Origin of the sequence: Mycobacterium sp. E796, assembly GCF_001672815.1 — a bacterium.
Lineage (GTDB): Bacteria > Actinomycetota > Actinomycetes > Mycobacteriales > Mycobacteriaceae > Mycobacterium.
In genome coordinates this window covers 1-57,671 of record NZ_LZKK01000019.1, presented here as the reverse complement: position 1 = coordinate 57,671, position 57,671 = coordinate 1, and the positions used below count along the sequence as shown (strand labels likewise).

General features: G+C 68.0%; 43 protein-coding genes and 1 tRNA gene (1 of these 44 running past the window's edge). 23 read left to right on the top strand and 21 right to left on the bottom strand.

The features are described 5' to 3' along the window. Together recB and recD are read left to right on the top strand one after the other, a co-directional pair. Nucleotides 1–2,947: the 3' portion of an exodeoxyribonuclease V subunit beta gene (gene recB / locus A5706_RS01335; protein WP_068126290.1), read on the top strand. 365 nt of this gene lie to the left of the window's left edge; 2,947 of the gene's 3,312 nt are visible here — the last part of the coding sequence; its start codon lies beyond the left edge, outside the window; the stop codon is at nucleotides 2,945–2,947. Further along, a complete protein-coding gene (recD, locus tag A5706_RS01330) occupies nucleotides 2,944–4,698 on the top strand; it encodes an exodeoxyribonuclease V subunit alpha (protein WP_068126288.1) in 1,755 nt (584 codons plus the stop codon). Before recB ends, recD begins: the two co-directional genes overlap by 4 nt. Before the next feature lie 31 nt (nucleotides 4,699–4,729). Here the strand turns inward: recD and A5706_RS01325 are convergent, their stop codons facing one another. Beyond that, nucleotides 4,730–4,957, bottom strand: coding sequence for an antitoxin (locus tag A5706_RS01325; RefSeq protein ID WP_068126286.1), 228 nt, complete (start codon nucleotides 4,955–4,957; stop codon nucleotides 4,730–4,732). 94 nt (nucleotides 4,958–5,051) lie between these two features. Between A5706_RS01325 and A5706_RS01320 the strand changes: the two genes are divergently transcribed. Then, nucleotides 5,052–5,750, top strand: a complete 699-nt coding sequence (locus tag A5706_RS01320; protein ID WP_068126284.1) for a TVP38/TMEM64 family protein — start codon at nucleotides 5,052–5,054, stop codon at nucleotides 5,748–5,750. Between the two features lie 69 nt (nucleotides 5,751–5,819). Here the strand turns inward: A5706_RS01320 and A5706_RS01315 are convergent, their stop codons facing one another. Next, nucleotides 5,820–6,761: a class I SAM-dependent methyltransferase gene (locus tag A5706_RS01315; RefSeq protein ID WP_068126282.1), complete on the bottom strand. Its 942-nt coding sequence runs from the start codon at nucleotides 6,759–6,761 to the stop codon at nucleotides 5,820–5,822. Nucleotides 6,762–6,763: 2 nt separating this feature from the next. After that, nucleotides 6,764–7,714: a class I SAM-dependent methyltransferase gene (locus A5706_RS01310; RefSeq protein WP_068126280.1), complete on the bottom strand. Its 951-nt coding sequence runs from the start codon at nucleotides 7,712–7,714 to the stop codon at nucleotides 6,764–6,766. 130 nt (nucleotides 7,715–7,844) lie between these two features. Here A5706_RS01310 and A5706_RS01305 point away from each other — a divergent pair, with 130 nt between their 5' ends. Further along, nucleotides 7,845–10,232 (top strand): lysylphosphatidylglycerol synthase transmembrane domain-containing protein, encoded by a 2,388-nt coding sequence (locus A5706_RS01305; protein ID WP_068126278.1) that lies wholly within the window; start codon nucleotides 7,845–7,847, stop codon nucleotides 10,230–10,232. Nucleotides 10,233–10,238: 6 nt separating this feature from the next. On the opposite strand, the gene A5706_RS01300 is transcribed toward A5706_RS01305, so the two are convergent. Continuing rightward, nucleotides 10,239–12,869 (bottom strand): GH92 family glycosyl hydrolase, encoded by a 2,631-nt coding sequence (locus tag A5706_RS01300; RefSeq protein ID WP_068126276.1) that lies wholly within the window; start codon nucleotides 12,867–12,869, stop codon nucleotides 10,239–10,241. A 154-nt stretch (nucleotides 12,870–13,023) separates the two neighbouring features. On the opposite strand from A5706_RS01300, the gene A5706_RS01295 reads away from it, so the two are divergent. Continuing rightward, nucleotides 13,024–13,701 (top strand): LpqN/LpqT family lipoprotein, encoded by a 678-nt coding sequence (locus A5706_RS01295; RefSeq protein ID WP_068126274.1) that lies wholly within the window; start codon nucleotides 13,024–13,026, stop codon nucleotides 13,699–13,701. Nucleotides 13,702–13,776: 75 nt separating this feature from the next. Continuing rightward, nucleotides 13,777–14,262 (top strand): hypothetical protein, encoded by a 486-nt coding sequence (locus A5706_RS01290; RefSeq protein WP_068126271.1) that lies wholly within the window; start codon nucleotides 13,777–13,779, stop codon nucleotides 14,260–14,262. On the opposite strand, the gene A5706_RS01285 is transcribed toward A5706_RS01290, so the two are convergent. From A5706_RS01285 to galT, 4 genes are all read right to left on the bottom strand, one after another. Further along, nucleotides 14,246–14,926: a PAS and ANTAR domain-containing protein gene (locus A5706_RS01285; RefSeq protein ID WP_068126269.1), complete on the bottom strand. Its 681-nt coding sequence runs from the start codon at nucleotides 14,924–14,926 to the stop codon at nucleotides 14,246–14,248. The two genes, A5706_RS01290 and A5706_RS01285, sit on opposite strands and share 17 nt — an antisense overlap. 351 nt (nucleotides 14,927–15,277) lie before the next feature. Continuing rightward, on the bottom strand, nucleotides 15,278–16,039 hold the full coding sequence (locus A5706_RS01280) for an enoyl-CoA hydratase (RefSeq protein ID WP_068126267.1): 762 nt from the start codon (nucleotides 16,037–16,039) through the stop codon (nucleotides 15,278–15,280). Next, nucleotides 16,036–17,133 carry a galactokinase gene (locus A5706_RS01275; RefSeq protein WP_068126265.1) on the bottom strand — a complete coding sequence of 366 codons (1,098 nt, stop codon included), beginning with the start codon at nucleotides 17,131–17,133 and terminating at the stop codon, nucleotides 16,036–16,038. The genes A5706_RS01280 and A5706_RS01275 overlap by 4 nt, the downstream gene beginning before the upstream one ends. Beyond that, nucleotides 17,130–18,287 (bottom strand): galactose-1-phosphate uridylyltransferase, encoded by a 1,158-nt coding sequence (gene galT, locus A5706_RS01270; protein ID WP_082964124.1) that lies wholly within the window; start codon nucleotides 18,285–18,287, stop codon nucleotides 17,130–17,132. The genes A5706_RS01275 and galT overlap by 4 nt, the downstream gene beginning before the upstream one ends. A gap of 72 nt (nucleotides 18,288–18,359) precedes the next feature. Between galT and A5706_RS01265 the strand changes: the two genes are divergently transcribed. After that, nucleotides 18,360–20,486 carry an FUSC family protein gene (locus tag A5706_RS01265; RefSeq protein ID WP_068126302.1) on the top strand — a complete coding sequence of 709 codons (2,127 nt, stop codon included), beginning with the start codon at nucleotides 18,360–18,362 and terminating at the stop codon, nucleotides 20,484–20,486. A gap of 3 nt (nucleotides 20,487–20,489) precedes the next feature. Here A5706_RS01265 and A5706_RS01260 read toward each other — a convergent pair whose 3' ends face one another. From A5706_RS01260 to A5706_RS01250, 3 genes are all read right to left on the bottom strand, one after another. After that, nucleotides 20,490–21,059, bottom strand: coding sequence for a hypothetical protein (locus A5706_RS01260; protein ID WP_068126260.1), 570 nt, complete (start codon nucleotides 21,057–21,059; stop codon nucleotides 20,490–20,492). Between the two features lie 19 nt (nucleotides 21,060–21,078). After that, the gene (locus A5706_RS01255; protein ID WP_156766905.1) at nucleotides 21,079–21,414 is read right to left on the bottom strand and encodes a hypothetical protein; all 336 of its coding nucleotides are present in this window, start codon (nucleotides 21,412–21,414) and stop codon (nucleotides 21,079–21,081) included. A gap of 223 nt (nucleotides 21,415–21,637) precedes the next feature. Then, nucleotides 21,638–21,874, bottom strand: coding sequence for a hypothetical protein (locus A5706_RS01250; protein WP_068126256.1), 237 nt, complete (start codon nucleotides 21,872–21,874; stop codon nucleotides 21,638–21,640). A gap of 107 nt (nucleotides 21,875–21,981) precedes the next feature. Between A5706_RS01250 and A5706_RS01245 the strand changes: the two genes are divergently transcribed. The 4 genes from A5706_RS01245 (at nucleotide 21,982) to A5706_RS01230 (ending at nucleotide 25,973) form a co-directional block, all read left to right on the top strand. Beyond that, a complete protein-coding gene (locus A5706_RS01245; protein ID WP_068126300.1) occupies nucleotides 21,982–22,878 on the top strand; it encodes an NYN domain-containing protein in 897 nt (298 codons plus the stop codon). Between the two features lie 23 nt (nucleotides 22,879–22,901). Then, nucleotides 22,902–24,104: an MFS transporter gene (locus A5706_RS01240; RefSeq protein ID WP_231984938.1), complete on the top strand. Its 1,203-nt coding sequence runs from the start codon at nucleotides 22,902–22,904 to the stop codon at nucleotides 24,102–24,104. Between the two features lie 45 nt (nucleotides 24,105–24,149). Beyond that, nucleotides 24,150–24,584 (top strand): nuclear transport factor 2 family protein, encoded by a 435-nt coding sequence (locus A5706_RS01235; RefSeq protein ID WP_197517716.1) that lies wholly within the window; start codon nucleotides 24,150–24,152, stop codon nucleotides 24,582–24,584. 159 nt (nucleotides 24,585–24,743) lie between these two features. Then, the gene (locus A5706_RS01230; protein WP_068126252.1) at nucleotides 24,744–25,973 is read left to right on the top strand and encodes a cytochrome P450; all 1,230 of its coding nucleotides are present in this window, start codon (nucleotides 24,744–24,746) and stop codon (nucleotides 25,971–25,973) included. Between the two features lie 79 nt (nucleotides 25,974–26,052). Here the strand turns inward: A5706_RS01230 and A5706_RS01225 are convergent, their stop codons facing one another. Continuing rightward, nucleotides 26,053–27,492, bottom strand: coding sequence for an amidase (locus A5706_RS01225; protein ID WP_068126250.1), 1,440 nt, complete (start codon nucleotides 27,490–27,492; stop codon nucleotides 26,053–26,055). Between the two features lie 106 nt (nucleotides 27,493–27,598). Here A5706_RS01225 and A5706_RS01220 point away from each other — a divergent pair, with 106 nt between their 5' ends. Next, nucleotides 27,599–28,945 carry a hypothetical protein gene (locus tag A5706_RS01220; protein ID WP_231984936.1) on the top strand — a complete coding sequence of 449 codons (1,347 nt, stop codon included), beginning with the start codon at nucleotides 27,599–27,601 and terminating at the stop codon, nucleotides 28,943–28,945. A gap of 1 nt (nucleotide 28,946) precedes the next feature. Here A5706_RS01220 and A5706_RS01215 read toward each other — a convergent pair whose 3' ends face one another. After that, nucleotides 28,947–29,978, bottom strand: a complete 1,032-nt coding sequence (locus A5706_RS01215; protein WP_068126294.1) for a fused (3R)-hydroxyacyl-ACP dehydratase subunits HadA/HadB — start codon at nucleotides 29,976–29,978, stop codon at nucleotides 28,947–28,949. A gap of 185 nt (nucleotides 29,979–30,163) precedes the next feature. Here A5706_RS01215 and chrA point away from each other — a divergent pair, with 185 nt between their 5' ends. Beyond that, nucleotides 30,164–31,345: a chromate efflux transporter gene (chrA, locus tag A5706_RS01210; protein WP_068126248.1), complete on the top strand. Its 1,182-nt coding sequence runs from the start codon at nucleotides 30,164–30,166 to the stop codon at nucleotides 31,343–31,345. Between the two features lie 76 nt (nucleotides 31,346–31,421). Further along, complete coding sequence (locus tag A5706_RS01205) at nucleotides 31,422–32,414, top strand: cation diffusion facilitator family transporter (RefSeq protein WP_068126246.1); 993 nt, start codon at nucleotides 31,422–31,424, stop codon at nucleotides 32,412–32,414. Here A5706_RS01205 and A5706_RS01200 read toward each other — a convergent pair. Next, nucleotides 32,411–33,703: an NRAMP family divalent metal transporter gene (locus A5706_RS01200; protein WP_068126245.1), complete on the bottom strand. Its 1,293-nt coding sequence runs from the start codon at nucleotides 33,701–33,703 to the stop codon at nucleotides 32,411–32,413. The genes A5706_RS01205 and A5706_RS01200 overlap by 4 nt on opposite strands. A 150-nt stretch (nucleotides 33,704–33,853) precedes the next feature. After that, nucleotides 33,854–33,939, bottom strand: a tRNA-Tyr gene (locus A5706_RS01195). Between the two features lie 80 nt (nucleotides 33,940–34,019). Here A5706_RS01195 and A5706_RS01190 point away from each other — a divergent pair. Then, nucleotides 34,020–34,511: a YajQ family cyclic di-GMP-binding protein gene (locus tag A5706_RS01190; protein ID WP_068126243.1), complete on the top strand. Its 492-nt coding sequence runs from the start codon at nucleotides 34,020–34,022 to the stop codon at nucleotides 34,509–34,511. Nucleotides 34,512–34,617: 106 nt separating this feature from the next. After that, the gene (locus A5706_RS01185) at nucleotides 34,618–36,105 is read left to right on the top strand and encodes an NAD(P)/FAD-dependent oxidoreductase (RefSeq protein ID WP_068126242.1); all 1,488 of its coding nucleotides are present in this window, start codon (nucleotides 34,618–34,620) and stop codon (nucleotides 36,103–36,105) included. Between the two features lie 5 nt (nucleotides 36,106–36,110). Here A5706_RS01185 and A5706_RS01180 read toward each other — a convergent pair whose 3' ends face one another. Next, nucleotides 36,111–37,508: a trypsin-like peptidase domain-containing protein gene (locus A5706_RS01180; RefSeq protein WP_068126240.1), complete on the bottom strand. Its 1,398-nt coding sequence runs from the start codon at nucleotides 37,506–37,508 to the stop codon at nucleotides 36,111–36,113. Nucleotides 37,509–37,657: 149 nt separating this feature from the next. On the opposite strand from A5706_RS01180, the gene A5706_RS01175 reads away from it, so the two are divergent. Beyond that, a complete protein-coding gene (locus A5706_RS01175) occupies nucleotides 37,658–38,683 on the top strand; it encodes an NAD(P)H-dependent glycerol-3-phosphate dehydrogenase (RefSeq protein ID WP_156766907.1) in 1,026 nt (341 codons plus the stop codon). 230 nt (nucleotides 38,684–38,913) lie between these two features. Continuing rightward, nucleotides 38,914–40,413 carry a SulP family inorganic anion transporter gene (locus A5706_RS01170; RefSeq protein WP_068126236.1) on the top strand — a complete coding sequence of 500 codons (1,500 nt, stop codon included), beginning with the start codon at nucleotides 38,914–38,916 and terminating at the stop codon, nucleotides 40,411–40,413. Nucleotides 40,414–40,417: 4 nt separating this feature from the next. Here A5706_RS01170 and A5706_RS34865 read toward each other — a convergent pair whose 3' ends face one another. Together A5706_RS34865 and A5706_RS01160 are read right to left on the bottom strand one after the other, a co-directional pair. Continuing rightward, complete coding sequence (locus A5706_RS34865; protein ID WP_068126233.1) at nucleotides 40,418–41,536, bottom strand: PE family protein; 1,119 nt, start codon at nucleotides 41,534–41,536, stop codon at nucleotides 40,418–40,420. 139 nt (nucleotides 41,537–41,675) lie between these two features. After that, nucleotides 41,676–42,665, bottom strand: a complete 990-nt coding sequence (locus tag A5706_RS01160) for a glycoside hydrolase family 6 protein (RefSeq protein WP_068126232.1) — start codon at nucleotides 42,663–42,665, stop codon at nucleotides 41,676–41,678. Between the two features lie 113 nt (nucleotides 42,666–42,778). Between A5706_RS01160 and A5706_RS01155 the strand changes: the two genes are divergently transcribed. After that, on the top strand, nucleotides 42,779–43,681 hold the full coding sequence (locus A5706_RS01155) for a YgcG family protein (protein ID WP_068126230.1): 903 nt from the start codon (nucleotides 42,779–42,781) through the stop codon (nucleotides 43,679–43,681). Nucleotides 43,682–43,692: 11 nt separating this feature from the next. Here the strand turns inward: A5706_RS01155 and A5706_RS01150 are convergent, their stop codons facing one another. Further along, entirely contained in the window at nucleotides 43,693–44,316 is a 624-nt protein-coding gene (locus tag A5706_RS01150; protein WP_231984934.1) for a TetR/AcrR family transcriptional regulator, read from the bottom strand. A gap of 64 nt (nucleotides 44,317–44,380) precedes the next feature. Here A5706_RS01150 and A5706_RS01145 point away from each other — a divergent pair, with 64 nt between their 5' ends. Both A5706_RS01145 and A5706_RS01140 read left to right on the top strand, forming a co-directional pair. After that, nucleotides 44,381–44,770 (top strand): hypothetical protein, encoded by a 390-nt coding sequence (locus A5706_RS01145; protein WP_197517717.1) that lies wholly within the window; start codon nucleotides 44,381–44,383, stop codon nucleotides 44,768–44,770. A gap of 245 nt (nucleotides 44,771–45,015) precedes the next feature. Further along, a complete protein-coding gene (locus tag A5706_RS01140) occupies nucleotides 45,016–46,461 on the top strand; it encodes a NarK/NasA family nitrate transporter (protein WP_068126223.1) in 1,446 nt (481 codons plus the stop codon). Between the two features lie 33 nt (nucleotides 46,462–46,494). Here A5706_RS01140 and A5706_RS01135 read toward each other — a convergent pair whose 3' ends face one another. Next, nucleotides 46,495–47,490, bottom strand: a complete 996-nt coding sequence (locus tag A5706_RS01135; protein WP_082964120.1) for a PE family protein — start codon at nucleotides 47,488–47,490, stop codon at nucleotides 46,495–46,497. A gap of 134 nt (nucleotides 47,491–47,624) precedes the next feature. Here A5706_RS01135 and A5706_RS01130 point away from each other — a divergent pair, with 134 nt between their 5' ends. Both A5706_RS01130 and A5706_RS01125 read left to right on the top strand, forming a co-directional pair. Beyond that, nucleotides 47,625–48,254, top strand: coding sequence for a MerR family transcriptional regulator (locus A5706_RS01130; protein WP_068126219.1), 630 nt, complete (start codon nucleotides 47,625–47,627; stop codon nucleotides 48,252–48,254). After that, on the top strand, nucleotides 48,251–51,169 hold the full coding sequence (locus A5706_RS01125; protein ID WP_068126217.1) for a DUF4349 domain-containing protein: 2,919 nt from the start codon (nucleotides 48,251–48,253) through the stop codon (nucleotides 51,167–51,169). The genes A5706_RS01130 and A5706_RS01125 overlap by 4 nt, the downstream gene beginning before the upstream one ends. On the opposite strand, the gene A5706_RS01120 is transcribed toward A5706_RS01125, so the two are convergent. Further along, nucleotides 51,166–57,594, bottom strand: coding sequence for a nuclear transport factor 2 family protein (locus A5706_RS01120; RefSeq protein ID WP_068126215.1), 6,429 nt, complete (start codon nucleotides 57,592–57,594; stop codon nucleotides 51,166–51,168). The genes A5706_RS01125 and A5706_RS01120 overlap by 4 nt on opposite strands. Nucleotides 57,595–57,671 lie beyond the last annotated feature (77 nt).

The window sequence follows — 57,671 nt, the reverse complement described above, 5'->3', positions numbered from 1 at the left end:
CCATCAGTTCTGCCAGCTGGTGTTGCGCTCGCTTGGCGTGGCCGGCGACACCACCGCGAACGTGACCCTGATCGAGAGCCTCGACGAGCTCGTCACCGAGATCGTCGACGACCTGTACCTGGCCCACTTCGGCCAACAGCGCGACGATCCGCCGCTGGCGTACCGCGACGCGCTGCGCCTGGCCCGCGAGGTGGCCAACAACCCGTCGGCGCAGCTGCGGCCGCTGGACCCCGAACCCGGCTCGCGGGCGGCGGTGTGCGTCGCATTCGCGAAAGATGTGCTCGCCGAACTGGATACCCGCAAGCGGCAGTTGGGCGTCCTGAGCTACGACGACCTGTTGAGCCGGCTGGCGGACGCGCTGGCCACCGGCGATTCACCCGCCCGCGTGCGGATGCACCAACGCTGGCCGATCGTGATGGTCGACGAGTTCCAGGACACCGACCCGGTGCAGTGGCAGGTCATCGATCGTGCGTTCAGCGGGCGCTCCACCGTTGTGCTGATCGGCGACCCGAAGCAGGCCATCTACGCGTTCCGCGGCGGCGACATCGACACCTACCTGCGGGCGGCCGAGACCGCGGGCGACAAGAAGACGCTGGGCACCAACTGGCGCAGCGACGCGGCGCTGGTCGAACGCCTGCAGGTGGTGCTGCGCGGCGCGCAGCTCGGCGACCCCGCGATCGTGGTCGGCGAAGTCGAGGCGCACCATCAGGGCCACCGCCTTGCCGGTGCCCCCCACAACGATCCGTTCCGGTTACGGGTGGTGCCGCGAACGACGTTGGGCCGCAGGGGTTTGGCGAACATGCCAATCGAGGGTTTGCGGCGGCACATCGGCGCCGACCTGGCCGCCGACATCCGCGCCCTGCTCGCCGCCGGGGCGACATTCGACGGGAAGCCGTTGCAGGCCCGCGATATCGCCGTGATCGTGGAAAGGCACAAGGATGCCGCCGCCTGCTTTCGGGCGCTGTGCGATGCGGGCATTCCGGCGGTGTACACCGGCGACTCCGACGTCTTCACGTCGGACGCCGCCGAGGATTGGCTGTGCCTGCTGGAGGCGTTCGATCAGCCGCACCGGCCCGGCATGGTCCGCGCCGCGGCGGCGACGATGTTCTTCGGCGAGACCGCGGAATCGCTGGCGGCCGGCGGTGATGCGCTGACCGACCGCGTCGCGGAAACGTTGCGGGAGTGGGCGGGGCATGCCCGCGAACGCGGTGTCGCGGCGATCTTCGAGGCCGCGCAGCTGCTGGGCATGGGCGATCGCGTGCTGTCCTGGCAGGACGGCGAGCGCCACCTGACCGACCTGGCACACATCACGCAGTTGCTGGGAGACGTCGCGCACCGCGAGCACTACAGCCTGCCCGCGCTGCGCGACTGGCTGCGCCGCCAGCGCGACGAGCGCAGCGGCTCGACCGAACGCAACCGGCGGCTCGACAGCGACGCGGCCGCCGTGCAGATCATGACGGTCTACGTGAGCAAGGGGCTGCAGTACCCGATCGTGTACCTGCCGTTCGCATTCAACCGCAGTGTGCCGAAACGCGACATCGTGCTGTTCCACGACCACAGGGTGCGCTGCCTGCACGTCGGCGGCAGCGACAGTCCCGACTTCCCGAGGGTCGAGACGCTCGGGCGCCAGGAGGACGCCGGCGACGCGAGCCGGCTTACCTACGTCGCGATGACCCGGGCGCAGTCGCAGGTGGTCGCGTGGTGGTCGCCGGCCTACGACGAGCCCAACGGCGGCCTGTCACGACTGCTGCGCGGCCGCCGGCCGGGCGAGTCGTTCGTCCCCGACCGCTGTGAGCCCGCCAAGATCTCCGACGACGACGCGATGGCGCGGCTGCGGGAATGGGAGGCGGCGGGCGGCCCGGTGATCGAGGAGTCGGTGGTGGCCCGCGCCCTGCCGTCGATGCCGCTCGAGCCGGTGTCGTCGGACCTGGACTACCGCCACTTCCACCGCACCATCGACACCGACTGGCGGCGCACGTCCTACTCCGGTCTCATCCGGGTGACGGAAACCTCAGCCTCCGCCGGGGTGAGCAGCGAGCCCGAGATCACCGAGCTCGATGACGAATCCGGCGCAGTTCCGTTGTCGGAGAACGCCTCCGGGCCGCAGCTGCCCTCGCCGATGGCAGACCTGCCGACGGGCGCGAAGTTCGGCACCCTGGTGCACGCGGTGCTGGAGACCGCCGACCCGCTGGCCGCCGATTTGGCGGGCGAGCTCAAGGCGCAGATTCGGAAGCACTCGGTGTGGTGGCCGGTCGACGTGGCGCCCGAGGTGCTGGCCGACGCGCTGGTGCCGATGCACGACACCCCGTTGGGCCCGCTGGCCGGAGGTTTGACGCTGCGGCAGATCGGCCTGCGCGATCGGTTGCGGGAGTTGGATTTTGAATTTCCGCTGGCCGGCGGCGATCTGCGGGCGGCGGCACCGGAGATTCTGCTGGCGGATGTGGGGGCGTTGTTGCGCGAGCAGTTGCCCGCCGGCGATGCGCTGGCCTCCTACGCCGATCGGTTGACCGGCCCGGTGCTGGGCGCCCAGTCGTTGCGCGGCTACCTCACCGGCTCGGTCGACGCCGTGTTGCGCATTCCCGACGGCGCGGGGCATCGCTATGTGGTGGTGGACTACAAGACCAACTGGCTCGGCGATCCGGAGCGGCCGCTGACGTCCGCCGATTACGACCGGCCGCGACTGGCCGAGGCGATGCTGCACTCCGACTACCCGCTGCAGGCGCTGTTGTACAGCGTTGTGCTGCACCGGTTTCTGCGGTGGCGGGTGGCCGACTACGATCCCGCCCGCGATCTCGGGGGTGTCCTCTACCTCTTTGTGCGCGGGATGTGCGGGGCGGACACGCCTCTCGTCGACGGGCATCCATCCGGGGTTTTCAGCTGGCGGCCGCCCTCGTCCCTGGTTGCGGGGTTGTCGGATCTGCTCGACGCGGGGAGGGCGGCCGCGTGACGGTGCAGGCGATCGACGGACTGCTGCGGCAATTCGGCGATGCCGGCGTCTTCGAGGCAGCGGATGTCCATGTGGCGCAGCGCCTTACCGCGCTCGCCGGCGAGCCCGACGAGCGGGTGGCATTGGCGATCGCGCTCGTGGTGCGCGCGCTGCGGGGCGGTTCGGTGTGTGTGGACCTGCGGGCGGTGGCGGCGCAGCTCGGCATGGCCGAGCTGCCGTGGCCCGGCGCCCACGATTGGCTGACCGCGGTGCGGGCCAGCCCGTTGCTCGGGTCGCCGCCCGCGCTGCGGCTGTTCGGTGACCTGCTCTACCTGGATCGGTACTGGCTCGAGGAGGAGCAGGTGTGCGCCGACCTGTTGGCGCTCTCGGTATCCGGTTCGGTGGGCGGCGTGCCCGCCCTGGAGCGGCTGTTCCCGTCGCCACGGTACGACGAGCAACGAACGGCCGCCGAAATCGCGCTGTCGCAGGCGGTTACGGTGCTGACCGGCGGCCCCGGCACCGGCAAGACCACGACGGTGGCGCGGCTGCTGGCCCTGCTGGTCGGCCAGGCCGAGCAGGCCGGCGTCCCGCGGCCCCGGATCGCGCTGGCCGCGCCGACGGGCAAGGCGGCGGCGCGGCTGGCCGAGGCGGTGGCCGCCGAGGTCGAGAATCTCGAAGACGCGGCGGACCGGGCGCGCCTGGCCGGCCTGCGGGCCACGACACTGCACCGGCTGCTGGGCTCGCGGCCGGATACGTCGGTGCGGTTCAAGCACAATCGCGGCAACCGGCTGCCGCACGACGTGATCGTCGTCGACGAGACGTCGATGGTGTCGTTGACCATGATGGCCCGGCTGCTGGAGGCCGTGCGCCCGGACACCCGGCTGATCCTGGTGGGCGACCCCGACCAGCTCGCCTCGGTGGAGGCCGGCGCCGTCCTCGCGGACCTGGTGGAGGGGCTGGCCGCCCGGCGCGACATCCGGGTCGCCGCCCTGCGCACGCCCCATCGATTCGGCGAGTCGATCGGCGCGCTGGCCGAGGCGATCCGGACCGGCGACCAAGACCGGGTGGTGGCGCTGCTGCGTGCCGGCGGGGAGCACGTCGAGTGGATCGACTCCGACCACCCGGCCGATCGGTTGCGCGACGTGCTGGTCTCCCACGCGCTGCGGGCGCGGGAGGCCGCGGTGCTCGGCGCCGCCGGGGCGGCGTTGGCCACGCTCGACGAGCACCGGCTGTTGTGCGCGCACCGGCGCGGTCCGTACGGGGTGTCGCACTGGAACCGGCAGGTGGAGCGCTGGCTCACAGAGGAGACGGGTCAGCCCGCGTTCTCGGCGTGGTACGCCGGCCGGCCATTATTGGTGACCGCCAACGACTATGGGCTCAAGGTCTACAACGGCGACACCGGGGTGGTGGTGGCCGGCCCCGATGGGCTACGGGCCGTCATCGCCGGCGCCACCGGACCGCTGGACTTCGCCCCCAGCCGGCTGTCGGACATCGAGACCATGCACGCCATGACGATCCACAAGAGCCAAGGCAGCCAGGCCGCCGAGGTGACGGTCCTTATGCCGCCCGAGGATTCGCGGTTGCTGACCCGAGAGCTGTTCTATACCGCGGTGACCCGCGCCAAGGTCAAGGTCCGGGTGGTCGGTTCTGAGCCGTCGGTGCGCGCCGCGATCGGCCGGCGGGCGGTGCGGGCGAGCGGCCTGGCGCGCCGGCTGCAGACCGCTCGGCTTATGACAAGCGTTGCGACACAGACGCTCGACGTACGTCGATGAGCACGCTCGCGGAGAACGGCGCCGTCGCTTCTCATCTCTGATCCTGTGATGAGCGCACGTCCTCTGACGTCACGATTCTTCCGACGCTAACCAGGGGCAGCCCCGTCCGGGGATCGCTGGAGATCACGGTGGTCCCGCCGGACTCCAGACCACGGCGGACGAGGTCGCCGACCGTCTGGCTGAAGGTGCGGTTGGTGTCTCGCGCGATTGCCAGCGCCTGTCTATGCAGGTCGTCGGGAAGATCAATGGTAGTGCGCATACTCAATTCTGGCATCGCTGGATCATAAAGCGCGGAAGCACAAGCCAAGGATGACGTTATCGCCACTGCCGGGTGCGGAAGAATTGCCATCAGCATGGTCGACAACGAGGAATCCCCACCTGTATCCCGGCTCCGCCACATCATCCGGCTCGCGCTGTTCGGCGCGTTCCTGGCCACGATGTTCTACCTGGTGGCCGTGGCGCGTGTCATCGACATCGAGGCGATACGGCGCGCGGTCTCGGCGACGGGCCCGGCGGCGCCGCTGGCCTACGCCGTGGTGTCGGCGGTCCTCGGCGCGCTGTTCGTGCCGGGCTCGATCCTGGCGGCGGGCAGCGGGATGCTGTTCGGTCCGCTGCTGGGGGTCTTCGTGACGCTGGGCGCGGCGGTGGGCACCGCGGTGGTCGCGAGCCGCGTCGGCCGCCGGGCCGGCCGGGACAGCGCGCGGGCCCTGCTCGGGCAGGAACGCGCCGGCCGCATCGACTCGGTGATCGAACGGGGCGGGCTGTGGGCGGTCGTGGGGCAGCGATTCGTGCCGGGCATCTCCGATGCGCTCGCCTCCTACGCGTTCGGGGCGTTCGGGGTTCCGCTGTGGCAGATGGCGGTGGGCTCGCTGATCGGTTCGGCACCAAGGGCTTTCGCGTACACCGCGCTGGGCGCCTCCATCGGGCACCTGTCGTCGCCGCTGGCGTATGCGGCGATCGCGGTGTGGTGCGTGAGCGCCATCATCGGCGCGTTCGCGGCTCGGCACGGATTTCGGAAATGGCGCACGCGAGGCGTTGACGAAAAGGCGTAGGCGTTTCAGCCCGCCGGTCCGCTGAGCGTGGGATCACCGAACGTGCAACTGTGGCTCGGCGCAAAACCGCTACGCGCGTTGCGCGGCCACGAACAAGTTCCCCGGCACCTGGTCGGCGACCTCGTGGGCAGGCTTGCGGCCGTAGGAGGCCATCAGCTCGTCGGCCGGCCTCACCGTCACGGCCCAGCCATGGCGAGCGAACCAGTCGCCGACCTCTTCGCGCTCCTCGAAGTAGAACAGTTCCTCGTTGTTGGGGATCTGGCGCTGCGGGTCCAGTTTGGTCACCAGGGCGCGGATCCGCTCCATCCGCGCGCGACGGTTCGCGCGGAACTCGGGGTCGAGGAACTTCGGCCCCAGCGCTTCCACGGCGACCCGGCTGCCGTCGGCGGCGAGCGCGTCAACGCGTTCGAACAGGAGGTCCTGGGCCGCGGCGGGCAGATAGGGCATCAGCCCCTCGGCCGACCAGGCGCTTGGCGCCGAGGCGTCAAAACCCGCCTGCCGCAACGCCGTCGGCCAGTCCTGACGCAGGTCCACCGGGACGGCGATGCGGTTGCAGGCGGGCTGCGCCCCGTGCTCGTCCAACGTCGACGATTTGAACTCCAGCACCCGCGGCTGGTCGAGCTCGTACACCGTGACGCCGTCCGGCCAGGGCAGCCGCCACGCGCGCGAGTCCAAACCCGCCGCCAGGATAACCGCCTGGCGGATGCCCGCCTCGCTCGCGTCGACGAAGAACTGGTCGAAAAACGCTGTGCGGCAAGCCATGTAGCCGACCATCGCCTTCATCTGCAACTGCAGACTCGGTTCGGCCGCAAGGACGTCGGCGGGCAGCTGGGACGCGGAATACCAGTTCCACAGCCCGTCGCCGGCGGCGTCGAGGAAAACCCGCGCGAACGGATCGCGGATCAACGGGTTCTCGCTCTCGGTTTCCACCGCGCGCGCCGAGGCCACGCCCAACGCCGTCGCCCCCACGCTTTCGGTGATCTCCCAGCTGTCGTTGTCGGTCCTTGCCACGCTCACTCCCTCTCGCTGCGCTCGGCGGCCACGAAAAGCGTCTTCGGGGCGGCGTCTTCGACGTCCTGCGGGGGCCGGCGGTCGTAGCGGGCCATCAGCTCCTCAGCGGGCGTGACCGTGACGTCCCAGCCATGCCGGCGCAGCCAGTCGCCCACGTCCTCGCGCTCCTCGAAGTACCACAGGTCCTGGACGTCGGGGATTTCGCGGTCAGGCTCCAGCCTGGCCATCAGGTCGCGGATCCGCTGCATCGTCTCGCGTTGCTTCGCGTGCGCGGCCTCGTCGAGGAAGTCCGGGCCATGCGCCTCCACAGCGATCCGGCTACCGGCGGCGGCCAGCGCGTGGACGCGCTCGAAGAGCAGCTCCTCGGCGGCCGCCGGCAAGAACGGCAGCAGCCCCTCGGCGGACCATGCGCTCGGCACCGACGAGTCAAACCCCGCCTGCCGCAACGCGGCCGGCCAGTCGTGGCGCAGGTCGATCGGGACGTGCACCAGGTTGCACGTGGGCTCGGCGCCGCGCTCGCGCAGCGTCGATGACTTGAACTCGAGCACCCGGGGCTGGTCGAGCTCGTACACCGTGACGCCATCGGGCCAGGGCAGCCGCCACGCCCGCGAATCCAGGCCCGCGGCCAGGATCACCACCTGCGACACACCCGCGCGGGTCGCGTCGAGGAAGAACTGATCGAAAAACGCCGTCCGGGCGGCCATGTAGTCGACCATTCGCTTCATCTGGGGCACCAAGTCCGGTTCGGCCTCGGCGATCTCGGCGGGCAGGTCGGGCGCCGCGAACCAGTTCCACATGCCGTCGCCGACGGCGTCCAGGAAGACCCGCGCGAACGGGTCGCTGATCAGCGGATTTTCGCTCTCGGTTTCCGCCGCGCGGGCCGCCGCGACGCCCAGCGCCGTGGCGCCGACGCTCTCGGTGATCTCCCAGGTGTCGTTGTCCGTTCTGGTCACCCTCGTGTCCCCCAATTCGACTAGCTCAACTACCTATATACCTTCGCCGACCCTACGCGCGTCTCATGTGAACAAGCTGTCCGCGAGGTTCATCCCCGCTGGCGCCCAGGTATCCGGTTAAGGTCTCGACATGCGGGTTGACGGGCGCGAAATCAGCGTTTCGGGCGACTTGCTGCAACCGATCACCCGGCGGACCAACGACATCCTGCGGCTCGCCGCGAGCGTGGTGTTCTTCGCGATCGTGATCGCCGGCTCGCTGATCACCCGGCCGCAGTGGGTCGCGCTGGAGAAGTCCATCTCGGAGATCGTCGGGGTGCTGACGCCAACCCAATCCGATCTCGTGTACCTGGTGTACGGCATCGCGATCCTGGCTCTGCCGTTCGCGATCCTGATCGGTTTGATCGCCGCGCGGCAATGGAAAATGCTCGGCGCCTACGCGGCCGCGGCTCTCCTCGCGGTGCTGCCGCTCTCGATAAGCGGCACCGGCATCTCGGCGCCGCGTTGGCATTTCGACCTCATGGACCGGCCGCAGACCGCGCTGGCCCAGATACTCGACGACCCGCGGTGGATCGCGATGCTCGCGGCCGTCCTGACCGTCTCGGGTCCCTGGCTGCCCGCGCGCTGGAGGCACTGGTGGTGGACGCTGCTGCTGGCCTTCGTGCCGATCCACCTGTTCATCAGCGCCATCGTCCCGGCACGCACGTTGCTCGGGCTGGCGGTCGGGTGGTTCGTCGGCGCCCTGGTGGTGCTGGTCGTCGGCACCCCCGCCCTCGAGGTGCCCCTGGAGGGCACGGTGCGCGCGCTGGCCAAACGCGGATGCGTGGTCTCCGAGCTTCGGGTGGTCCGGCCCGCCGGACCGGGGCCACTCGTGTTGTCGGCGGTCTGCATGGATTCCGATTCGGCCCGCGACGAGGCGTTGATCGAGTTGTACGGCCCGCACCAGCGCAGCGGCGGCGCGTTGGTTCAGCTGTGGCGCAAGCTGCGGCTGCGGGCCAGGGAGACCGCGCCCCTGGTGGCCTCGATGCGCCGCGCCGTCGAGCATCGCGCGCTGATGGCCATCGCCATCGGTGACCTGGGCCTGGCGAACACGTCGACAATCGCCGTGGCCCCCCTCGACCGGGGCTGGATGTTGTACTCCCACAAGCCCATTCGGGGGACGATGCTCGACCACTGCGCCATGACGACCCCGGTCGAGCGCTCGTGGGAATCGCTGCGCACCCTCAACGACCACCAGATCTCCCATGGCGACCTGCGAGCGACCACGATCACCGTCGACGACGGCACGGTGCTCTTCGGCGGGTTCGACAACGCAGAGTACGGGGCCACCGAGACCCAGCTCCAGTCCGACATCGCACAACTGTTGGTGACGACGTCGGCGCTGTACGACGCGGAGTCCGCGGTGGGCGCGGCGATCGACGCGTTCGGCAAGGACACCGTGCTCGCCGCTTCGCGCCGGCTCACCAAAACGGCCGTGCCCAAACAGATCCGGCGATCGATCGTCGACGCCAGCGCCGTCATCTCCGGCGCCCGCGCCGAGGTGAAGCGTCAAACCGGCGCGGACCAGATCAAGACCGAAACGATCACCCGGTTCACCCGCAGGCAGGTCATTCAGCTGGTGCTGCTGGTCGCGCTGGTCTACGTCGCGTACCCGTTCATCAGCACCGTGCCGACGTTCATTTCCCAGGTGAGTAGGGCGAACTGGTGGTGGGCACTGCTGGGCCTGGTGATATCGGCGCTGACGTACGTGGGCGCGGCAGCCGCCTTGTGGGCGAGCGCCGACGAATCGGTGGTCTTCTGGAAGCTGTCGGTAGCCCAGGTGGCCAACACTTTTGCCGCGACCACGACACCGGCCGGCGTCGGCGGCCTCGCCCTCAGCACGCGGTATTTACAGAAGGGCGGCGGGCTGTCCGCGGTGCGGGCCACCACCGCGGTGGCGATGCAGCAAGCGGTGCAGGTGATGATGCACCTGCTGCTGCTGATCTTGTTCAGCACCGTCGCGGGCGCGTCGATGGACCTTCGGCACTACGTCCCGAGCGCCACGGTGCTGTACCTGATCGCGGGTGTGGCGCTGGGCTTCGTCGGCACATTCCTTTTGGTGCCGCGGCTGCGACGGTGGCTGGCGACCGACTTGCGTCCGAGGGTGAAGGAGGTGGCCCGCGACCTCGCCGAGGTTGCCCGGGAGCCGAAGCGCCTGGGCTTGATCGTGCTCGGTTGCGCCGGGACGACTCTCGGTGCGGCGCTGGCGCTTTGGACCAGCGTCCAAGCGTTCGGCGGCGGCGCCTCGTTCGTAACCTGCACGGTGGTGACGATGGTCGGCGGAACGCTGGCCTCGGCCGCCCCGACGCCCGGCGGTGTCGGCGCCGTCGAGGCCGCCCTGATCGGTGGCCTGGCCGCCTTCGGCGTACCCGCGGCCGTCGGCGTGCCGTCGGTCCTGCTCTATCGCGTGTTGACCTGCTGGCTGCCCGTGTTCGCCGGGTGGCCGGTGATGCGGTGGCTGACCGAGAACGAGATGATCTGACCGGGGTCAGGGCTCGTCGGGACCGCTGCGAACGAGCACGGAAACGACTGACCCCCTGACGGTTTCGCCGGCCGCGGTGCTGAGGAACACCGCGTAGTACTGGTCGGGCACCGACTGCGCCACCGTGATCTGAACATCCGCGGCGGCCGATCCGTCGGCGCCGAATTGACCGGACGAGGGCGTCACCGTGACCCCGGCGTCGGAGGACGTGCCGGTGATGCGGTAGCGGTCGGCACCATCGATCATCCGCTGCAGGTCCACCTTGACGGTGCCGGTGTGCCCGGGCGCGATCGCGACGATGGGACGCGAAACGTTGGCGGTCACCGCCGAGCTTCCCGCGCCGAACGACGGCGGGTCCGAAGACTCGGCGGTGCCCCACGACTTGTCCGGGTAGGCGGCCAGCGAAAACTTCAGCTCTCCCCCGTCGCGGACGACGCGTTCCGGGATCCAGGTGCGGTCGGTGGCGTCCCCGTCGACGGACAGGCCGCCGATGTATTTCAGGCGGTGCGGTCCAGATGCGCCCGGGGCAGAGATCCGGATGAATCCGCCTTGCGGAAGGGCGATTACGGCCCTATCGAACAGCGGCGTGGCAACGGTGAGAATCGGCGTCCCCGGGGTACTCGGGTACAGGCCGAGCGCGGCCCAGACGTACCAACTGGACAGCGCGCCGAGGTCGTCGTTGCCGGGGGCTCCGTCGGGAGTCGGGCCGAACAGCCCGCGGACCCGGTCGACCGTGAGCTGAGTCTTCCAGGGCTGGCCGATGTAGTTGTACAGCCAGGGCACCCCGAAGCCCGGTTCGTTGCCGGCCCACAGATACGGCTCCTTGGGCCCCACGTTCAGCTCTTCGGTGAGCCGGTCGAGTCGGGCGGCGACGGTGGTTCGGCCGCCGAGGGCGGTCACCAGGCCGGCGACGTTGTGCGGCACCCACCACACGTACTGCTCGGCGTTGCCCTCGTCGAATCCCTCCTGGCCGAAACCCGAACCGGACTCGACGAATCCCGGGCCGGGGGGGAAGAATCCCATCGCGTTGCGCGGCGAGATGTATCGGGTGCTGGGGTTGAACAGGTTCTGCCAGTACTGCGCCCGGTACTGGAATTCGGCGGCCGTCGCCGCGTCGCCGAGCGATTCGGCGAACCGGGAGATGGCGAAGTCGTCGACGGACCATTCGAGCGTGATCGAAGCGCCCGCGCCGAACCCCGCCGTGTCCGGCAGGTAACCCAACCGCTGATAGGTGGCGATGCCCGGTCGCTCCACGTAGCCGTTCAACCCGACGCCACCCTCGGTCGCCGCGCGCACCATGTAGCGCAACGCCGTGTGGGTGTCGAAGTCCTTGGCGCCGAAGGCGTATAGGTTCACGATGAGCGGCACGACGCTGTCTCCGGTCATCTCGCCAGTTGCCGAATTCGCAAGCGCCCAGCGGGGAAACGAACCGCTCTGCTCGGCGTCGTTGACCAGCGACTGGGCCATGTCGCTGGCCTGCTTCGGGAAGAGCAGCCCCTGCAGGGCGGCCAGGCCCCGGTAGGTGTCCCAGTCGGAGAAGTTGGCGTACTGCGTGCGCCCCTTTTCCACGGTGTGGATGAGGCCGTCGAACCCGATGTAACGCCCGTCGGCGTCATTGAAGGTGTTGGGGTGCAGCAGCGAGTGGTAAAGGGAGGTGTAGAAGGTGTCCAGGTTGCCAACCTTGCGCCCGGCCACCGCGATGCACGACAGCGTGGCATTCCATTGGGTAACCGCGGCGGCGCGCACTTGGTCGAAGCCCGACCCGCCCTCGGCGGCGAGGTTCGCGCGCGCGCCGTCGATGCCGACGTAGGAGATCGCGGTCTGCACCTCGATCGAGGAGCCGGGCGGGAACTCCACGTAACCCCCGCTGTAGGGCGAGGCCGCGGTGCGGGCGCCCGCGACCACCGAATAGCCGTCCCAGGCGCCGTAGGAGATGAACGGCCGGCTGAACTTCATCGCGAAGTACACCGTGTAGGTGTTCCTCTTGCCGCAGAACCCGCCGCTGGTCGCCCATCCGGTGATCGTGGTGTTGTCTGCGCCGATCTCGATGGTGGCGCGCGAGTTGCCCGCCAGCGATGCGCCGGAACGCACGTGGAACAGGGCGGGCCGGCCATTGCGCGGATAGCGGAAGCGGCCGAGTCCGGTGTGGGTGGTGGCGGTGAGTTCGGCGGTCACGCCGGTGCCGGGGAACCGGACCGTGTAATACCCGGGTTGACCCTGCTCGGTGTCGTCGTGGGCGATGCGTTCCCAGGCGTTCCACGGCTGCGCGCCGATCGGTGTGGTGGTCGGCAGCATCGAGATGTCGCCGAACGCGGCGCAACCCACCGAAGCGTGCGTCATGCTGAACCCGGTGGAGCGCGAGTTGTCGTAGTTGTAGCCGGCGTAGTTGCCGACGGTGTCCGGCGAATACTGCACCATTCCGAACGGCGCGGAGGCGCCGGGAAAGTTGTTGATCTCCCCCACGGTCTCACCGCCAGTCCCGGTGCCGATGAGGGTGTCGACGTGGTCGACGGGATCGGTCACGAGCGGGGGTTCGCCGTCGTAGGCGATCGGCGGGGCCGCCGCGACGAACGTCAGGAACACGGCGCCCGCCGCGACCAACGCGATGAGGGCCCGGTAACGGGCGCGTGACCGCATAGCTGTTCTCTACTGCATGACCGCCTCTTCGCGGGTTATTTCGGCGATGCCGGGAGCCCGGAGAAATTCGCTAGCAACGATTGCCACCTTCGTCGGCTAGTCTCATTCCGCGTGGCTGGCGCTGGTACCGGCCCAATCTACGGGAGATTGATTGATGAAACACTTGACCGCAGCAACCGTTACCGTGGCGCTGAGTCTGGCGCTCGTGGCGTGCGGCTCTAGCAACAAGTCATCGCCGTCGACGTCGACCTCGACGTCCACCTCGACCTCGACCTCTACTTCGAAAACGTCGGCGACCTCGGCGACGCCGAGCGCGCAGGGCGGCCCGACGATCGCCGACTACATTCGCGACGCGCACATCACCGAGACCCCGGTGCACCACGGGGATCCCGGGCCCAACGTCGACCTGCCGGTGCCCGCGGGCTGGCAGATCAACCAGAACGCCGGCACGTCGTACGGCGGCATCGTTTTGGCGCAGCCGTCCAATCCGTCGGATCCGCCCACCATCTCGGCGCTCTACTCGAAACTGACCGGTGACGTCGACACGGCGAAGATCATCCAGTACGCCCCCAACGAGCTACTCGGACTTCCCGGCTATCAGGGCACCGGCAACGGCGTGGCATCCACGCTCGGGGGCTTTCAGGCCTGGCAGCTCAAGGGTTCCTACCAGAGGGACGGCAAGACGCGGGCCGTCGCGCAGAAGACGGTGGTCATCCCCAGCCAGGGCGCGGTTTTCGTGCTGCAGCTCAACGCCGACGCGCTGCAGGCCGACGAGGCGCCGTTGATGGACGCCGCCAACATCATCGACGACCAGACGACGATCACCCCCTGATCGTCGTCTGCCTCTCGGGCGCCGCGGCGGTGAATTCCCTACGCCGTGGCGCCCGATTGGTCTTACGGTGTTGGCATGCCAGAACAGTCGCACGCGATAGACGCCGGGCACCCCCCGTCGGCGCTACTGCGTCTCGTCAACCCCGTCCTCGGGTTCCTGCTCCGCACCCCGCTCGCCGGACCGGCACGCAAGCAGCTGATGGTGTTGAGCTTCGCCGGCCGAAAGACGGGGCGGGAGTTCACAATTCCTGTGAGCGCCCACGTGATCGACCACGAGCTGTATGCGCTGACCGGCGCCCCGTGGAAGCAGAACTTCCGCGACGGCGCGGCCGCCGAGGTCGTTTACGACGGCAAGACGACGGCCATGCGCGGCGAACTCATCCGCGACCGCAGCATCGTCTCGGACCTGTTCCACCGCTGCGCCGAGTCCTACGGTGTGCAGCGCGCGCAGCGAATGATGGGACTGAAGTTCCGGGATGAGCGCATACCGACCCGGGAAGAGTTCGCGGAAGCCGTCGACCGGATGCACCTGGGCGCGGTCCGCTTCACTCCGGCCGGCTAGTCGCGCGCAGGTGGGCGGTGAGCAGCTGCTGGTCGAATCGCGAGTGCGATGCGATGGCCTCCTTGCCCAGCGCGGCGAAGTCCTCGGCGATCTGGCGCGCCAGCGGCCATAGCTTCATATTGCGCGCCTGGGAAAGCGATTTGAGCAGATTGAAAGCCGCATCCTCGTCGACGCCGTAGACCAACATCAGCATGCCCTTGGCCTGGTCGATCACGCCGCGACGCTCCGCGATCGCGGCGACTTTCGCCGTGATGACGTCCTCCGATTTTCTGGTGGACGCCGGCGTGACGTCGATGTAGAAGCCGTGGGTGCCGATCACCTCGCCGCCCTCGTCGCAGAATTGATCGCCCACCACGACCACATGGTGGACGGCGCCACTGGTGTCGACGATGCGGTGCCGCGCGCTGAACGGCTGACGGTTCTTGACCATATCGTCGATGGTCACGGCCACTCGGCGACGGTCATCGGGGTGCTTGTGCGACAACACCAGCTCGGTGGTCGGCGTCACCGTTCCGGGTTCATAGCCGTGCATGCGCTGCACCTGCTCGGACCATTCCCAGCGCTGGTCTTCGAAATAGAAGCGGAACCAGCCGGCGCTCTGCGGTGTACCGCCCGCGAGCGCCTGTTCGACGGCCGCCGTCTGGCCGTCTAATTGCCAAGCCATGGCATCCGCTTTCGCAAGAGGGCGTCACTTTCCTGCAGACGACGCTCCGATGTGCGACACAGTTCGCGGGATCGATCGACCTGCAGCCGCGCGCGGTGCAAGGACGTGGCGACGGAGAGCCGCAGCGTCCGGCTGGCCTCGGCGCTCTCCCGCGTCGGCACGAAGCTCCGCCTGAAGCCTTCGAGCAGCACGGCGGCCCGGCGGGCCGCTCGCGCCCGGTGAGCCCTCTGCCGGCAAGCCGAAGAGCAGTAGATCGCGTCCGACCGGCCGGAGAAGCCACCCCCGCACATCGAGCACACCGTCAGGGCCATAGCCGTTACGTTACAGCTATTCCCGTCGTAACGGCTAGATTCACCGCTGCTGACGGTTGCGCTCGACCACCCGGCGGTAGGCCTGGTCCAGATCCGCCGCGGGCGCCTGCGAGCCGGCGATGCTTTGCTCGGCGGCGAGTGCGGGTTCGACGACCGCCGCCGATCCCCGCCGATAGATCTCCTTCAGCCCCCGCATGGTGATCGTCGGCACGGCGGCAATCTGGGCGGCCAGCTCCAGCGCTCGGGGCAACAGGTCGGCGTGGGCGACGACCTCGGTGACCAACCCGATTTGTTCGGCCCGCCGGGCGTCGACGATTTCGCCCGTCATCGACATGCGCCGCGCCATCGCCGCGCCGACGAGTTGCGGCAGCCGAGCGGTCATGCCCCCGCCCGGCAGGATGCCCACGTGCGCGTGGGTGTCGCCGAAGATGGCACGCTCGGAGGCGATCAGGAAGTCGCAGCCGAGCGCGATTTCGAGGCCGGCGGTAAACGCCGGGCCGTTGACGGCGCCGATGACGGGTGTGCGCATCTCCCCGACGCGCGCGACGCAGTTGTGTGATTCGTACACCGCGAAGTAGTCCCCGCCCCTGGCCGCCGCCTCCTTTAGATCGACCCCCGCGCAGAAGGCGGGGTCGGCACCCGTCAGCACGACGACGGCCACGCCCTCGTCGTCGTCGGCGGCGCACAGCGCGTCGAATAGCGACTCAACGAGGTTGCGGCTCAACGCGTTACGCGCATCGGGCCGGTTGAGGGTCAGCACTCGAATGCCGTCGTGGTCGGCCGATGCCAGGGGCTGCGTCACGACTGCCCCTCGAGCCCCGCGCCCGCGCCCGCGCGGGTCCGGGTGATGATCGGCCGCGGGTGACCCGCGGCGAGCGCCGTCCGCCGCACCGAGTCGGCGACCGCGTCCGCCCGGCGCTCCGGCACCAGCGCGATCACGCAGCCGCCGAATCCGCCGCCGGTCATCCGGGCACCGAGCGCGCCGGCGCCCACCGCGGTATCGGCGATCAGATCGATGTGCTCGGTGGTGATCTGGAAGTCGTCGCGCATGGAGACGTGTGACGAGGTCAAGATGTGCCCGGCTTCGACGAAATCCGAATCACCCAATGCCGCAACGAAATCCAGTACCCTGCCGTTCTCGGTGAGGACGTGGCGCGCGCGGCGCGCATCGATCGGGTTGCGGACGGCGCCTAACTCCGCGCGCCCGCGATCCCAGACTTCGCGCAACGACGACGCCCGCAAGTCGGCCGCCGCGCGCTCGCAGGACTTGCGGCGGGCGGCGTATTCGCCGCCGGCGTGGCTGTGCCGGGCCCTGGAATCGATCAGCAGCAGCGCGACCCCGGACGCTTCGGGGTCGAAGGCCACCGGCGTGAGGCTGAGGTCGTGAAAGTCGATCAGCAGCGCCGTCGACGGCTGCCCGAACAGCGAGGCCAATTGGTCGAGCAAACCCGTTGGGGCGCCGACATAGTCGTTCTCCGCGCGCTGGGCCAGCCGCGCCTGCTCCTTTTCGTCGATGCGCATGCCGGCGGCCGCCGCGATCGCGCCCAGGACCGCGCATTCCAGCGCCGCCGAGGAGGACAGGCCCGATCCCATCTCCACATCGCTGGTGATCCACATCGTGCCGCCGGGTATCGGTTGGCCGGTTTGACGCAGCGCCCACACCACCCCGGCGACGTAGGCGGCCCAGTCGGTCACCTGGCCGGGAAAGGTGTCGAGCGGAAACCGCACCGCGCCCTGCGCGCGCTGGCTGTGCACGGTGATTCCATCGGTGCGGTCTGGGGTGAAGGTCACCACGGTGCGCTGCGGCAGCGCGATCGGCAGCGCGAAGCCGAGGTTGTAGTCGGTGTGCTCGCCGATCAGGTTGACCCGCCCGGGAGCGGCGTAGCGGACCGTCATCCGAGCTCCCGCAGCCGCGCGGCCACGGCCTCGGGCGTGACGTCGCTGATGAACGCGTCCATCGCCGACTCGGAGGCCGCCAGGTACTTGAGCTTGGTCGCGCTGCGCCGGATCGACATCAGCTCGACGTGGAAGTAGCCGTCGTCCTGGGCGTCGGTGGCGGCGAACTGGTGCAGCGCCGAGATGTAGGGCAGCGGGGTTGTATACATCCTGTCGAACCGCCTGAGCACGTCGAGGTAGACGTGCGCGAACGCATCCAGTTCGTCCTCGCCGAGCTCCACGAGGTTGTGCACGAACCGGTTCGGGTACAGGTGCACCTCGACCGGCCAGCGCGCCGCGAACGGCACGAACGCCGTGAACAGCTCGGTGCGCGCGACGATGCGAGACCCGTCGGCCACCTCGCGCGCCAGCAGGTCGGCAAAGAGGTTGGAGCCGTGGCGCATTCGGTGCTCGCGCGCCTGCGCCAGCATGGCGGCGGTTCGCGGCGTCGCGAAGGGGTAGCCGTAGATCTGGCCGTGCGGGTGGGTCAGCGTCACCCCGATTTCCTCGCCTCGGTTTTCGAAACAGAACACCTGCTCGATGCCCGGTGTCGCCATCAGGTCCGCGGTGCGGTGCCGCCACGCCTCGACCACCAGCCCGGCGTGCGCCGGTTCCAACTGGGCGAACGACCCGGCGTGGTCGCTGGAAAAGCAGATCACCTCGCAGCGGCCGCTGCCCGGGGCACAGACGAAGCCGTCACCGGCCGGCGCACCGACCGGCTGCCCGCCGCCGGACAGGCTCGGGAACCGGTTTTCGAAAACCACGACGTCGTAGTCCGGGGCGGGCACCTCGCTGGTCAGGCCGGTCGGTCCCGGACACAGCGGGCACTGGTCGGCCGGCGGCTTGTAGGTGCGGTCCTGGCGCAGCGCCGCGACGATCACCCATTGCCCGGTCGAGCGGTCGAACCGCAACTGCGACTGGTCCGGGGCCCGCGGCGGCAACGGCCGGCGGTCTTCGACCGGCGCCGGGCGGTGACCGGGCAGCGCGAAGAACAGGAGGTCCCGGCCGTCGGCCAGCGTTGCCCGCGTAGGCGCCCTCACGACGTCGAACACTAGCCTGGGCCGCCCGGCGCGGTTCGGGTAACCATGAAGTGTCCGGCCGACGAGGGGGGTCATCGCATCACTGTTCTCTACCAACGGGCCCGAGACTGGTGGATCGGGTCGGATCCCGGCTTGCTGCGGCTGCGGATGGCGACGCGCACCACCGCCGCCCTCGGCTGTTCGCTGCTGATCATGTACCTGGTGACCAAGGCAGCGGGCCAGCCGTTGACGGTCGCCCTGCTCGGTGTCGTCATCACCATGGTCGCGTCGCGATCGGTCAACGAGCCCGACCCCCGTCGGCAGCGGGTCACCATGGCGCTGCTGCCGCTGCCCGCCGCGGCGTCCATCACCGCCGCCGCGGCGCTCGCGCCGCACCCGGTCGCCGGTGACGCCGCGTTCGTGGCCGTGGTGTTCGCCGCCGTCTACGTCCGCCGCTTCGGGTCCCGCGGGAGGGCGTTGGGCATGGTCGCATTCATGTCCTATTTCTTCACTCTGTATCTGCGGGCGCGCATTTCGGAGCTGCCCTGGTTGATCGGCGCGGTGCTGGTCGGGACGTTGTGCACTTTCGTCATGAGCGCGTACGTCCTGCCCGACCGGCCCGAACGCGTGCTGAGCGCCACCGTTCGGGCGTTGCGGGCGCGGATGGCGATCGTCGTCGACACCACCGCCGACGCGGTGCGCACCGGCCGGTTCGACGAACGCCGCCGCCGCCGCATGCGCGCCCGCACCACCCGGCTCAACGAGACCGCGCTGATGGTGCAGGGCCAGATCGAGGACAAGGCAGATCCGGCCGCGCTCTGGCCCGGGGTCACCAGCGAACAACTGGCGCCGTGGCTGTTCGACGCCGAGCTGGCCATCGAATGGGTCGCCACGGCGGGCCGACGGGCGGCCGCGCTCTCCGCCGACATTCCCACTCGCACCCGCGTCGAGCTGGTCGGGGCGCTGGCGCAACTGGCGCGGGCGATCCGCACGCCGCAGGCCGACGGCCTGCGCCGGGCCGCGAGCCGGGCGCAGCGGATCCTCGACGAGTACGCGGACGCGCCCGAGGTACGCCGGCTGGCGCTGGCGATCATCAACGCGGCCAGGGCGACGGCCGAGGTCCGGGCCGTCGTCGAAGGCGCCGCCACCGCGAGGGCCGATGCGCTGCAGCGCGCCGAGGACGTGCCGCCCCCGGCGCCGGAGGGCGCCGACCCGCGCGGCGCCGCCGAGCGGGGCTTGCGCCCGACCACCCGGCAAGCCATCCAGGTGTCGGTCGCCGCGTCGCTGGCCATCGTCACCGGGGAGCTGGTGTCACCGGCCCGCTGGTACTGGGCGGTGATCGCGGCGTTCGTGATCTTCGCCGGCACGAACTCCTGGGGCGAAACGCTGACCAAGGGGTGGCAGCGGCTGCTCGGCACCCTGCTGGGCGTGCCCTGCGGCGTGCTGGTGGCCACGCTGTTCACCGGGAACACCACCGCCTCGTTGGTGGCGATCTTCGTCTGCCTGTTCTGCGCCTTCTATTTCATGACCGTCACCTACAGCCTGATGACCTTCTGGATCACCACGACGCTGGCGCTGCTGTATGGCCTGCTGGGCGAATTCTCGTTCGGCGTGCTGATGCTGCGGATCGAAGAGACCGCGATCGGGGCCGCCATCGGCGTGGCGGTGGCCATCCTGGTGCTGCCGACCCATACCCGGACGACGATCCGCACTGACAGCCGCGCGTTTTTGACGGCCTTGTCCGCGTTGATCGAGATCTCCACGGCGACGATGTTCGGCGGCGACGAGACGGTGAGCCCGACCGAGCAGGCGCGCCAACTCGACCGGGCGCTGCAGCAGTTCCGGGTCAGCGCCAAGCCGCTGCTGGCGGGGGTGGCCGGGCTCGCCGGCCGGCGAAGCATCCGGCGGGCCTTGCGGATATTCGCCGCGTGCGATCGGCACGGGCGCAGCCTGGCGCGCAGCGCCGAGCAGTATCAGGATCCGATCGGATCAGAAGGCCTGGCAACGGATTTCATGGCGGCGGCGGCGCAAACCCGAAGCAATATCGATGCACTGTGCGCCGTGATCGACGGCGCCGAGGGCGTCACCGTCAACTCCGCGACCGACGAGCTGGACGCCGCCGAGACCGCGGCCCGGCACCAGGACGGCGACGGCGAGCTCGGCGCTGATGCCCGGCGGTTTCTCACCGCCGTGCACGCGCTTCGCCAAATCGATCGGGCGATCATCACGGGGGCCACCAACCTCGGCGCGCGCGAGGGCTACAGCCCGGATGTGCCTAGCCCGGTTACGGGCTGAACCTCACGCGTCGTCGACCCGCCGCTGGCCCAAGGCCCGGCACGCTGCTTCGTGAGTGCGCTCGGCGTTGGCCAGCAGCCGGTCTCGCACCCGTGGCCACCAAAAGATCTCGACGGCAAAAAGCACGACCATCAGCCACGACACCGTGGCGACCCGGGGCGTCGCAAAGACGCTGTCGATCGCCGCAAGGACAAGCACCGCCGCGCCGCCCAACCACACCAACCACTGCCAGCGGCGTGCTTGCCGACCGGCGTCGCGCAAAGCGCCGGCATACTCGACGGCCGCGGGTGCCAGTCGCGCCTCGGCGAGCTGGTGGCCGCGGCGCACCGCGGAACTGACCGCTACCCGCTCGTCAGGGCTGAGATCGATCGCCGCGGGCCACGACTTACCCATCCGCCGCGCCATCATGACCCCGTTGAAGACGCTGATCACAACAAATACGACCGGCGCGCTGAGTATCACCCCCGACTCTGCAAATGCCAGGGCTGCCATGAAAACACCGGCTGGGATCCCCAGGCACACCGCCCGGAACACGGGACCACCGCGCCACACCCATGCCGGGACCAAAAGCATGCTGCGATTGTCGCGCCTGCTACAGCCCGGGCAAACAGAGGGGAAAGTAGCAGGGCTGGTTGGGACCCTGGGCTTTCCGGGTGAGGTCCAGCAGCCTGATGATCGCCATTCCCAGCATCCCTTCTATCTCCGGCTGCTGGTCGGGAGGGAGGTTCCGCGTCTCCCGATCTACGACGGTGACCTGCTGTTGCAGTCCCGCGAATCGCTGGTTTCGCTGCGCAGGGGTGAGGCTGTCCCACGTGTCGTCCAACTCGGTGATCTGCCGCAGCAGTTCCTGTACCTCAGCCTTGGGGTCAGCCTGAGGCGAGGGTGGCTGCAGCGGGTAGAAGTGGCTCGGCGCAGGTTGCGCCGTCACGTCGGCCTCTGCCGGAGTCGCTGTCAGGATCGCGCCGGCTAACAGGAGGGCCTCGATTATCGCCGTGGTTCTCGTTGAGACGAAACGCATTTGGTGGCCCTCCGCACTACGGCGCGAACGCGCAGATCAATCCGAGCACCCGCTCACACTCCTCGCGGGTGCGGAAGACGGGTGGGGGCGGCGGCGGGGGAGGTCCCTCGACGATGTTGTCGGGGCAGCCACCTTAGTACCCGGGTGGACACTGCTCGTGATAGACGTGGCAGACGTTCAGGTCCCAGCCGGTGGCCCGCAAACCGGGCCACACGTAGTCGCCCGGGCACCAGCGCATCCCGGGACCGTGGTAGCACCCCGTCCTCGACGAGCAGTGGTCGTCGTCGGCGTGGGCGGCGCCCGCGGGCGCCCCCGCTGCGGCCACCGCCAAGCCGGCCGAGACGAGGACTCCGGCGAGGACTCGCTTCATGCAGTTAGGTTGCGGCACACCGCTTGCCAAATTTTCGCCGATTTCTTGCGGAATTCTTGCGTTGGCCGATGACGGCGCGACTGCCGGCGCCTGACAAGATTGCGGGCATGACCGAACCGGCGATGGCCCGCGTGGCGGTCTACCTCGATTTCGACAACATCGTGATCTCGCGGTACGACCAGGTGAACGGGCGCAACTCGTTCCAGCGCGACAAGGCGGCCGGGCTCGAGCAGCATGCCGATCGGCTGGCCCGGGCCACGGTCGATGTCGGCGCGATCTTCGACTTCGCGTCGTCGTTCGGGACGCTGGTGCTCACCCGCGCCTACGCGGACTGGTCGGCCGACGTCAACGCCGGCTACCGCGGACAGTTGGTGGCCCGCGCGGTCGATCTGGTTCAACTGTTCCCGGCGGCGGCCTACGGCAAGAACGGCGCCGACATCCGGCTGGCCGTGGACGCGGTCGAGGACATGTTCCGGCTGCCCGACCTGACGCACGTGGTGATCGTGGCCGGTGACTCCGACTACATCCCACTGGCGCAGCGCTGTAAGAGGCTCGGCCGGTACGTGGTCGGCATCGGGGTGGCCGGCGCGTCGAGCCGGGCGCTGGCGGCCGCCTGCGACGAATTCGTCATCTACGACGCGCTGCCGGGGATTCCGGTGTTCGAGCCCGAGCCGGCCGGCGCCGGCACCCAGGCCGCCAAACCGAAGAAAGCAAGCGGCCGCGGCAAGGCGGACAAGCGCGAGGAACCCGAGGAGCCGCCAGACCCGCAGGCCGCCGCCACCGCGCTGCTGACCCGCGCGCTGCAAATCGGGCTGGAGAAAGACGACGTCGACTGGCTGCACAACTCGGCCGTCAAGGCGCAAATGAAACGGATGGACCCGTCGTTCAGCGAGAAGTCTTTGGGATTCCGGTCATTCAGTGACTTCCTGCGTTCGCGGTCCGACGTCGTCGAGTTGGACGAGAGCTCGACGACCCGGATGGTGCGGTTGCGCGGTAAGGACTGAGCGCCTCCCCTACGCTGACGACCGTGACACGGGAAGCGATCCGACCGCGACGCTCATGGCCCGCCTGGCTCACCCGCAACGTCCGGGTGCTCTCCGGGGTGTCGTTCCTCCAGGACGCCGCCAGCGAACTGCTGTATCCGCTGCTGCCGATCTACCTCACGGCCGTGCTCGGTGCGCCGCCGTCCGTGGTGGGAGCCGTCGAGGGGGTTGCCGAGGGCGCGTCCTCGCTCACGAAACTGGCGGCCGGCCCGTTGGGCGACCGGTTTGCGCGGCGTCCGCTGATCGCGGCCGGTTACGGGATGGCGGCGCTCGGCAAGATCATCATCGCGGTGGCCGGCGCGTGGCCGGGCGTGCTGGCGGGTCGCGTCGTCGACCGGCTCGGCAAGGGCATTCGCGGCGCGCCGCGGGATGCGTTGCTGGTGGACGGCGTGGACGAGGCGCAGCGCGGCCGGGTTTTCGGCTTCCACCGCGCGATGGACACCTTGGGCGCCGTCGTCGGTCCGCTGCTCGGGTTGGTGGGCTACGAGCTGCTCGACCACCGGATTCCGCCGTTGCTGTACGTCGCCATCGTGCCCGCCGTCCTCAGCGTGGCACTCGTCTTCCTCGCGCGAGAGCGCAGCCGACCCGCCCCGCGACCGCAGCGGCAGTCCATGTGGGCCGGCGTGCGCACGTTGCCGCGGCCGTACTGGCGGGTCACCGCGCTGCTCATCGGCTTCAGCTTGGTGAATTTCCCCGACGCCCTGTTGTTGTTGCGACTCAACGAGATTGGCTTCTCGGTGATCGAGGTGATCCTGGCCTACGTCGGATACAACGCGGTGTACGCCCTGGCGAGCTACCCGGCCGGGTCGCTCGCCGACCACATCGGCAAGCCGGCGTTGTTCGGGATCGGTCTGGCGTTCTTCGCGATCGGCTATACCGGGCTGGGGCTGACCACCGACCTGGTGACGGCATGGCTGCTGATCGGCGCCTACGGCGTGTTCACCGGGTGCACCGACGGCGTCGGGAAGGCCTGGATTTCGGGACTCGTCCGCAAGGAGCACCAGGCGAGCGCCCAGGGCGTGTTCCAGGGCGCCACCGGTCTGGCCGTGCTGGTGGCCGGGTTGTGGGCGGGCTTTTTGTGGGGTTCGAACGGGCAACTGCCGCTGCTCATTTCGGGAGTCGCGGGCGGTGTGTTCGCGGTCGTGTTGCTGGGCGGCCGGCTGGCCCGCGCAACGAAGCAGGGGTAGGCGCCCATGGCCAAGTTGCGGCGTCCGGTTGCGGACAGCGTAGAGGTGAGAGCGCCCGGCCTGGCCGCGCTCGCCGTGATGGCCGTGTCCCGGCTTCCCGTCGCGGTCCGCCGGCGCGTGCTGCGGGGCGCGTTCGAGCGCGCCCGCGACGCATTCAATCGCGGTGACCTGGAGGCCGTATTCGGCCTATTCGCCAAAGACGTCGAGTATGGTCCGCCGCCTCCGCTGTATTCCGAGGGCCTGCTGCATGACCGCGCGGCCGTACTCGACTTCTGGCGTGCGGTCTTCGAGCGCTACGACGAGAACACCATCGAGAATCTGTCCTTGGACGAGGTGGCGCCGGGGTCGTTCGTGCGCCGGGCGCGGTTGCACCACCGCGCACACGCCACCGGTGCGTCGCTCGACTATGTGGTCGTACAGACCACCTACCTCAAGCGCGGTCGGGTGGTGCGGCAAGTCAACGTCTTAGAAAAGCGCTAGGCATTCCCGCGCGGCAATACACCAACCGCGTACATGTATGGCGAGCGACCGCGTCAGAGCCTGCGGCCTCGGGACAAAGTTCATGCCGGGCAACCGATATCGTTGACAGCCGCGCGCCGTGGCCATACATTCTGAGAAACTCGTCGCGAGGAGACCGTCATGACCGTCGGTGCCGCTCCCCCAAGCGTTTTCGATGCCGGCCTGCCGACGCTGGAGTACGACGCCGAGGAATCTCCCGCCGACGTCTACCCCCGCCTGCAGGCGGCGCAGCGGCAGGCGCCGGTCGCGCTGGGGCCGCACGGGCCCGAGGTGCTGTCCTATCACCTGGTGCGGTCCGTCCTTCGGGACCCTCGGTTCCTGATCCCGCCCGGCATCAACCTGCTCGCCCAGGGCGTCACCTCGGGGCCGTTGTGGGACAAGGTGGTCAACAGCCTGCTGTGCCTGGAGGGCGACGAGCACCACCGGCTGCGCAGCCTGACGTCCAAGGCGTTCACGCCCCGCGCGACGCTGCGCCTGCACGACACCATGGTCGCGGTGATGAACGAGCTGGTCGACCGGGTCATCGACGCCGGTCGCTGCGACGTGGTCACCGACCTCGCCCGCCCCTACCCCGTCCCGATCATCTGCGCGTTGCTCGGCGCGCCGCGCGAGGACTGGCAACAGTTTTCGTTGTGGGCCGACGACGTCTTCAAAGCCTTCAGCTTCACCGTCGATATCCGCGAAGTCGAACCGGTCGTGATGCGCGCGTGGCGGGAGCTCGACGACTACGTCGATGACATGGTCGCCCGGCGCCGGAACAGCCTCACCGACGACCTGCTGTCCGACCTCATTCGCGCCGAGGATGACGGCGATCGCCTCAACGCGGCAGAATTGCGCATGCTGGCCGGCGGCCTACTGCTGGCGGGCACGGACACCACCCGCAACCAGGTGGCCGCCTCGGTGCACGTCCTGTGCGAACACCCGGACCAGTGGGCGCTGCTCAAGGGGAACCCGGAACTGGCGATGCCCGCGGTGGAGGAGACCATGCGCCACTCACCGATTGCGAGCGGAACCCTCCGGCTGGTGGCCCAGGACGCGGAGCTGGACGGCTACCTCTTCCCCGCCGGCACCATGGTCCTGGTGAATACCGCTGCGGCCAACCGCGACCCGGCGGTCTACGACGAGCCGGACCGCGTCGACGTCACCCGCCAGGGAGCGCCGCCGATCCTGACGTTCGGGGGCGGCGCGCACTACTGCCTGGGCGCCAACCTGGCCCGGCGTGAGATCGCCGAGGCACTCAACGTGATCGCGGCCCGGCTGCTGAACCCGCGCATCGCCGGGCCGGTGCCGTGGAAACCGATGGTGAGCCTGAGCGGCCCGCGAAGCCTGCCCATCGAATTCGACAGCTAGCGATGACCCGTTCGCGAGCAGACGCAAAAGCTCCCAATTTAGACGCCAAATGAGGGCTTTTGCGTCTGCTCGCCGACAGTTATTCAGCCGGGTGAAACGACGCCCACGGATGGGCCGATTCCAGTTGCGCCGCAACACGAATGAGCACATCCTCGCGGCCGTAGGCGGCGGCGAGCTGCACACCGATGGGGAGGCCTTCGGCGTTGCGGTGCAGGGGCAGGCTGATGGCGGGCTGCCCACTCATGTTGAACGGCGGCGTGAAGACCGCGAACTGGCCGGCGCGGCGCATCGGCGCCGTCGGGTGCGCCGGGTCGTTCTCGAACTCCGCCAGGGGCAGCGGCGGTTCGGCCACCGTCGGCGTGAGCAGTAGGTCCCAGCCGTCGGCCCACCACTGCTGCAGCGCCCTGCGGAAACCCCACACCGCCTCCTGCGCGACGGCGTAGTCGGTCGCGGTCAACCGCTGCGCCCGCTCGACGTGCACCCAGTTGACCGGCTCGATGTCATCGGCCGTCACCTCGCGCCCGAGCGTCTCACCGAACCCCCGTGCCGCCATCGCCAACTGGGTGGCCCACAACGCCATGAACTTTGTCACCAAGGAGGTGTCGGCGAGGCAGGCCGGCCAGGCCGGCTCGACGGTGTGGCCGAGGCCCTCCAGCATCGACGCCGCGGCGCGCACCGCCGCGACGCAGTCGTCGTGCAGGAAGTCACCGCGCGGGTGCACGTCGAGCAGCCCGATGCGCAACCGGCCTGGGTCGGCGCCGACCTCGTCGGCATAGGGGCGTCGCGGCGGCGGGGCGATGACCGAGTCGCCGACACCGGGGCCGCGCACCGCGTCGAGCAACCGCGCCGTGTCGCGCACCGTGCGGCTGACGCAGAGCTCGACGCCCAGGCCGGCCTCGGCGCGGACGGGTCCCGTCGAGATTCGCCCCTGGCTCGGCTTGAGGCCCACCAGCCCGCAGCACGACGCCGGGATCCTGATGCTGCCGCCGCCGTCGGAGGCGTTGGCGAACGGCACCATCCCAATGGCCACCGCCGCCGCGGCGCCGCCGCTGGAGCCGCCCGGCGTACGGTCGAGCGCCCACGGGTTGCGGGTCGCTCCCCAGGCCAGCGGCTGCGTGGTGGGCAGGCTGCCCATCTCGGGGCTGTTCGTCCGCCCGGCGATCACCAGGCCGGCCGCCTTGAACCGGGCGACCAGCGTCGTGTCGGCGGCGTCGATCTTCGCCGCCTTTTTCAGCGCGACGTTGCCGTTCGACATCGTCTGGCCGGCGAAGCTCGTGTACAGGTCCTTGAGCAGGAACGGGACGCCGTGAAACGGGCCTTTTGGCAGGTCGGGGTCGGCGGCCACGGCGCGGGCGTGATCGAACCACTCGATGACGACCGCGTTCAGCGCGGGGTTCGACCGCTCGATGCGCTCGATCGCCGCCTCGAGGAGCTCGCCCGGCGTGACCTCGCCGTTTGCCACCAGCGCCGCCTGGTCCGTGGCGTCCATCCAGCGGGTCTCGTCGGCAAGGCTGCTCATGGCTTTTGGTGTACCACGTGTGACCAAGACGCCCGCGCACAATTCGCGGTCGGTCGAGGGCGGCTTTACGCTCGGTGGTTACAGGAACTTAACGGGGGTTTTGTTGATGCGTGGGATCCGGGGGCGGACACTGCCCGCACACAGGCTTGCCCTGGTGGCGGCAGGCTGCGCCGTCGTCGCGTCCTGTTCGGCAACGGTGGACCCGCCCGCGGCGACGCCGACCACCTCGAGCTCGACCTCGTCGACCACGGCCAATGCGGCGCCCGCGCCGCCCCCGGTGACGGGCCCGTTGGAACGGGACTGGAAGAGCTACGGCGGGACGGCCTACGTGGGGTGTCCGGAGAAATTCGTGGAGCGCAAGTCGGCACTCGAGGACATTCGCCCCAAGGTGTTCGACACCAAGACGGGTCAGTACGTCGTGCCGGGCGTCCCCACGGTCCCGGCCGGCGAGACCCTGTCGGGCAGCATCTGCGCGCTGGCGGGGACGGCCGACAACATGAGGGTCGTTTACGTGGTCACGACGACCAAGGCGGCGCAAGGCTCGCAGCCCGAAGTCACCAAGGCCACGGCCTACGCTTTCGACCTCAAGACGAGCCAGCCCCTGGTGACCAAGGAGCTGGCGCCGCCGACGCCCGACCTGAAACTGACGGCGGCGAACGAGTGGGGTCTGGCGGCGACCGCCACCGGTGTGGCGTGGGTGAACGCGTTCACCGACGGGCACAGCGCCGCGTCGCCGCCGCGGACCGTCATCCTTTCTGGGACCGATCTGTCGATGATGTGGAACGACCCGCAGCCCGGCCGGGTGTGGCAGGACGTGCTGTCGTTCCAGCGCAACACCGACGCGGCCAAGGCGTCGGGAGCGGAGCTGCGCCGGCCGAGCGGGGAAGCGATCTATCAGGACAACGACATCTGGACCGTCGACGGCGAGTTGTCGGACGGCCCGGACGCACTGGTGAAGATCACCCACTGGGATTCCTACAACCCCCCGGTGGTGTCGACGATGTTCTACGACCTGAACGCGAAATCCCTTATCAAGGTTGGCGATTCGGATCGGATTTCCGGCGGTGGATTGTCCGCCACGTTGTCGGACGGGAAATTATTCGTCGACGCCCTGAAATCGGACAATTCGCAGTTCGGGTTCGGGGTGTGGAACCTGCACACCCAGCACTGGGATCTGTTGAAGACGCGCGATGACGCGAAGAAGATGTCGATCGCGAAACTGGCGTACTTCCAAGACCACCTCTACATCACGAACGTGGGCAACACGTACGCCGTCCTGGCCCTGCCCGCCCCCGATCCGGTCGCGACGACGTGGTCGGTCCGGCCGTTCGCGCGGATCTCGGGCTGGACGCTGGTGTGCCGCGGCGAGAACGCCGCTGCCCTGAACGGGGATTGCAAGGACATCGTGATGGTCCAGGACCAGGACGGGCACTTCCCCGGTCCCTGGTTCTGAGTCAGCGAAAGCGGACGTTGAGCGTCGCCATGCCGAAGATCTTCTGGCCACCGGACTTCGCCGCGACCACGACGACACCGCTGCGGGTCTCCGGGTCCAGGGACTTGATCCGCCCGGTGAACTCGATGTCGGCGCCCTCGGCGGCCGACACGATCGCGGGCTGGGACAGCCGCACCGCGTACCGGGTGACCGCGCCGGGATCACCCGTCCACGCCGAGGCGAATCCCGCACCGAGGCCCATGGTGAGCATTCCGTGCGCGATGACGTCGGGCAGGCCGGCCAGCTTGGCGATGCCCTCGTCCCAGTGGATCGGGTTGGCGTCGCCGGCCACGCCGGCGTAGTTCACCAGGTCGCCGCGGGACAGTCGGGTGTGGTGGGTAGGTAGCTCGTCGCCGACCTTCACGTCCTCGAAGGACGGGGTACCCGGCGTGCGGGTGGCGCCACCTTGCGCGACCCGAACCTCACCCTCGGGGCGCACCGTCTTCTGATATCCGGCAGCGCCTTCGCCGATCGCAACGATGTCCACGTCGTGCATCATCATTTTCGGCACGGCCAGCTTGATCGCGGGATCGACGTCTTCGGCGGTAATGCCGATGACCGTGGTGTGCAGGGTGTGCACCCGCTCGCCGTCGGCGTCGGTGAAGGTGTTGGTGACGGTGATGAAATCTCGGCCCGCGGTCCTGCGCACCGACGTCAGCTCGACGTCGACGAGGAGTTCGTCGCCGGCCACTATCGGGCGGTGCTGCTCGAACACTTCTTCGGTCTGCAGGTAGGTGTCGTAACCGACGACCACCGACTCGAACATCCGGCGGTTGCAGGTCATGCCGGGGACCGACGTGAACGTCAGCGGCGCCACCAGCCCGGAATAGCCCAGCTCAGCGGCGGCGGCGACATCCCAGTGCGCGGGGTGGTAGTCCTGCACCGCGCGGGCGTATTCGCGGACCTTCTCGCGGCCGACCACGTAGGTGCTGTCCATCTGGTAGTAGTGGCCGACCCGCGATTCCAGCGCCGGCGCATCCGCTGCTGCGGTCATGAATTTGCTCAACTTTTCTATCGGCTTGGTTGCTGTTGCCGACGAAACACACTAACGCGCCGCCACCGCAGCTCTTGCACGCCGACACGCTTCGCCGTAGCGCTGCTCGTCAACGTCGTCGCCATATAGCCTCACGGCGTGCTCAGCGGTGGCCCACCAAACGCAGCCGAGGTTACATAGTCGACATGAGTGAGCCCGACGAGGAACACGGCGCACCCGTGGGATTCGGCCGGATCCTCGCCTACTTCCTGAAGCTAGGCGCGATCGGCTTCGGCGGACCGATCGCCACCGTCGGCTACATGCAACGTGACCTGGTCGAACAGCGGCAATGGATCAACCGGCAGGATTTCCTTGACGGCGTCGCCCTGGGCCAGACCATGCCCGGCCCGCTGGCGGCGCAGGTCGCGATGTGGGTCGGCTACCTGCGACGGGGCGCCGTTGGTGCGGCCGCCGTCGCGGGAGCCTTCGTCGCACCGTCGTTCGCCATCGTGGTGGCCGTGAGCGCCGTCTACTCGCACTACTCGGGCTCGCATGTCGTGCAGGCGCTGTTCTACGGAATCGCCCCGGCCGTGATGGCGATCATCACGATCGCCGCGATCAAACTGATCAAGCTGACCGACGGACGAGACTGGCGGCTCTGGAGCATCAGTGCGGCGGTGTTCGCGCTGACCGCGCTGACCGGCTCCGAACCGGTGCTCGTCATCGTCGGCGCGGGTCTGTTGATGATCCTGCTTGACGCCCGGCCGCTCATCCGGCTACGCCGCCGCAAACCCCCGGAAGACGTTGCCGGAATGGAGGATAACGCCAAACCCATGCCACTGGTCATCGGGCTCGGCACGCTGGCCGGCGGGGGGACGCTGGCGTCGCTCGCGTTGTTCTTCCTCAAGACCGGGGCCATCGTGTTCGGGTCCGGGCTGGCGATCGTGCCGTTCATGCGCGCCGGCGTCGTCGATCAGCACCACTGGCTGACCAACAGCCAGTTCCTCGATTCCGTGGCGATAGGTCTGATCACCCCCGGACCGGTCGTGATCAGCGCTGGATTCATCGGTTACCTGGTCGCCGGATTGCCGGGTGCGATCGTCTCGAGCGTCGCCATCTTCACCCCGATTTATCTCGGTGTCGTCGTGCCCGGCCGATGGTTCTTGCGCCACCGCGACAATGCCCAGGTGCGCGCCTTCGTCGCCGGCGCCACCGCCGCCGCCGGCGGCGCGCTGTGCGGTGCCGTCGTGGTGCTGACTCGCCAAGCCGTCACCGACTGGATCACGGCTGGCATCGCCGTGGTGACACTCGGCGTGCTGTGGCGATTCAAGGTCAAAGAGCCCTACGTCGTCGTCGCGACGGGCGCGCTTGGCCTTCTTGTGTTCTGAAGGAAAGCGTGAGGCTTTACGCCGCTGCCGCCGACTCGAGTTCGCGATCGCCATCCCAATAAATTATTATCTGCGTATGCATGCAGATAGCCATGGCCACGACCATGGGCATGATCACGAACACGCCCACGGGTTTCGTGGCATCGTGGCGCAGCTCTTGGTCCCGCACAGCCACGACGCCGCCGACAGCGTCGACACCGCCCTGGAATCGAGCGCCATCGGCATCCGGGCGGTCAAAGTCAGCCTGGTCGGGCTGGGCGCGACCGCGATCGTGCAGGTGGTCATCGCCGTCGTCTCCGGATCGATCGCCCTCGCCGCCGACACCATCCACAACTTCTCGGACGCCCTGACCGCGGTCCCGCTGTGGGTCGCGTTCGCGTTGGGCACCCGCCCCGCGACGCGGCGGTATACCTATGGCTACGGCCGGGCCGAGGACATCGCCGGCTTGTTCGTCATCGGCATGATCACGCTGTCGGCGATCGTCGCGGGCTACGAAGCCATCCTGCGTTTGATCCACCCCGTCGCCATCGAGCACGTCGGCTGGGTCGCGGCCGCCGGCGTGATCGGCTTCCTCGGCAACGAGGTCGTCGCCGTGTACCGGATCCGGATCGGGCGCCGGATCGGGTCGGCCGCCCTGGTCGCCGACGGCCTGCACGCCCGCACCGACGGATTCACCTCGCTCGCCGTGCTTTTCGGCGCCGGCGGCGTCGCCCTCGGCTACCCGCTGGCCGACCCGATCGTCGGCCTGATCATCACGGTGGCGATCCTGGCCGTGCTGCGCGGTGCCGTGCGCGACATCTTCCGCCGGCTGATGGACGCCGTGGACCCCGAGCTCATCGACACCGCCGAAGCCACGCTGGCCGCGCGGCCCGGCGTGCGCAGCGTGCGCAGGGTTCGGATGCGCTGGATCGGGCACCGCCTGCACGCCGACGCCGAGCTGGACATCGATCCCACCACCAGCCTCGAGGACGCCCACCGCATCGCGCACGACGCCGAACACCAGCTCACCCACGCCGTGCCCCGGCTCGACAGCGCGCTCGTGCACGCCTACCCGGCGCACACCGGCTAGGTGAAGCCGAGAGCCTGCGGGACCATGTACAGGCCGAAGCCCATCACGACCAGGCATAGGGCCCACGCGATGTACTTGCGCGGTCCGCGCATGCGCCACTCGTCGGGCAGCGCACGGGATTCCAGCGCCAGTAATAGGCCCAACACGATGGGCAGCAGCAGGGCATTCATCACCTCGACGTCGACGGCGAGGTGGACCAGGTCGACGCTGGCCAGCACGAGCGCGGCGCCGATGATGTGCGCGAGCCCGTAGGTGATGTAGAACTTCGCGGTTGCCCGGTTGGGCCGCTGGTTGAGGGTGTGCTTCCAGCCGAACACCTCGGACAGTCCCCAGGCGCCGGCGAGGGACGCCACGATCGCGGCGACCAGCGCCGCGCCCAGCATGCCCAGCCCGAACAGGACTGTGCCACCGACGCGGCCCAGGTAGGGCGTGAGCGCGTTGGCGATGTCGCCGACGGTGTTCAGCGCGGCCTCGCCGCCATGGGCCCCGATCGTCGAGGCCACGGTGACCACCACCGAGATCATGATCAGCTGGGTCAGCACGGCGCCCGCGAGGGTGTCGTGGCGCGCCTGGCGGATCGTGGCCACCGAGAGGTGCTTATCGACCACCGCGCCCTGCTGGTAGAACACCATCCAGGGCATGATGACGGCGCCCACGTTGGCGGCGACCAGCAGCAGATACGACGAGTTGCCCAGCGGCATCGACTTCAGGCCCTCCACAAAGGCTTTGGGCTCGGGCCGCGCCATCACCATCGCGACCAGGAACGCCAGTTCGGCCGAGCCGATGATGAGGCCGATGCGTTCCACGCGCCGGTAGCTGCCGGTCAGCGCCAATGCCAGCAGCGCGGCGGTCGCGATCGGGATGCTCACCCAGCGCGAGACACCGAACAGCTCTCCGACCCCGGCGACGCCGGCGAACTCGGTGAGCAGCGCCCCGATCGACGACGCGAACAGCGTGAACGCCGATACCCACGCCCAGAAGCGGCCGAACCGTTCCCGGATCAGCGCGCCGTGCCCCTTCTTGGTGACGATGCCCAGCCGCACCGTCATTTCCTGCACGACATAGAGGATCGGCATCAAGATCAGCTGCGGCAGGACCATCCGATAGCCCCATTGCGCGCCGGACTGCGACGCGGTGATCAGCGACCCGGCGTCGGTGTCCGCCAGCATCACGACCAGCCCCGGGCCCCACACCGTCAGCAGTCCCCAGCGCAGCCACCGACCGCGGCGCGATACCGACTCGGGCGGCTGATCTGACGGCTCGGCCACCGGTGTGGTTGTTTCGGTCACCCTTGACCAACTCCTTCGTGCGACTGACGCCCCCCGCGCCCGGGGCCGAAGTAAGGTTAACCTAACCGTTGTTTTGAGCCACGCCAATGGGCCGGCACAGGTGATTTATCGCTGGCCGTCGCGCTTCGTAGGAGACACCGCCGCTAAAACTGGTGGCAGGTACAGGATTCGAACCTGTGTAGGCGTAAGCCGACGGATTTACAGTCCGCTCCCATTGGCCGCTCGGGCAACCTGCCGCCAGACAGGTTACAACGAACGGGTAGACAAGGCACAAACGGCTATCACCCCGGCTATCACGCAAGAAGGGACGGATCGAATGGCGGACTCATCGTTCGACATCGTCAGCAAGGTCGACCGGCAGGAGGTCGACAACGCGCTCAACCAGGCCGCCAAGGAGCTGGCCACCCGTTTCGACTTCCGCGGCACCGACACCAAGATCGAGTGGAAGGGCGACGAGGCCATCGAGCTGACATCGTCCACCGAGGAGCGGGTCAAGGCCGCCGTCGACGTCTTCAAGGAGAAGCTGATCCGCCGAGACATCTCGATGAAGGCCTTCGACGCGGGCGACCCGCAGGCCTCCGGCAAGACCTACAAGGTCAGCGGCACCCTCAAGCAGGGCATCAGCAGTGAGAACGCCAAGAAGATCACCAAGCTGATCCGCGACGAGGGCCCCAAGAGCGTCAAGACGCAGATCCAGGGCGACGAGATCCGCGTCAGCAGCAAGAAGCGCGACGATCTGCAGGCCGTGCAGGCGCTGCTGAAGCAGGCCGATCTGGACGTGGCGCTGCAGTTCGTCAACTATCGGTAGCTATGGGCACCCCCGTCGGATCCGCGAGCCCAACGCCACTGCGAAATCGCGCGCCACTTCTCGCAGTGTCGTTCGGCTCGCGGTGGTTTTCGAAGCGAGGCTCACGATGACGGTGACTCCGCAGCAGGTGGACCAGTTCGACGTCATCATCGTCGGCGCGGGCATCTCCGGCATCGACGCGGCCTACCGGATCACCGAGCGCAACCCCGGCGCGACGTACACCATCCTGGAGCGGCGGGCGCAGATCGGCGGCACCTGGGACTTGTTCCGCTACCCCGGCGTTCGCTCCGACAGCAGCATGTTCACGCTGGCGTTTCCGTTCGAGCCGTGGACCCGCAAGGAGGGGATCGCCGACGGCGCCCACATCCGCGAATACCTGAGCGCCACCGCGCGCAAGTACGGCATCGACCGCCACATCCGCTTCAACAGCCGGGTGCGCGCGGCGGATTGGGACTCGTCCACCGACACGTGGACGGTCACCGTCGAAGAGGACGGGGCCAGCAAGACTGTGCGCGGCCGGTTCGTGTTCTTCGCCAGCGGCTACTACAACTACGACGAGGGCTACCTGCCCGAGTTTCCCGGCATCGAGCGGTTCGGCGGCACCGTCGCGCATCCCCAACGCTGGCCCGAGGGCCTGGACTATGCCGGCAAGAAGGTCGTCGTCATCGGGAGCGGGGCGACCGCCGTCACGCTCATCCCGTCGATGGCCGAACGCGCGGGAAAAGTGACCATGCTGCAGCGATCGCCGACGTATCTGGTCTCGGCGTCCAAGTACGGCAAGGTCGCCCCGGTCGCTCGTAAGCTGTTGCCGCGCAGGGCGTCCCATCTGCTGCTCCGGATTCACACCGCGCTGATGGAGGCGGTGTTCGTGTTGCTGTCGAGCAAGGCACCGGGTTTCGTGCGGTGGCTGCTGCGGCGCCGGGCGATCAGCAAGCTGCCCGCCGGCTACGCGGTCGACGTCCATTTCAAGCCGCGGTACAACCCGTGGGATCAGCGGATGTGCCTGATTCCCGACGCCGATTTCTTCAACGCGATCAAGGCCGGCCGCGCCGAGGTGGTCACCGACCGCATCGACCACTTCGATGCCACCGGGATCGTGCTCGAATCCGGCGCACACCTCGACGCCGACATCGTCGTCACGGCGACGGGCCTGCAGCTGCAGGCGCTGGGCGGGGCCGCCATCAGCCTCGACGGCGAACCGGTCGATCACCGCGACCGCTTCGTCTACAAGGCGCACATGCTGGAAGACGTGCCCAACTTGTTCTGGTGTGTGGGTTACACCAAGGCGTCGTGGACGCTGCGCGCCGACATCACCGCCCGGGCGACGGCAAAGCTGATGGCGCACATGGCCTCCCACGGCTACACGCACGCCTACCCGCACCGCGGCAACGAGCCGATGGACGTCAAGCCGTCCTGGGACATCAAGGCCAACTACGTGAAGCGGTCGGGCCACGCGCTGCCCAAGTCGGGCACCCGTCGGCCGTGGAATGTGCGGCAGAACTACTTCGCCGATGCCCTCGACTACCGCTTCGACCGCATCGAGGAGTCGATGGTGTTCGGCCGGGTGGCCGACCGGGCACCTCTAGCGGGATAGCCGGGTCACGCGGATGCCCCGACGGATATTTTCTTGCCGCAATTCGGGCAGAACCTTTCGGCGGGGTGGTGCTCCGCCCCGCAGTTGGCGCAGAAGTGCGGTTCCGCGGAGCTCGGCGGTGGCGTACCCACGACGCTGAGGCGGCGTCGGCGGGAAAGTGACCTGCGATCGAAAAGCCTTACGGGCCAGCGCCTCCGCACGACCAGGAACGTGAAGCCCGCGCTCGCGGCAAGCACCAGCACAACGCTACTCACGATGTACCACCACAGGTTCGCCCCACTGAGCAACGAGAAGTCACCGTGCTGCTGGCGCAGGTTGGCCGCGCTCGTGCGGAGATCGGCCAGCCCGGGATAGTCGGGCGACATCGACAGCGTCTGGTCGAAGTCGTCGATCGCCTCGCTGTATTGGCCCGCGTAGTAATGCTTCAGGCCCTTGCGGTAATAGGCGTCGGCGGGCCCCAGCGTCGCCTTGACACCCTTGCTCGCCATTATCGCGGCGAGGCCGTCGGCGGGCGCGACGAAGTTGAACGCCTGCGGTTCGCCGACGGGGGCGAAGCTGTTGATGCCGATCACTTTGCCGTTGAGGTCGACGGTCGGGCCACCGCTCATGCCCTCCGAGACCGCGGCATCGATCTCATACTCGGCGGCCGAACCCATGGTCGACTTCTTGCTGACCTTGCCGCTCTTGTTCGTCGGGTCCAGCGAGGGACCGGTGACGTTCTCGGTGCTCTGCGAATAGCCCACCGCCAGAACCGATGTGCCGATGCTGACATCGGCGTCGGTGGCGAGCTCCGACGACGGCAGGTTATGTTTGTCCACCTTGAGAAGGGCGACGTCGCCCTTGCCGAGCGGCCGGAAATCCACGACGCTGGCGGCGAGTTTACCGGCGAGCTTGGTTCCGGTGCCGTATGACAGCGCCAGGCTGATTTCGGGGCCCCGGTCGGGGGTGTCCCCTTCGACCCGCGCGTTCTTGCGCAGCCAGTCCAGGGTCGTCGTGGGATCCCGCGATTCGGGCGCGTCGGGGAATTGCGTGATGTATTCCTTGGCCGCGCGCTTGAGGATCAGCAGCTTGGCGCTCTCGGAATCGACGCAATGACCGGCCGTCGCCACCCAGCCGTCCGGGTTGACGACGAAACCGGTGCAGCTCCAGGTCGCGATGAACGGCATGGTCGTACCGGGGCCGAACTGAGACAGGATCTGGCCGTCCGGCAGCCGGACCGCGCCGTAGCTTTGACCGGCAAGGTACATCACCGCCGGCCGGATCATGGCCGCCGCCCGTTCCTCCGGGTTGACGCGCGGACGGCCGTCGTCGGCGGCCGCGATCCCGGGCGAGGTGAGCAACACGGCAAGGGCGGCCACCGACAGCAACGCGGACACGCGGCCGCAACGAGCGCGTCCGGACATGCATCCTCCTCGTATGAACCTGTCCCTTGACGATCGGGCACGACGGGCGGCGGAAGTAGGGGCGGAAGTCCCCTGCCGTCGGGCCCTTGGTTTCGAGTGGCACACACTTGGTGAACTGCTTCTAAATCTCCGGTGGCGGCAATACTGTGATCGCCATGGCTATGCGTGAACCCAACGTTGTCGTTCTCGGTGGCGGATCATGGGGAACCACCGTCGCGTCGATCTGCGCGCGCCGCGGGCCGACGCTGCAATGGGTGCGTTCGGCGGAAACCGCCGACGACATCAACGACAACCATCGCAACACGCGCTACCTCGGCGAGGGCGTCGAACTGAGCTCTACGCTGCGCGCCACCAGCGACTTTGCCGAGGCCGCCAGCTGCGCCGACGTCGTCGTGATGGGCGTGCCCTCGCATGGCTTCCGGGGGGTCCTCACCGAGCTGGCCAAGGAGCTGCGGCCGTGGGTGCCGGTCGTGTCGCTGGTCAAGGGGCTCGAACAGGGCACCAACATGCGGATGTCTCAGATCATCGAGGAGGTGCTGCCCGGTCACCCGGCGGGAATCCTCGCCGGGCCGAACATCGCGCGCGAGGTCGGCGAGGGCTACGCCGCCGCGGCGGTGCTGGCCATGCCCGACCAACACCTGGCGACCCGGCTGTCGGGACTGTTCCGCACCCGGCGGTTCCGGGTGTACACCACCGACGACGTCATCGGCGTCGAGTTGGCCGGCGCGCTGAAGAACGTCTACGCCATCGCCGTCGGGATGGGCTATTCGCTCGGGATCGGGGAGAACACGCGCGCGCTGGTGATCGCGCGTGCGCTGCGCGAGATGACCAAGCTCGGGGTGGCGATGGGCGGCAATCCCGACACCTTCCCCGGGCTGGCCGGGCTCGGTGACCTGATCGTGACCTGCACCAGCCAGCGCAGCCGCAATCGCCACGTGGGCGAACAGCTCGGGGCCGGCAAGCCGATCGACGAGATCATCGCCTCGATGAACCAGGTCGCCGAGGGCGTCAAGGCCGCCAGCGTGATCACCGAGTTCGCCAATGAGTTTGGCCTGAACATGCCGATCGCTCGCGAGGTCGACGCGGTGATCAACCACGGCTCGACCGTCGAGCAGGCCTACCGCGGCCTGATGGTGGAGGTTCCGGGGCACGAAGTCCACGGGGCGGGCTTCTGATTCGTCAACCAAACAACTCGTAACGAAATTATTTGCATTCCATATGCGCCCGTCCGGTCGGCTTGACCCGCGCTTTGCCGCGCCAATACCGTCGAACGAGGCAGCCAGGCTCTGACCGCCGAATGGCGCTGTTGTAATCGCCTGTGCGCCAACAGGCTACGCCGAAGTAGCCAGGGGCAAATACGGGGCTCGGAACATTCCCCGCTTACACCTAACGAGGGAAGCGAGCGATGCAAGACATTCAAATGGAACGTATACGATCCATCCTCCGACACGACCTGCCCTCGTCCCTGGTGGTTTTCCTGGTCGCACTGCCGTTGTCGCTTGGGATCGCGATCGCCTCGAACGCACCGGTGCTGGCGGGGCTGATCGCCGCGATCGTGGGGGGAATCATTGTCGGGTCCCTCGGCGGATCGCCGTTGCAGGTGAGCGGTCCCGCCGCCGGCCTGACGGTGGTGGTCGCGGGCCTCATCTCCGACTTCGGTTGGGGCGTAACATGTCTGATTACCGCCACCGCGGGAGTGCTCCAGATTCTGTTGGGGCTCAGTCGTGTTGCGCGTGCGGCGCTGGCGATCTCACCGGTCGTCGTGCACGCCATGCTGGCCGGGATCGGGATCACGATCGCGCTGCAACAGGCGCACGTCTTGTTGGGCGGAAAATCCAAAAGCACGGCCTGGCACAACCTGATCGGCCTGCCGGGCCAGATCATCGATGCGCATCGGCCCGGGGCGCTGCTGGGCGCACTGGTGATCGTCATCTTGATCGCCTGGCGCTGGGTTCCGGCTCGGCTGCGCTTCGTGCCGGGACCGCTGGTGGCCATCGTTGCGGTGACGGTCGTCTCGCTCGTGCTGCCGTTCCACGTGCGACGGATCGAGATCGACGAGTCGCCGCTGAATGCGCTGCGGCTGCCCGACATTCCGCACGGCAACTGGGGCGCGGTGGCCATCGGCGTCATCACCGTCACGCTGATTGCCAGCGTCGAAAGCCTGCTGTCGGCGGTCTCGGTGGACCGAATGCACAACGGCCCGCGCACCGACTTCGACCGCGAGTTAATCGGGCAGGGCACCGCGAACTTCCTGTCCGGGACCATCGGCGGGCTTCCGGTAACGGGTGTAATCGTCCGCAGCTCAACGAATGTCAACGCGGGCGCGAAATCCCGCGCCTCCTCGATCATGCACGGCGTGTGGATCCTGCTGTTCACGGTTCCGTTCGCTGAACTGGTCGAGCAGATCCCGACCGCGGCGCTGGCGGGCCTGCTGATCGTTATCGGTATCCAGCTGTTGAAGCCGGCGCACATCGAAACGGCAATGAAGCACGGGGATCTCGCCGTCTACGTAGTGACCGCGGTCAGCGTCGTCTTCCTCAACCTGCTGCACGGGGTGATGATCGGACTGGCCCTGGCCGTCGTGTTGACCGGATGGCGGGTGATCCGGGTCAAGGTCGACGCGAAGCCGGTCGGCGACGACTGGCGCGTGGTGATCGAGGGGCCGGCCTGCACCTTCCTCGCCCTGCCCCGGCTGACCCGTGTGCTGGCGTCCATCCCGACCGGAGCCCTTGTCACGGTGAACATTTCGACTCAGTACCTCGACCATGCCGCGCATCAGGCGATCACCGATTGGCAGCGCCAGTACGAGGCGACGGGCGGCACTGTGCGGATCGATGGGTTGTCCGAGACAGGCGGGCGCGCGCGTGATCTGGTCGAGCACCAAAGGCCCGAAGCCGCCGCCTGATTGGCTACTGCTGCCCCGGCGCCCCGTCCAAGCCAAACAAGATGCCGCCGGTCCCGCCGGCGCCGGGCGGCTCCTTGAACGGGGCCTCGCCGGAGTTACCGCCGGCGCCGCCGTTACCGATCAGCTGTGCGTTGCCGCCATTCCCCGGTATGCCGCCGAGGTTCGTGCTGACTCCGCCGTCGCCGCCGGCGCCGCCGTTGCCGATCAGTGCGGCCTTGCCGCCGTTGCCCCCGGGCCCGCCGTTGGTCATTATGGACGCCCCACCGCTGCCACCGTGCCCGCCGTTGCCGAACAGCAAACCGGCGGCCCCGCCGGTTCCGGCCGCCGAGAATCCGCCGACCCCGCCGGGACCGCCGTTACCGAGCAGGGCGCCGGCGCCGCCGGTCCCACCGGTGCCGCCGGCTCCAGCCGTCGCGAAGCCGCCGGTGCCGCCGGCGGCGCCGGCGGGGCCGGCGGAGCCGGGAACATCGGCGGTGCGGGCGGTGTCGGCGGAGCCGGCGGCATGCTGGTCGGTGCCGGTGGCGCCGGCGGCACTGGCGGGTTGGGCGACACCGGCGCCGGCGGAGCCGGTGGACCCGGCGGCGCCGGCGCCCTGCTCGTGGGTAACGGCGGTCCCGGCGGTGTCGGCGGCACCGGCTTCGGCGGCGACGGCGGGGCCGGCGGCCCCGCCAGAACCGAGCAACCACCCGCCGGGCCCTCCGGCGCCGCTGGTGCCGGGGGCGGCGTTGGCGCCGTTGCCGATCAGCGGCCGGCCGGTAAACGTCAGTGAGTAGGCATTGGACGTGTCCAGCAGGTTCCGCTCCACGGCCCGCGGGCCCGGGAGCCCTAGAAACGCTGCGCTGGTGGCCTCAGCGGCCGCGTATGTGCCCGCGCCGCCGCTCAAGGCCTGCATGAACTGCTGCTGAAACGCGACGGCGTGGGCGCCCAGCGTTTGATACGTCTGCGCGTAGTTGCCGAACAACCGCGCAATCGCGGCCGACACCTCGTCGGCGGCCGCCGGCGCGATCCCCATGGTCGACGGCGCCCACGACGCCGTGGCCTCTTTGATCGCCTCCTCGACGCCGCTCAAATCCGCCGAAGCCGCGGCCAAGGCCTCCGGTGCGGCGATCACGTAACTCGACATCTGCGGCTCCCCTCAAGTTCATCGGGGCGACTCGAACCGGCAACTGTATTTAACAAGACCGCGCCTGTGTAGCCCAGATATTTGCCTATCGAGGCGCGGTTTCTCGCCATGCGGCTTCGTGACTGCTCGACGAGACGCGCTACGAGCCCGCTGCGTGGGCCAGATCGATGGCGTACTGACTCACGAAGGTGCCCGCTGGCGGATCACCTTTGTCGCATGTTCCGTCGGACTCGCCGGGACGTTTGATCCACAGGTAAGCGTCGGCGTGCGCGCCCGCGGTCGCGGTGGTCGGGGCGGCGCCCAGCCCCCGGCCGCTGGGGTTGCACCAGTTGAGCCCGGAGTCGGGCGCCGGCCCGGCGCCGTTGCGCGACGTGTCGATCACGTAGTGCGAACCGTTCGTGAGCCCGGAAATCGCCTCGCCGTAACCGATTTCGTCCCCGGTGGTGTAGAAGTTCGCGGTGTTGAGGCTAAAACCGCGCGCACGGGCGACGTCGACCTTGTTGAGCCTGGCGGCCATGTCCTCGGCGCTATGCCAGCGCAAGTGACCACCGTCGACGTACACGGCCGTCGCCGGACTGCGCGTCAGCGTGTCGACGGCATAACGAATCAAGTCGTAGCGCTCTTGGCGCTGGTCGGCCGACAGGCAGTCGGCCATGGCGAGCGCATCGGGTTCGAGGATGACCGCCGTCCGCGTACCACCCACCTGGGATGCGATCCCGTCGATCCACCCGCGGTAGTCGTCGGCCGTCGCCATGCCGCCCGCGGCGAAGCTGCCGCAGTCGCGGTGCGGAATCCCATAGATCGCCAGGACCGGGATGGCGCCGGCAGCCGCCGCGTCGCCGGTGTACTTCGCGACCGTCGACGCGGACGAGCCCGGGACGATCCAGTACGCCTGCGGCGTGTTGGCGATGGCGGTCAACTCGGAACTCGGTGGATCGGCATGCTGTGCCGCGCGCATGGCCGCCGAATTCGGATTGACGTAGAAGGGCATGCCGGCCAACGGATTGGCGTCATCGGCCAACCGCACCCGGGCCTGCACCGGGTCTGCAACAAGACTCGTCGCGGCCACGGCCGCAACAGTTAGGAGAGGGGCGATCCACCGCGCGACTGCGCCAGCTGAGAACGTCACCCGAGGAAAATTAGTGCATTGAACGCCGACCGGCGACGGCAGGGATCGTGCGCCAGCGCTTGGCGCGGTGGCGACCCGCCGGGCGGCGGCCGTGGGCGGGCTAAATTACCGGTATGCGCGCTGTTCGCCTCTTCGGTGTGGTCCTGACGATCCTCACGGCGAGCCTGCTGTGGGCGACGCCCGCCGGCGCGCAACCGCCGTCCAAGCTCACCGATCACATCACCGACAACACCGGGGCGCTGACGGACTCGGACCGGGCGGCGGTCAGCACGGCGATCGACCGGCTGTACCACGACCGGCACATTCAACTGTGGGTGGTCTACGTCGACAACTTCTCCAGGTTCAAACCCGAGAACTGGGCCGACCGAACCCGCAGCGCGAGCGCCATGGGCGATCACGACGCCCTGCTGGCCGTGGCGACGAACACCAAGCTGTACGCGTTCACCGCGCCACCGAACTTGGAAGGCATGACGGCGGCCGAGTTAAACAGCCTGCGCAGCAACAAGATTGAACCCGCGGTGAACGCCAAGGACTGGCGCGGAGCCGCGGTCGCCGCGGCTGACGGGTTGAACAAAACGCCAAGCTCGTCCAAGCGGATCTGGCTGCTGATCGCGATCGGCGTCATCGTCGCGGTGATCGTCGTCGTGGTGGTTGTTGTGCTCTATCGCCGACACCGCCGCCGGCGCGCGGTGCAGCGAATCGACACCGGCGACGGGCAGGTGAACATCGAAGCGCGTTCGTTGGCGCAAGCGTTGTCCACCGCGGATGCCAGATTGCGCCAGATCACCGACTACGTGAGTAGGCATCGCCAGAGCATCGGTACCGACGCGCAGCGCCGGTTGGACGAGGCGCAACGGCATCTGCAAGCGGCGCACGGCAAGGAAACGACGAACGAACCCGAGGCGATTGCGCATGCCAACAGGGCGTCGACACTGGCCGCTCAGGCGCAGACGCTGGCCAACGCCGACGTGCAGGCGGCGCATCGCCCGCCACGGCGTCGAGCATCGACGCGATGATCCGTGCCGGGCTAACCCTTGCCCGAATAGAGCGTGCGTTCCCAGATCGTGGCCAATGTGTCCACGAGCGCGTGCATTTCCGCGTCGGTGGTGTCTGGCGTCAACGTCAGCAGCCGGTGAACGTTCATGGTCACCAATGCCGTCGCGGCCCCGCGGGGATCGTCGAGCTTGCTGTCCGCGCTGTCAATGATCGCCTCGGCGACGTCGATCACCGGGTCGATCAGCGCCGAGCGGGCCGCGGCCACCTCGGGATCCGTGCCCGACGACCAGAACACCGCACGCAGAATCGCCCCATGCCGGCGATAGGTGTGCGCCGCGCTCAGCAGCGCCTCACGCCCGGCCGCGACCGGATCTTCAGCCTGGCGCCATTGGGCCAGGGCTTCGTCCGCCTCGACACGCAGGGGCCGCACCAGTGCGCCGATTAGTTCGGCGCGGTCGCGGAAATATACATAAAAGGACTTGCGCGACAGCGTGGTTCGATCCATGATCGCCGCCACACTGACCGCGTGAGCGGGCTGCTCGGCCAGCAACCCGGCCGCCGCCTCGAGGATTTCGCGGCGGGCCTCCGCAGGAGTGCGACGGCGCCGGCGCGGGGGACCGGAGTCCCGGCCGCTTGCCACTCCCGTTACTGCCACAGTGGCAGTATAGTCGGATCCGTTACTGCCGCCCTGGCAGTAACGGGACTGAGAGGAGCTTCCCGTGAGCTCAGGCTGGACGGGCACCACAAGCGCCCCGCGCTGGTATTGCGTGTTCATTGCGCTGTTTCTCGGGGTGCGCGCCACCTCAACGCTGGTGGCGGGGGCCAGTTTCAACCTGCCCGGAGACGGCTGGCGATCGGTCTGGCAGCTGGCGATGGTCGTCGTGCTCGCGGTCGGCATCGCATACCCCCGAGCCGCCTCCGCGGCAGCCCTGGCGGTCGGATTCGTTTATGCCGTGGCGGCCGGGCTTGAGGCATTTCACGGCACCGACCTGGTGGGCGTGGTGCCGGTCGACATGCGCGACCGCATCGTTCACCCGTTGCTGGCGGGGCTCGCCGTGTTCTGCGTGCTGCTGGGACGCCGCCGCACCACCCAGCGGTCGCGTCGCTGACGACGGGGGTTCTGCGCAACGCCCACAATGGTTTCCGGCCTGCGCAGCTATCGGGATCCGCAGAAGGCCTCCGGCATCCGCTTGTCCTTGCACTACTTGGCATCTGGTCCCGCGCGTCGCTGCCGAGTGATGGGTCGGTCCAAGGTCGACCTCACAGGGCCCAACTGCGGGTTTGTGAGTGGCTTGTAGCAAGTAGGTCATCGCGGGCAAGCCTCGCCGCAACAACCCTTTCCTACGGTTCTCGCATGCCGCTAATGACGCGCCAACACACGATCGATGACTGGGACGCCGAAGACGTCGACGCCTGGAACAACGGCGGAGCCAAGATCGCGCGCCGCAACCTGATCTGGTCCATCTTTGCCGAGCACGTCGGGTTTTCGGTCTGGTCGATCTGGTCGGTGATGGTGCTATTCATGCCGCAGAGCGTCTACCACATCGATGCCGCCGGAAAGTTCTTCCTGGTCGCGATGCCGACGCTGATCGGAGCGATCCTGCGCCTGCCCTACACGTTCGCGACCGCAACGTTCGGCGGGCGGAACTGGACCGTCTTCTCCGCGATGGTGCTCGTGATCCCAACGGTGTTGACGCTGTACTTCATGGCCCATCCGCACACGTCCTACACAACGTTCATGGTCGTGGCGGCGGTGGCCGGGCTCGGCGGGGGCAACTTCGCGTCGTCGATGACCAACATCAATGCCTTCTACCCCCAGCGGCTCAAGGGGTGGGCGCTGGGGCTGAACGCCGGTGGCGGAAACATCGGCGTCGCGATGATCCAAGTCGTCGGACTGCTGGTAATCGCGACCGCGGGCAACCGTTCCCCGCACTGGGTGTGCGCGGTGTATTTGGTGCTCCTGTCCGTCGCCGCGGTCGGCGCCGCGCTGTTCATGGACAACCTGACCAACCAGCGCACCAACGGCCGCTCGATGATCGACGTGATGGCATACCGCGATTCGTGGCTGATCGCAGTGCTCTACATCGGCACGTTCGGTTCGTTCATCGGCTTTTCGTTCGCGTTCGGTCAGGTGCTGCAAATCAGCTTTCTGGCCAACCTCAGTCACGGCGCCAAAGTGACTCCGGCCATGACGGCGCAGGCGTCGTTGCACGCGGCACAGATCGCGTTCATCGGGCCCCTGCTGGGTTCGATCGTGCGGCCGGTCGGCGGTTGGCTGTCCGATCGCATCGGCGGCAGCAAGGTCACGCTGTACACCTTCGCGACGATGATCGCTGCGGCCGGCTGGCTGGTGGCGTTCGGCGCGATGGGCGACGCCAAACATCGCGCCCCGTCCGGCGGCGTGCTGCTCGCCTATGTCGCCGGGTTCGTCGCGCTGTTCATCCTGTCCGGAATCGGAAATGGCTCGGTATACAAGATGATTCCGTCGATCTTCGACGCCAAGGCGCAGAGCCTCGACGGTCTCAGCCCGGGGGAGAAGGCCGACTGGTCGCGCCGGATGTCGGGCGCACTGATCGGAATCGCCGGGGCGATCGGCGCGCTCGGGGGCGTCGGCATCAACGTCGTGCTGCGCGCGTCGTACCTCTCACCGGCGAAATCGGCGACGACGGCGTTCTGGGTATTCCTGGGCTTCTACGTGCTGTGCGCGGTGATCACGTGGCTGGCCTATGTGCGCACGCCCGGCACGCGGCGCGAAGCAAAAGCCGCTATGGCCGGAGAAGCGCTGGCACCGGCGGCCTGATACCGGCGTTGGGAATCAACGGGATTCGAGACCCTACCCCGGCAAGAACGGCCTGATCGGCGCCATCCAGATCGGCGAGAGTAAGACCGGGTCGGTCCAGGCCGGCCACAGCAGCGCCGGGTCCGCGCCCGGCGGAGGCCAGTTGTTGTCGTTGGCGTAGGCCCATACCTCCCAGGGGTTGTCGTAGTACGACGCCGTCTCGACCAGGCTGAACCAGTCCAGGTTCGGGTGCATCAACCAGTAGCCCGTTCCCACGAAGTAGCCGCCGAACGCCCAAGCGGCGTAACTGGTTTGGAACAGCGGGCCGAAGATCCTGTTCTGCCAGACGTGGACCTCTTCGTGGTTGACCATCACGTCGTTGGCGCCCGGACCGGTTCCGAGATGGGTGGTGACGTTGCCCATCGTGGTGGCAAAGCCGGGCAGCCCGATGCCGCCGCGGTAGACGTGGGAACCCACCAGCGCGCTGAAGGCGGCGTCGTAGCCGCCGCCGTTGGGCGTGAACGCGTTGAGGGCTTGCACGCCGTAGCCCAGCGCCGTGCCCTCGAAGCCCCACGTGTAGTCCAACAAGAACGCGGCCCATCCGCGCCAGTCGCGAAAGTTGTAGATGCCGAACTCGCGCTGGGCGAGCAGGTTCAGGTCATTGATCGCCGCGTCGGCCACGCCCGTCCCGGCGGCACTCCCGACGCCGATCAGCGGGCGGCCCACCAACGCTTCGGTGGACGCGTTGACCGCACTGAGCAGTGACGCGCCCGCTTCGTCCGCGGCGACATACGACCCGGCGGCCGAGTTGAGGGCCTGCAGAAACTGTTGTTGAAACGCGCCGGCCCGCGCGCTGAGCGCGTGATACTGCTGCCCGTAGGCGGCGAACAACGCCGCCACCGCCTGCGAGACCTCATCGGCGGCCGCCGCCGCCATCCCCGTCGTCGGAACGGCGGCCGCCAGATGCGCCGCGCTCACCGATGAGCTGATGCTCTCCAAATCCGCGGCGGCCGACGTCAACATCTCGGGGGCCACCATCAGAAGCGACACGCCATTCCTCCCTTATCCCTGTGCGGATGAAGCGTATTCACATCTGCATCCAGCAGACGCGTTTTCGACGCATCGGTAATCGAGCTGTTGGCAAAACCTTGACAGTGTCACCGTGACAGTGTCAGTATCGACGAATGGCCGACGTGGCGTCTTGGACGCTGGACGAGCTGGTTCGACGGGTGGCCGCCGGGCTGGCCGATCCCGCGTATCCGGGCGCGCCCAACGGCCGCGTCCGGGACCTGCCCGATCGGCGAGTTGTTCGCTGGTACACGACGACGGGACTCGTCGACCGGCCGACCATGCAAGGACGCACGGCGCTCTACGGCCCGCGGCACTTGCTGCAGATCGTTGCGGTCAAGCGGCGCCAGGCCGAGGGCCGCTCGCTCGCCGACATCCAGGCCGAACTGGCTGGAGCGACGGACGAGACGCTGCGCAAAGTCGCCGCTGTGCCCGACGAGCTCATCGCGGCGGAGCCTGAGGGGCCTGAGCAGCCCGCGCCGAGTCCGGTTCGCCGACAACGCTTTTGGGCCGAGCCACCCGCCGCCGCCGAACCGGTGGCCAACGGCGACGGCGCTGACAGTGTCACGAGGCTGGCGGCCGTGAGCCTGCCCGGCGGGGCGATGCTGCTGCTGCCGGCCGGATCCGGAAATGGCGACCGCCCCGACGAAGACGACATCGACGCGATCCGTGCGGCCGCCCGGCCGCTGCTCGAACTGCTGGCCGAGCGTGGCCTGCTGACCCCTGATGAACGGAGCCCCTCATGACCGTCCGCATCACGTCGATGAGCGACGCCGAAACCGATCGGGTGGCCGCCCCGGACGACGAGGCCGGGTTTGGTGCTTTGAGCACCGAGCGCGGAAACCTGCCGCTGGAGCGCATCGACGTGCGCGCCGAGATCACTGGCTTCACCAGTCGGGTCGAGCTGACGCAGGACTTCGTCAATGCCTTCGACGTACCGCTGGAGGCCAGCTATGTGTTCCCGCTGCCGGATCGGGGGGCGGTCACGCGGATGCAGATGACGGCCGACGGGCGGGTCGTTGATGCCGAACTGCGGGAGCGGGGGGCCGCCCGGCAGGCCTACGACGACGCCATCGCGTCGGGCCGGCGCGCGTCCATCGCCGAGGAGGAGCGGCCGGACGTTTTCACCATGCGGGTCGGCAACATCCTGCCCGGCGAACGGGTCAGCATCGCCCTGACGCTCGTCATCCCCCTGGCGTACGCGGACGGCGAGGCGACGTTCCGTTTTCCGCTTGTGGTTGCGCCGCGGTACATTCCGGGCCGCGCGCTCGCGGACATCGCGGTGGGCGACGGGTACGCCGACGACACCGACGCGGTGCCGGACGCGTCGCGCATCACGCCACCCGTGCTGCTGCCCGGTTTCCCGCACCCGGTTCCGCTGTCCATCGAGGTCGGCATCGACCCCGCCGGCCTCACGCTGTCGGAGGTGCGGTCGAGCCTGCACGCGGTGTCCACCGACGACGGCCGGATCCGAGTACACCCCGGCGAGCGGGCCAACCGGGATTTGGTGCTGCGGCTGCGCTACGGGTCAGACGACCTCACCGATTCGCTTGTGCTGGTGCCCGATTCGGAGGGCGACGAGGGAACCTTCCAGCTGACCGTGCTGCCGCCGGCGTCCAGCGCGCCGCCACGCCCGCGGGACCTGGTGCTGGTGCTCGACCGCTCCGGCAGCATGGCCGGCTGGAAGATGGTGGCGGCCCGCCGCGCCGCGGCGCGCATCGTCGACACGCTCACCACCGGAGACCGGTTCGCCGTCTTGACATTCGATGACCGGATCGACCGACCCGTCGGGTTGCCCGACGGGCTGGTCGAGGCGAGCGATAAGCACCGGTACCGTGCTGTCGAGCACCTCGCCCGCGTCGACGCGCGCGGCGGCACCGAGATGGTCGCGCCGTTGCGGCAGGCCCTCGCGTTGTTGGGCGGGTCGCGCAACGGCGAGGCCCGCGACGCCGTCGTCATCCTCGTCACCGACGGTCAGGTCGGCAACGAGGACCAACTCCTGCACGAGCTGTCCGGCGACCTGCACCGGGTGTGCGTGCACGCGGTTGGCGTCGACCAGGCCGTCAATGCCGGATTCCTTTGGCGCCTGGCAAGTGTCGGGGGCGGGCGCTGCGAACTGGTGGAAAGCGAGGATCGCCTCGACGAGGCGATGGACGCCATTCACCGCCGCATCGGAGCGCCGCTGGCGCACTCGCTGTCGCTGCACGCGGAGGGGCTGGCGATCATCGAGGACACCGCGAACCCGGCTCGGCTGCCCGACCTGTTCCCTGGAGTGCCACTCGTGGTGAGCGGACGGTACCGGGGGAGCGCGTCAGGTTCCCTGACCCTGCGTGGCGCGACGGGGGAGGGAGGGGACTGGTCGGTCAGTATCGCCGGACGGCGCGTTGACGCCCCGGCCGTTGCGGCGCAGTGGGCGCGGGCGCACCTGCGCGACCTCGAGGACCGCTACGCCGTGGCCCCCACGGAGGATTTAGAGAAGCGAATTGTCATTACTTCGTTGCGATTTGGTGTGTTGTGCAGGTTCACCGCGTTCGTCGCGGTGGACAGCCGTGTCGTTGCCGACGGTGAAGCGCCGCACCGCGTGATGCAGCCCGTCGAGCTGCCGGCCGGCTGGGAGCCGGGGCCGGTGCCGGGCGATGCCGTGGTTGCGGCGGCCGCGCCGCGGTCCTTGCTGGCCGGGGCTGCCTTGGCGCCGAGTCAACCCGCTCCGCCCGCCAAGGGGTCGTCGGACAAGTCGCAGGCACGAACAGTCAAGCTGCGCAATGTGATTGCGGCGGTAGTGGTCGGCGCTCTGCTCATCGGCGGCGGCTGGACCTGGTCGGCGAGTCGGGACGGCGGCCACTCCACCGCTACTTCCGACGGCATTGTGAGTGGCAAGATTCCAGCATCAGAGGATCGGAGCGCCGCGGGCCAGACTTCCGGGACGAGGGCCGGCGTTCCCGAGAACACCGTCTCGATACCTGAAGCGCCGCCACCGCCGCAGGCCCCCGCGGACGCCACCTACAAACGCGACGTCATCACGACGGGGTCGATGCAGATGATCGTCGCCGAGCCCACTCAGGTGGCCGACCGGCTCGTCACCGCGGTCACCGACGCCGGCGGCCGCGTGGACTCGCGATCGGAGCGATCCGGATCGTCTTCGCCGACCGTGGATCTCGTGTTGCGAATTCCCGCCGACAAACTCGACGGGGTGCTGGCCGATGCCAAGAAATTGGGGACCGTCGACTCGATGTCGATCGGGCACAACGACGTGACGTCGCAGCGCGTCGACCTCGATGCGCGCATCGAGGCGTTGCAGACCTCGGTCAATCGACTGCTGCAACTGATGGGCCGGGCCGGCAACGTCGCCGACCTGCTGGCTGCGGAGTCGTCGCTGACCCAGCGGCAGGCCGAGCTGGACTCGCTGCGGGCGCAGCGCGCCACGCTCGGCGACCAGATCTCTTACGCGACGATCGACGTCAGCCTGTCGACCAAACCGACGGTGACTCAGCCCGGTTTCATGAGCGCTCTAAAACATGGGTGGCAGTCGCTGCTCTCCGCTATCCACGGCGTCGTGATGGCGGTCGGATTCCTCATCCCATGGATACCGGTGCTGGCCGTGGTCGCGTTGGTTCTGGTCTTGGTGCGGCGCCGCAAGCCGTTTCGGCGCCAGCGCGGCTAGCCGAGCCGATTGAGTTCCTCGAACCGCGCTAAGGCGGCGTCCAGGTCTGCTTCGTCGAACATCTCGCAGCGGCTGATCAGGTCGCCCTCGACCACAAAGATGTCTGTCATGCGCCACTGGCCATCGAAACCCTGTTGTGAGGTGCCGTTCGAAACAAGGGTGACGACTGCGCCGAGGTCGCTCAGTCGGTGTACCGCCTCGACGTAAATGCTGTACACGCCATCGTTTAACGCCACACGGATGTAGGCCGTCAGGTCACCAGATTCGATCGCGGCAACGGACCGATGGTCGATGTCGACGAAGTCGACGGTCGTTGCGGGGAGTTCGCGTCTGTTGAGTGCGGCACACGTCTGCACAATGACCGACCACGCGTGCGAGTGGGCGGCCGCGTCGCCGGCGAGGTAGCGCGTATCGAGTTCCTCGAAGGCTGCATCGACCTCGTCGGTATCGAAGCTCACGCCATAGCGCATCAGGCCGTCGGCATCGACTTCCGCGACTTGTAAGAACTCGACGGTGATCGGGCGATCGGCGTAATCAGTGTCTCGGTAACAGACATGGATGAGCGAAAGGCGAGGTCCCCTGATTGCGACGGGGTCCACCGTTACCCGAACGCTCGCTGGGAGGCTTCCGAGCATCGCTTGCACGGCCTTCCGACGTTCTGGACCCTGGAATTCATCGCGCAGGCCCTTCCGGCGGTCCTCATAGCGCAGGTCCGCACTGGTGAGCGCGAGGAATGCATCCATGTCGCGACGGTTTGTCGCGTCGGCCATGCGAGACCATGTCCGTGTGGCGGAGTTTTCAAATCGCGGTGACCGGTTGATCTCGTCGAACCTGGCAAGCGCGGCGTCGAGGTCCGCCTCATCGAAGATTTCCACGCGTCGGATCAGATCGCCTTTGACGCTCAAAATGTCGATGGTCCGCCACTCGGCCTCGAATCCCTGTTGGGATATACCATTTGATACTCGCGTGACGACCGCTCCCAGGTCGTCCATCCGGTGAACGGTTTGGATGCGGTTGCATATGTCTGGCTCGAGTTCCCATGCGGCGCCGATGAATGCAGTCAGGTCACCCGGCGCGACAGACGTCACCCGCCTGTGGTCAAGGAACTCCGGCGCTGAGGGGAGCGGGAGCTCGCGCTTATTGAGCATGGCGTAGGCCAGCGTGACTGCTGACCAGGCCTGGGCCTGGGCAGCCGCTTCGCCGGCGAGGTAGCGCGCGTCGAGCTCCTCGAAGGCAGCGTCGATATCGTCGAGGTCGAACGTGACGATCGCCTTAATCATGTTGTCGGCGTTGGTCTCGACGACTCCGAGCGCCTCTGCGAGGAACGTCGCAGAGGCTTGATCATGACCCGAGAAGCAGACACGACCGAGCGAGAGGCGCTCGCCGCGCGTCGCCAGGACGGTCCCTGTGATGTTCTTCGTCCCGACGTCGGCGGTGGCCTTCATGCCTGCGATCTCGGCATCCCGGCCGCGTCGGATTCCCGCGCCCACGATGCGACGGCGATCGTCGGTGCAAATGTCTTCGGCGAGTAACTCCGCCATGGCGTCCCAGTCGCGGGCCGCGAAGCATGCGCCGATTTCTTCGCCTATCCGGGTTGCCGCGTTTTCCAGCCGATGCGACGGTGGGCTGAGCTGATCGAATCTCGCGATCGCAGCGTCGATATCGGCCTCGTCAAAAATCTCTAACCGGCCGATCCGGTCGCCTTCGAATATCAGCACGGCAATCAACCGCCACTCGGCGCCGAACCCCGCTTGCGAGGTGCCATGTGCTGCGTGCGTGAGGACCGCTCCGGAGTCGCTGAGCTGATGCACTGTTTCGATGTAGTTGCTGAGGTCTGGAGTGAGGTTCCATACCTCACGGATCCATGTCGCCAGATCGGCCGTCTCGATCGGTACGAGCGATCGACGATCGATGCACACCGAATCCTGTGTCAGCGCGGGATACTGGTGGCGGTTGAGCGCGGAGTAAACCGACCTGACGGCCGACCATATGTGTGCTTGGTCGGCAGCTTCACCGGCGAGGTAGCGGGCGTCGAGTTCGGCGATGGCGGCGTCGAAGTCGTCGAGTTCGAACGCGAAAGCGCCGACAATCCGCTCGTCGGCATTGATCTCGCAGATACCAAGCAACTCTCCGAGAAATGCCTCGGTCCCTTGCTCGCGGAACGAGAAGCGGACACGCATTAGGGCTAGGCGTTCTCCGCGGGTCGCCATGATGGTCGACGCTATGTTCGTAAGCCCCAAATCGGCGATAGCCCGCAAATCCTCGATCTCGGCGTCTTGACCCGCTCGGAATCCCGCGCCCACCACCCGGCGGCGGTCATTCTGCGAAAAGTCATCGGCCACCATTTCCGTGATGGTGTCCCAGTCGCCCGCCAGTAAGTTCTCCAACAACCGCGAAGCTGCCTGGCTTGCCGTGTTTTCCAGCCGGAGCGCTGGTCGGGTCAGTTGTTCGAATTTCGCGATTGCTGTGTCGAGGTCCGCCTCATTGAACACTTCGCAGCGGTTGACCATGTCGCCTTCGACCATCAACATCGCGAGCCCTCGCCACTCGGCCTGGAAGCCCTCGTGGGAGGTCTCATGGGCCGCATAGGTGATGACCGCACCGAGGTCGGTGAGCCGATGGGCGGACTCGATATAGATTGTGATGCCTTCGTCGAGCCCCAGCCCGGCGTCGAGGTATGCGCTCAAGTCGCCGGGCCCAAACGCAGTCTCGCCTCGGTGGTCGATATTGACACAATCTGGCGTGGTTGCAGGGAATTGGCGGCGGTTGAGCGCGGCGTACGCCCTAGCGATGACGGTCCACGTGTGCGCATGTGTGGCCGCTTCGCCGGCGAGGTAACGCGCATCGAGTTCCTGGATGGCAGCATCGAAATCACTAGAGTCGAACGCGATCAGCGCCGAGATCCGCTCGTCGGCGTCGATCTCGACTACATATAGGACGTCCACGCGGAACGCATCGGGGCCGTCGTCGATGCGTGAGAAGTGGGTATGCGTGAGGGCGACACGATTCCCGCGGGTGGCGACGACGTTTGACGCCGCTCGCGTGACGTCCAGGTCGGCGGCGGTCTGGAATTGCCTGATCATGACATCCCCGCCGCGCTGGATTCCGGCGCCAAAAACAGGACGGCGATCGTCGCCGTAGTAGTCGTCGGCAACTAGCGCCGCCATCGCGTCCCAGTCGCGTGCCGCAAAGCGCGCTAACCATTGCTCGAGCGCTTGGCTTGCGGCGTTTTCAAGCCGCGGTGCCGGCCGGTTGAGCTGTTCGAACCGTGCAAGTGCAGCGTCGAGGTCGGACTCATCGAACAGCTCGCAACGGCTTGTCATGTGGCCTTCGACAGTCAGTACTTCGATCGTCCGCCATTCGGCCTCGAAGCCGCCGTGCGAGGTACCGTTTGTCACGAAGGTTAGGACCGCCCCGACGGCGTTGAGCCTATACACAGCATTGACGTAAATCTTGACCTCTCGCTCAAGGTCCCAGGCGGCGCGGATGTATGCGGTCATATCGCCGGGGGCGAACGCTGTCCCGTGGCGGTGATCCACGCTCACCCAGCTCGGGGTTGTCGGCGGAAGTTCGCGCCGGTTGAGCGCGGCGAAGCCCTCGGCGATCACCGACCATGTGCGCGCATATGCGGCCGCCTCGCCGGCGAGGTATCTGGCGTCGAGCTCCTCGATGGCGGCATCAATGTCGTCGGCGTCGAACATAACGTGGGCAGAAATCTGGGTGTCGGTGATCTCGACAACGCCGATCACGTCGTAAGCCTCGGTCCAGTCGCGGAAAGACACATCGTGACGACAGAGGACGAGGCGCTCCCCACGCGACGCGATCGTGGTCGGCGCGATGTTTATGATCCCAATCTCGGCAAATGACTGCATGTTCGCGATTTCGGCATCCCGCCCTCGCCGAACCCCCGCGTTAACCACTCGTCGACGGTCGTCGGTCAGAAAGTCGTCGGTCAGCGTTTCGGCCATGACTTCCCAGTCGCGGGCGGCGAAGCGGGCGAAGTAGCGCTCGAGCACTCGGCTTGCCGCGTTTTCCAGCCGTCGTGCCGGCCGGCTGAGCTGATCGAACCTCGCGAGCGCGGCGTCAATGTCCGCCTCGTCGAACAGCTCGACGCGACTGAGCAGATCACCGTCGAAAGTCAGAAGATTGACGTTCTGCCACTCGGCGTTGAGGCCCTCGTGGGATGTCGCGTGCGACGCGTGGGTGACGACCGCTCCAAGCGCGGTCAACCGATGCACAGCGGTGATGTGCACGCTGACGTAATCGGTGACGTCCCAGATGGCACGGAGGTATGCCTCGAAACCTCCGGTTTCGACCGCGAGCCGTCGTCGGTCGACGTCCACGAAATCCGATGTCGTTGGCGACATCTCGTGCCGCCTCAGCGCAGCAAATACCGCCGAGACGACGGACCAGGTGTGGGCGTGGGGGGCCGCTTCGCCGGTGAGGTAACGGGTATCGAGTTCCTGGAAGGCAGCGTCCATGTTCTCGGGCTCGAACACGACGCGCGCCACGATTCGATTTTCGGTGTTGATTTCCACGACGGCGAGGGAATCGACGAGGAAGCCCTCGGGCGCTTGGTCTGGGCCCGAGTGGCGCGTACGTGTGAGGATGAGGCGCGCGCCGCGGGTCGCAATGACGGTCGACGTCATGTTCGTCCCGCCGAGGTCGTAACCGGCGCGGATGCTTGCGATTTCGACATCTCGGCCGTGTCGGATACCAGCGCCCACCACGCGACGGCGGTCCTCACTGACAAAGTCGTCCGCGAACACCTCTGTCATGGCGTCCCAGTCGCGGTCCGCGAACCGTTCTAGAAAGCGTTCGGCCACTTCGATTGCCGTGTTCTCCAGCCGCGGTGCGGGACGGCTGAGCTGTTCGAACCGTGCCATCGCGGTGTCCACGTCCGATTCATCGAACAGCTCACAGCGGCTGAGCAAGTCCCCTTGGGCTGCGAGTAGGAAAACTTCCCGCCACTCAGCTTCAAAGCCCTCTCGTGAGGTCCCGCGCGTCACATGAGTGACAACCGCTCCGAGCTTGTCCAGGTGGTGTACGGACTCTATATAGGTGCTGTCGTCCTCTTCCAGTTCCCAGGTTGCTCGGACATATGCGACCAAGTCGCCGGGCATAAACTTCGTCCCGCGGCGGTGGTCGATGCTCGCGAAGTCTGTTGTTGTTGCGGCGATCTCGTGTCGGTTGAGGGCGGCGTAGGCGCCAGTGATGACTGACCAGGTGCGCGAGTATGCGGCTGCCTCACCGGCGCAGTAGCGTGCGTCGAGTTCCTTGATCGCGGCATCGAAGTCGTCGGAGTCGAAATGTGTCCTTGCAAGGATCAGACCGTCAGCGTCGACCTCGGTGATCGACAGTGCCTCAACCAACAGCTCGTCGGCATCTAGTGCCTCTGACCGGGCATCTTGCCCCTCAAACCGTAGGCGATTCAGACACAGGCGATCACCTCGTATCGCAAGCGGTTTCGCGTCGATCCTTACTACGCCAAGGTCGGCGATTGCCCGCAAATTCGCGACCTCTGTAGCGCGTTCGTTGCTCTCTCGGGCGAATCCGCGCCGACGGTCATCGACGTGGATTTCGTCGGCTAACAGTTCGCCCATCTCGTCCCAGCAGCGGCTGGCGAACAACGCAATGACCCGATCGTCGGCTCGACTCGCGGCATTCTCGAGTGTTGATCGATGATGTGCTGCCTCGAATCGGGTGGCCAGGGCGTCGAGTTCCGCAAGCGCGGCGTCGATGTCTTCGACGTCGAAGAACATTTGCAGCGCGACCCGACCCTGTTCGTCGATGGCATACAGGTGAAGCAATTCGTCGTACGGGGCGCCAGGGCTCATGTCTTCGGTGCCGGCCCACATTCGAGCGAGCGCCAGGCGCTCGCCTCGCGCCGCGACCATGACGTGCGTGACCCGCATACCGCTCGTCTCGACTTCGCGCCTCCACCCACGTCGCCACTCCTCGGATGGCAGCGTAAGACCGACGACCTTCCGGCGATTTTCGATCGAGATATCGGGTGCGAAAAACTGCTCGAACTCGTCCCAGGCCCCGCGGTGAACCGCGGCCATCACGCGTTCGCCCACTCGCACTGCCGCGTTGTCCAGTTCGATGCTCGGAGCTTCGGGTGGAGCCTCGGTCACCGACTGGACGCGCGGGTAAAGTCTGGTCGTCGCATTTTCCAACCGCGGCGCATTCGGCTGCTCCTCGCCAAACCGTGCGTGCGCGACGTCGAGTTCGGCGAGCGCGGCATCCGTGTCATCGACGTCGAACCACACCTGCAGGTCAAATCGGCCTTCCTCGTCGACGCCGTAGAGGCAGAGAAATTCGTCGTACGGCGCTCCTGGGCTCACGTCGGCGCTCTTCACCCTCAGTCGGGACAGAGTCAGCAGGTTGCCTCGCACGGCGATAACCGTTTGGCTGATCCGCATGTCGCCGGAAGATAGTCGGGTTTACTCGGTTCACGTCTGGCGACTGGGTACCAGCGCAAAGGCCCCTTGTCGAAGCC

Coding starts and splice junctions, on each gene's coding strand:
- A5706_RS01325 (WP_068126286.1), bottom strand. CDS start 4,957: ATGCGCACTACCATTGATCTTCCCGACGACCTGCATAGACAGGCGCTG.
- A5706_RS01320 (WP_068126284.1), top strand. CDS start 5,052: ATGGTCGACAACGAGGAATCCCCACCTGTATCCCGGCTCCGCCACATC.
- A5706_RS01305 (WP_068126278.1), top strand. CDS start 7,845: ATGCGGGTTGACGGGCGCGAAATCAGCGTTTCGGGCGACTTGCTGCAA.
- A5706_RS01300 (WP_068126276.1), bottom strand. CDS start 12,869: ATGCGGTCACGCGCCCGTTACCGGGCCCTCATCGCGTTGGTCGCGGCG.
- A5706_RS01295 (WP_068126274.1), top strand. CDS start 13,024: ATGAAACACTTGACCGCAGCAACCGTTACCGTGGCGCTGAGTCTGGCG.
- A5706_RS01290 (WP_068126271.1), top strand. CDS start 13,777: ATGCCAGAACAGTCGCACGCGATAGACGCCGGGCACCCCCCGTCGGCG.
- A5706_RS01285 (WP_068126269.1), bottom strand. CDS start 14,926: ATGGCTTGGCAATTAGACGGCCAGACGGCGGCCGTCGAACAGGCGCTC.
- A5706_RS01275 (WP_068126265.1), bottom strand. CDS start 17,133: ATGACGGTCCGCTACGCCGCTCCCGGGCGGGTCAACCTGATCGGCGAG.
- galT (WP_082964124.1), bottom strand. CDS start 18,287: ATGACCCCCCTCGTCGGCCGGACACTTCATGGTTACCCGAACCGCGCC.
- A5706_RS01265 (WP_068126302.1), top strand. CDS start 18,360: ATGGCGACGCGCACCACCGCCGCCCTCGGCTGTTCGCTGCTGATCATG.
- A5706_RS01260 (WP_068126260.1), bottom strand. CDS start 21,059: ATGCTTTTGGTCCCGGCATGGGTGTGGCGCGGTGGTCCCGTGTTCCGG.
- A5706_RS01250 (WP_068126256.1), bottom strand. CDS start 21,874: ATGAAGCGAGTCCTCGCCGGAGTCCTCGTCTCGGCCGGCTTGGCGGTG.
- A5706_RS01245 (WP_068126300.1), top strand. CDS start 21,982: ATGACCGAACCGGCGATGGCCCGCGTGGCGGTCTACCTCGATTTCGAC.
- A5706_RS01230 (WP_068126252.1), top strand. CDS start 24,744: ATGACCGTCGGTGCCGCTCCCCCAAGCGTTTTCGATGCCGGCCTGCCG.
- A5706_RS01225 (WP_068126250.1), bottom strand. CDS start 27,492: ATGAGCAGCCTTGCCGACGAGACCCGCTGGATGGACGCCACGGACCAG.
- A5706_RS01220 (WP_231984936.1), top strand. CDS start 27,599: ATGCGTGGGATCCGGGGGCGGACACTGCCCGCACACAGGCTTGCCCTG.
- A5706_RS01215 (WP_068126294.1), bottom strand. CDS start 29,978: ATGACCGCAGCAGCGGATGCGCCGGCGCTGGAATCGCGGGTCGGCCAC.
- chrA (WP_068126248.1), top strand. CDS start 30,164: ATGAGTGAGCCCGACGAGGAACACGGCGCACCCGTGGGATTCGGCCGG.
- A5706_RS01205 (WP_068126246.1), top strand. CDS start 31,422: ATGCATGCAGATAGCCATGGCCACGACCATGGGCATGATCACGAACAC.
- A5706_RS01190 (WP_068126243.1), top strand. CDS start 34,020: ATGGCGGACTCATCGTTCGACATCGTCAGCAAGGTCGACCGGCAGGAG.
- A5706_RS01185 (WP_068126242.1), top strand. CDS start 34,618: ATGACGGTGACTCCGCAGCAGGTGGACCAGTTCGACGTCATCATCGTC.
- A5706_RS01180 (WP_068126240.1), bottom strand. CDS start 37,508: ATGTCCGGACGCGCTCGTTGCGGCCGCGTGTCCGCGTTGCTGTCGGTG.
- A5706_RS01170 (WP_068126236.1), top strand. CDS start 38,914: ATGCAAGACATTCAAATGGAACGTATACGATCCATCCTCCGACACGAC.
- A5706_RS34865 (WP_068126233.1), bottom strand. CDS start 41,536: ATGTCGAGTTACGTGATCGCCGCACCGGAGGCCTTGGCCGCGGCTTCG.
- A5706_RS01155 (WP_068126230.1), top strand. CDS start 42,779: ATGCGCGCTGTTCGCCTCTTCGGTGTGGTCCTGACGATCCTCACGGCG.
- A5706_RS01140 (WP_068126223.1), top strand. CDS start 45,016: ATGCCGCTAATGACGCGCCAACACACGATCGATGACTGGGACGCCGAA.
- A5706_RS01130 (WP_068126219.1), top strand. CDS start 47,625: ATGGCCGACGTGGCGTCTTGGACGCTGGACGAGCTGGTTCGACGGGTG.
- A5706_RS01125 (WP_068126217.1), top strand. CDS start 48,251: ATGACCGTCCGCATCACGTCGATGAGCGACGCCGAAACCGATCGGGTG.
- A5706_RS01120 (WP_068126215.1), bottom strand. CDS start 57,594: ATGCGGATCAGCCAAACGGTTATCGCCGTGCGAGGCAACCTGCTGACT.